The sequence below is a fragment of the Dactylosporangium maewongense genome (assembly GCF_039531485.1).
GTDB classification, from domain to species: Bacteria; Actinomycetota; Actinomycetes; order Mycobacteriales; family Micromonosporaceae; genus Dactylosporangium; species Dactylosporangium maewongense.
The window spans coordinates 1-56,570 of sequence record NZ_BAAAQD010000050.1; the positions used below are offsets into that span (position 1 = coordinate 1).

A 56,570-nucleotide genomic window follows, 5' to 3' on the forward strand; every position below is an offset into this window, starting at 1 on the left:
TCTGCGAGCGCAGGCCCTCACTGATCGACAGGCCGGCCGCGTCGTCCGCGGCCCGGTTGATCCGGTAACCGGACGACAGACGCTCCAGCGACTTGCTCATCTGGCTGTCGGTCGTCGACAGGTTCCGGTAGGCGTTCTGCGCGGCGATGTTGTTGTTGATACGAAGACCCATGGTGATTCCTCCTTGATCCGGGTCGTACTGCCCGGGCCGTCCGTGGCCCGCACGGCTCTGACATCGGCGCCACCCGGATGGGCATGAGGCTTCGCCCGGACGTTTTTTTCGTCGCCGCGGCCCACGGATGGCAAGGTCATGCGCATGGGCATGTACGGGTACGTCGACGGGGTCCCCTTCTGGAAGCCGGGCACCAGCACGGCGCAGCTGTTCGCGGCGCAGGTGCGCGTCATGGAGCACCGGATCCAGCGCTCCAGCGGCATCCTCGGGCCCGAGAGCGACGAGCTGCACTTCGACCCGTTGAAGCTGCGGGAGTTCTTCGTGTTCCTGCTCAACGACTGGAACCGGCAGCACTCGCCGGCGGTCCGGGCGATGTCGCTCGGCACGCTGCAGGTCCTCGCGTCGCTCGACCAGCACCTCAACGGCCCGCTGCGGGAGCTCGGCGGCAACCCGGAGATCCGCGACGGCATGCACGTCGCGCTGCCGCCGAGCGGCCTCGAACCGGTCGCGTGGGGACCACCGACCGCGCGGGAGCTGCCGCCGTCGGTCCGCTTCGAGCTCGCGGCGATCGTGTTGGATCTTGTGCGGGGCTGGTACCAGACGATCGACGCCCGCACGGACGGCCTCGGTTGGCAGGGCGACCGGCTGCGGGAGATCGTCGACGGCTACCCGGTGCCCCTGCTGCTGCCGCCGCAGCGGATCCCACCGGACCTGATCAGCACCGATGAGGGGTACCGCCGGGTCAGCGTCATGTCGCTGTGGGACACGGTGTACGGGGTGTCACGGCTGCGCCTGCAGGTGGTGCACGACGGGCTGGGCCACCGGATCACCTGGCTCGGCTTCGGAGATCCACCCCCGAGCGTGGCATGAGGTGTTTGAATGTGTCAATGCTTGACGTAACCTGATTGTTTTTGTTGGTATGGGTGCACTTCGATGCTAAGGAGTGCACCCGTGAGAAGACTCGCCTGGATCGCGGCCGCCACCGCGATCGCGGTCGCCGTGGCCACCCCCGCGGCCGCCGCCCCGCCACCGCCCGAAGGACCCAGCTGGCACCCCGGCATCCCGCCCATCGCCACCCCGTGGACCGCGCAGGTCGGGCCCACCAACGCCCTGCCGGAGTACCCGCGGCCGCAGCTCACCCGCAACCGCTGGCAGAACCTCAACGGCGTGTGGGAGTTCGCCCGGGCCACCGTCGACCAGGCCGTGCCGGCCGGGCAGAGCCTCGGCGAGCGGGTGCTGGTGCCGTACCCGATCGAGTCGGCGCTGTCCGGGATCCAGCGGCACGAGGACCGGATGTGGTACCGGCGGACCTTCACCGTCCCGGCCGCCTGGGCGGGCCAGCGGCTGGTCCTGCACTTCGGCGCGGTCGACTACGACGCGAAGGTGTACGTCAACGGCACCCAGGTGGGCACGCACCGCGGCGGGTACGACGGCTTCGACCTCGACGTGACCGACGCGCTGGTCGGGACCGGCCCCCAGGAGCTGATCGTCTGGGCGGAGGACCTCACCGACGCGACCGGCCAGCCGATCGGCAAGCAGCGCCGGGTCAGCGACCGCGGCATCTTCTACCAGGGCAGCTCCGGCATCTGGCGGACGGTGTGGATGGAGCCCGTCCCGGCCGCGTCCATCACCTCCCTCTCGATGACGCCCTCCCTGGCGACCCAGAGCCTGGGCCTGACCGTGAACGGCACGCCCGGCCAACAGTTCGAGGCGGTCGCCCGCAACGGCAACAAGGTCGTCGGCCGGGTCACCGGCACCGTCGGCACGCCGGTCGCGGTGCCCGTGCCGAACCCGAAGCTCTGGTCGCCGGACAACCCGTTCCTGTACGACCTGCAGGTCCGGCTGACCTCCGGCGACACCGTCGGCTCCTACTTCGGCATGCGACAGATCGGCACGCTGCGCGGCGCCGACGGCAAGCTGCGGATCGCGCTCAACGGCAAGATCCTGTTCAACCTCGCCAACCTCGACCAGGGCTTCTGGCCCGACGGGCTCAACACCGCGCCCACCGATGCGGCGCTGAAGTTCGACCTCCAGCAGGACAAGGCGATGGGCTTCAACGCCGTGCGCAAGCACATCAAGGTCGAGCCCGACCGCTGGTACTACTGGGCCGACAAGCTCGGCCTGATGGTGTGGCAGGACATGCCGGCGGCCAACACCGGCCCCATCCCGGTGGAGTGGCGCGACCAGTTCGAGGCCGAGCTGCACGAGATGGTCCGCGAGCACCAGAGCTGGACGTCGATCGTGGCGTGGGTGCCCTTCAACGAGGGCTGGGGCGAGTGGGACCGCACCGCGACCGGCCGCATCGCCGACGACGTCAAGGCCCAGGACCCCTCGCGCCTCGTCAACGCGCACAGCGGCGTCAACTGCTGCAACTCCAAGGGCGACTCCGGCCGCGGTGACGTCATCGACTTCCACCAGTACCTCGGCCCGGCCTCCCCCGCGCCGAGCGGCGACCGCGTCTCGATCGACGGCGAGCACGGCGGCTTCGGCCTGAAGACGTCCAACCACATGTGGTTCGGCGACGGCGGCGCGTACGAGATGACGCCCGACAAGGCGACGCTCACCGCGAAGTACGTCGAGAACCAGAAGGCCGTCATCGCGTCGGCGAAGTCCTGCGGGATCAGCGCCTCGGTGTACACCCAGATCACCGACGTCGAGGGCGAGCTCAACGGCTTCTGGACCTACGACCGGCAGGTCGCGAAGATGGACCTCAAGCAGGTCAAGCAGATCAACCAGCAGATCATCGCCGCCGCCGACGGCTCACCGGGCAACGTGCCGCAGCCACCGCCGGGCACGCCGGGCCTGACCGGCATCGCCTACTACCCCCTCGACGGCTCTTTTGCGGATGAGGCCGGCTCCCACGACGCCACCGTGGTCGGCGGGGCGGCGTTCGTCGCGGGGCACACCGGCGACGGCGTCTCCTTCGACAACGGCTACCTCGACACCGGCGCCCCGCTGATCGACACCGCGACCGACTACACCGCCGCCGCATGGGTCAAGCTCGACCGCGTCGACGGCGCCTTCCAGACCGTCGTCAGTCAGGACGGCCCGACGAACAGCGACTTCTTCCTGCAGTACTCCGGCGCCGACCAGCGCTTCGCGATGAGCTTCGTCGGCGTCCGCGCCCTGGCCCCCACCAGGCCGAACCCGGGCCAGTGGTACCACCTCGCCGGCGTCCGCGACACCGTGAAGGGCGAGCTCCGCCTGTACGTCGACGGCCAGCTCGCCGGCACCGCCGGCGCCTGCCTCCCGCAGGCCGCCCCCACCGGCAACACCGTCATCGGCCGCGGCAAGTTCGGCGGGAACCCCGTCGACTTCCTCGACGGCACCGTCGACCAGGTCCACCTGTACGACCGTGCCCTGACCCCCGCCGAGATCCAGCAACTGTTCACCTCCGGCAACTGACACCGGTGCCGGGAGCGGGCCTTCCCGCTCCCGGCGTTTGTTCCAGCGTGCTCAGATGTGTGCCGGGACGGCGCATCGGCCCTGCGTGCGGCGTGGTTCGGTTAGCGTGGACGGGTGGGCTGGTGGCTGCTGCACGTCGACCTTGATCAGTTCATCGCGGCGGTGGAGATCCTTCGGCGGCCATCGCTGAAGGGGCTGCCCGTCGTCGTCGGCGGCGACGGGAATCCGGAGCGGCCGCGGCAGGTGGTGGCGACCGCGTCGTACGAGGCGCGCGCCCTCGGCGTCCGGTCCGGCATGCCGTTGAAGGCGGCGGCGAAGCGGTGCCCGTCGGCCGTGTTCCTGCCGTCCGACGTCGAGGCGTACCAGGCCGCATCGGTGCAGGTCATGGCGACCTTGGCGCGCTTTCCGGTGCTGCTGCAGGTGTACGGCTGGGACGAGGCCTTCCTCGGCGCCGACACCGACGAGCCGATGGTGCTCGCGGCCGACGTACGGCAGGCGGTGCTGGACGAGACCGGGCTGAGCTGCGCGGTCGGCGTCGGCGACAACAAGCTCACCGCCAAGCACGCGGCGCGGTTCGCCAAGCCCGGCGGCCTTTTCCAGCTCACAGGTTCGACGTGGCCCGACGTCATGGGTGGCCTCCCGGCGGCCGACCTGTGGGGCGTCGGCCCGAAGACCACGAAGCGGCTCACCACCATCGGCGTGCACACCGTCGCCGACCTGGCCGCCTGCGACGCCGCCCTGCTCATCGAGCACTTCGGGCAGCGCAGCGGCACGTGGCTCGCGGCGACGGCCGTCGGCACCGGCGACACCACCATCGACACGGAGCCCTGGATCGCCCGGTCCCGCAGCCGCGAGACGACGTTCCTCACGGACGTCACCGACCCGGACGAACTCGCCGGCCACGTCTCCGCGCTCGCGACTGCACTGGGCGCCTCGGTCGTCGCCGACGGTCGGCAGGTCACGCACGTGGCGGTGAAGGTCCGCTTCTCGTCCTTCTACACCCCCACCAAGGTCATGAAGCTGCGCGGCGGCCCGACCACCGACCTCGACGTGATCGCCGGGACCGCGCGGACCGTGCTGGCCAAGTTCTCCCTGCACCGCCCGGTGCGCCTGCTCGGCGTGCGCCTGGACCTGGAGCTGCCGGCTTAGAGGTCGCGGTAGTAGAAGTACATCGGCTCATCCGCCCCCGGCTCGACGTTGACGAACCCGTGCGCCTCGTAGAACCGCCGCGCGTCCGTGTCCGCCCCATCCACATGGATCTCCAACGCCTCCGCCCCACGCCCCTTCGCCACCTCACCCGCGGCGCCCAGCATCGCGCGCCCGACCCCCTGGCCGCGCAGCCCCGGCCCGACGTACAGCTCATCGAGCACGACGGCAGGCCCCTCGGACCAGACATTGACCCGGAACGACAGCACGGCAACCCCGGCGGCCGGCTCCCCGGCCAGCAACACCACCAGCTCATCCCCCACCAGCAACCGCTCAAGCCGCCCGGCAAGCACCTCAACCCCGGGCGTAGGCGTGTCGAACTCCCGGTTGAACGCATCCAGCAACCCCGCAACAACCCCAGCATCCGCCGCCGCAGCCCGCCGCACCTCCCACGTCCCCACCCCACTCATCCTGCCGCCGCCCCCCACTCCCACAACACATTTCGACGGCAACGCCTCCGGTCCGGCAACAACTGCTACCAGCCCGTCTCGCCAGGCACTTGCCGCGGGTAAACGCCTACTGCCCGGACCGGTTCGCCGGCAATCGCCCCGTGCCGGCAACAACCGCGCCCAGCCGGTGGCTCCCGGTCCGGCAACAACTGCGACCAACCAGTGGCCCCCGGTCCGGCAACAACTGCTGCCGGACCGGTTCGCCGCAGGACGGGTCAGGCGGCGACGGTGCAGACCGTGCCGTTGAGGCGGAAGGCGGACGGGAGAACGTTGGGCCCGTTGTACGCACCGACGAACCCGGTGCTGGTGGCCCCACCGCCGGCGGCGAGGGCGCCGTTCGTGTCGATGTTGGTGACCTTCACGTCGCGGCCGGTCTGGGTCCAGTTGCCGTTCCAGCTGCCGCTGACGCTCTGCCAGGCGGTGGGCCAGGTGAAGGTCAGCGTCCACCCGTTGATCGGGCTCGGCCCGGTGTTGGTGATGTCGATGTTGCCGACGTAGCCGTTGCCCCAGTCGTTGACGTCGGTGAAGCGGACGGTGCAGGCGCTCGTCGCCGGGCTCGTCGTCGTGAACGTCAGCGGCGGCGACGACCAGGAGACCTTGCCCGCGGTGTCGCGGGTGACCACGTTGACGGTGTACCGCGCGCCGGGGTTCAGGTTGTACACCGGCAGCGACGTGCCGGACGTCTCGCCGAGCTGCTCGCTGATGGCGCCGTTCTGGCGGTACACCTCGTACTTGGCGATCGGGCTGCTGCCCGCGGGCGCCGCCGGCCACGCGATGGTCGCGGTGTTCGCGCCGATGGCGGTCGTCGTGGGCTGGCCGGGTGCCTTCGGCGCGCCGGTCGTGGACGACGACGGGTGGAGCACGAGCAGCGTCAGCGAATACGGCGCGATCGTCTGCGCCGCCGCCGTGCCCGCCGTCGCGGTCGACGGGGCGCTGTCACCGTTGCGGAACGTCGTGACCGCCGGCGCGCCCGATGCGGCGGACCAGCCGGAGTACTTGAGGCTGACGGACCGCGCGTTGTCGGGGTCCTTGTTGATGAGCAGGACGGCGAGGTCCCCGTTGGGGCGGCGGGCGGCGTGGGCGGCCACGAGCGGGTCCCCGGTGGCGGCGCGGACGAGCTGGTCACCCGGGCGGACGAACGACTTCATGACGCTCAGCGCGTGATACGGCGCGAACGGCGTGTTCATCGCCGGCTCGCACACGGTGCCGCCGGTCTGGCAGCCGCCGCTGGACAGCAGGCCGAAGTCGCCGTAGTCGGTCTGCCCGGCGACGGTGGAGACGGTGCCGATGCCGTTGTGCACGTTCCACCACTGGATGGTGAAGACCCCGTTGGCGAGGAGGCTGCTGTACGCGTCGGCGAGGAACAGCGCTCCCGGCTGCGTGTTCTGGCCGACGCCCACGTTCAGCTCGGTGAAGCTGACCTTGATGCGGCCGGCGCCGGTACCTGCGTAGCGGGCGATCTGCTGCCGCGTCAGGTACATGATGTCGTCGATCTGCTCGGTCTTGGTCAGGGACTCCGCGGCGGTGCCGCCGCCCGGATACCAGTGCAGGTCCACGAAGTCGATCGACGGCCCGGCGACGGACAGCACGACCTGGTTCCACGTGCCGGCGTCGCCCGAGCCGACCAGCCCGTCGGGCCAGTTGCCCGGCGTGGTCAGCACCGCGCCGATCTTGATGGTCGGGTCGACGGCCTTCATCGCCGCGGCGAACGCGACCACGCCCTCCGCATACGCCCGCGGGCTCTTGTCGGCGTGGTTGTCCGCCTCCCACGCGGAGCCGTAGTGGCCGTTGCCGTAGTTCTCGTTGCCGATCGTCCAGTACTTCGCGCCGTAACCCTTGGTCACGTTGGCGTAGCGGACCCAGTCGGCGGCTTCCTCGGCGGTACCCGTGCCGTAGTTCGCGATGATCATCGGCTGGGCGTTGATGCGGCGGACCGAGCCCATGAACGTGTCGAAGTCGGTGTTCGGCGCCACGTAACCGCCGGGCGCGGTGTGGTCGCGCCAGTGGTAGATGTCGGCATACGAGCCGCCCGGATACCGCAGCATCTGCACGCCGGCGGCGCCGAGCAGGTCGGACACCGCGGTGGTGCCGAGCTCGGCGTCCCAGATCGCGTCGTTGACGCCGAGCGCGGTGTCGGGGACGGTCGCGAGGCCTGCCTTGGCGTTGACGGTGACGGTGGTGGCGACGGGGTCGGCGGCCATGGCGGCCCCCGGAACGGCGACCGCTGGAACGGCCGCGAGCAGCAGCGCCGCGCCCATCACGGCGCCGCGGCGAATTCCGATCTTCATGACGGTCCAATCGGAGAGCATGGATGGAAGCGCTCCCATGCTGGGGATGCCCCGGGACCATGTCAAGCGCTTCGACAGCGCTGACCTCGTGACCATGGCCGTGTCCTACTCGGTCCGCGAACGTTCCACGGACGCCAGGTAGTCCGCCACCACCCATTGCTCGTTGTGCTCCGCCCAGCCCCGTGCCGTGGCGTGGAACGACGGATCCGTCCGCCCCGGGTCGGCGCCCAGCTCGACCAGCGCCCGCACCGTGTCGAGGTGCCCGTGGTACGCCGCCTCGTGCAGCGCCAACGTGCCCCTGAACTCGAACCCCAGCTCCGCCATCAGCCGCACCGCGCCCGTCCTGCCGAGCTTCGCCGCGGCGACGAGATGGTGCGGCTTCGCCGCGATCGCCAGCTCCGCCGTCCGCCGATCACCGGTCGCGGCCGCGTCACCGCGCATGCAGGCGCCCAGAAACCGCAGCACCGGGTCCCCGTCGCCCCCGAACAGCTCCGCCACGTCGGCATTGCCGTACAACACGGCCGTCGAGAACGCGTCGAGCCCCTGGAACACGGGATGCCTGGTGCCCAGGCCCCGCGGATCGGCGCCGTGCCGCACCAGGAGCCGCGCGCGCTCGACCGCCCCATGCTGCGCCGCCTTGATCAGCTCGTCCTGCAGCAGCTGCGCAGGCGTGGGGTGGGTCGGCCCGAGCCGCCGGTGCCACACCCCGCCGTCACCACGCCCGAGCCCGTGCCGCAGCAGCACGGGAAGGTGCGAGTCATCGTCTTGGTGGAGGCCGCGGTTGTACAGCGTCTGACTGTCATTCGCGTCGGCTCCCGCCTCGAGCAGCAGCTCCGCCAGCGCCGGCCCGTCCCGGTGCGCGGGCTGACCGCCCTCGCCGCCGCCGAACACCCCCGCCAGCACCGTGAACGGCGACGTCAACCCGTCCCACAGGAACCCCGCGGCCGGGTCGGCGCCGCGCTCCAGCAGCAGCCGCGCGACCTCCACTGTGGAGTGCCCCGCCGCCGTGCTGTCGATGCGCGAATACGCCAGATACAGCAGCGGCTCCCACTTGTGCGGGCCGCCCTGCCGATCCGCCGCGCCGGGATCTGCGTCGAGGATCCGCCGTGCCGCCGCGGCGTCCCCGACCGCCGCGGCGGTGTAGATGGAGTGCCCGGCCAGCTCGGGCCGCTCGTCGAGCATCTGCCGCGCCCGCGCCCACCGCCGCGGGTCGTCGCCGCCATAGGTCAGGCAGGCGAGCACCAGGAACTCGTCCGCCGCGCCGGCGGGCCTCTGCTGGTGCGGCGATCGGGCGAACCTGCCGATCACGTCCAGCGTCGCCCGCAGCGCCGGCCAGCTCACGAACCCGCAGGACCGCGCGACCACCAGCTGCGCGTCGGCCCGCTTGACGGTCTCGGGCCGCACGTCGCGGTGCCTGGGATGGAACTCCCGCAACAGCTCCAGCGCCTGCGGATCACTTTCACGCACGCGCCGCTGGAGCGCCTTGGCCTGGTTGCGGAGCTGCTCGACGTCGGGTTGATCGGGAAGACGACGGGTCGGCACGACTGCCTCCTTGTCCGTGCGCCTGGTGTCCGCAAACTCAGGCCGGAAAGGAGGTGATGCCGGCACTGCCTCGATCTACCAGGTGGGCTTCGCCCTTCGCGCGGACTGCTGGCGCCCCGAGCGCCGACCCCAAGGTTAGACGACTTCACCCGCCGCGGTCACCCGCGACGCCGCAATGCAACTCTCGGTGGTTGAGTTGGTGGCGGTGGGTGACAGTTGGCGACGCCGCTGGACGCGGGATCGTGCGACCCCGACGATGGAGTGCAGCGCCTACCGGGGGGAGGCAGCCCATGCGATCCGCTTTGACAGCAACAGATTCCGCCTCGTCGGCGCCGTTCGGCTCGGACGAGTGGATGGCAGCTCGCCGCGCCGCGCAGGCCGCAGCCTCCGACCGGCGGTGCGAGGAGAAGCGGCGGGTGAGGGCGGAGTTCGCCGAGGCTCGCGCGCATGGGCTGGCGGCCCGCCACGCAGCGAAGCTGACGAGGCTCCGCAACGCTCGCATCCTGACAGAGGCGGCACCGCCGACCGCCACGGCACCGTGCGGCGGACGCGCCGACGGCGGCCGCCCGGGTCATGGTGAGCCGGTCGACGATCCAGCACCCGCCGGCGCACCGCCTTCGCCAGGGCCGCTCGCACCTGGACCACCCACACCTGAACCGCTCGTGACTGAAGCGCCCACGGCTGGACTGCCGACCAGGTCCTCGCCCGTCACCGAGAGCTCGACAGTCGCTGAGCACGAGCGGGCAGACACAGCGGCGGTCGAACCCGTGAACGCCGAAGCTCACGAGGTTGCGGGCGGCATGGGCTCCGAGCGAGCGGGGCGACAGGCGAGTGGGCGCGCTTCGACGTCGGGCTGTCGAGCGCTCTGTCGACCCGCGCGACGACCCGTCCCGTGGGGGTGCGCGTCGGCGGTACCTATTGGGCAGGCGCCGCGGGTTCAGCGTCGGAGGCCGGCGGGGCGTGCTCCACCTTGGACGACCCGTGAGGGTGCTGGCAGCATTTAGGAACGTTCGTTCTTGACTGATCGTTCCTTTACTCGTACCGTCTGAGGGGTGGGGCGACCGAGAGGCTTTGACGAAGAGGTGGTCACGCGGGCGGCGGTGCGGCTGTTCGCGGGACGGGCCTACGACGGGTTGTCCGTGGATGACCTGGTCAATGGGTTGGGGGTGCATCGGAACAGCCTGTACAAGACGTTCGGCAGCAAGCGGGGGCTCTATCTGACCGCGTTGCGGTGGTATCTCGAGCACGAGTTTGAGCCGGCGCTCGCGGCCATCGAGAAGCTGGCCCCGAAGGGCGGCGGCCGGGATGCCTCGCTCATCGAGGGGGGCGTGCTGGATCTGTTGCTGCTGGCTGCCGTTGAGCAGGCGCCGGGTGATGCAGAGGTCGCCGGGCTGATCAGGGGTGCGCTCGCCCGGCTGGATGACGCCGTTGGAGTGGAGCGGGCCACGGAGCTGCTGGGGCTGCGGCTGCGGGCCCGGGCCGGTCAAGAAGCCTCGGCCGATTGAGAAGTCCTGGCCGGTCCAGAAGGGCCCGGCGGTCAGAGAAGCTAAGGAGTGATGGGGATGGCGACGGTCAGTATCGATTCGGGGAACCTCGTTGTCGAGATGGAAGGGCTGGACAAGCTCTGGGCGCTCAAGAGCAGGCTGGAGATTCCGCTGGCGAACGTGCGGGGGGCCACGGCGGACCCGGGAATGGTGCGGCAGCCGAAAGGGATCAGGACGGCTGGGACGCACCTCCCGAATGTGATCACGGCGGGGACGTTTCGCCTTGACGGGGAGAAGGTGTTCTGGGATGTGCGGGACGCGGAGAAGGCCATTGTCGTGGAGCTCGCCGACGAGCGGTATGCGCGGTTGGTGATCCAGGTCGACGATCCGCGCAGTGCCGTTGACCTCATCGAACGGTCCGTCAAGCGGTGAACGAGGCAGTGAGGAAACGGGCGGTTAGGACTGTGGCGAGGGGGTAGTCGGCGGATCGGTACACGACTGAACGACAACCGCACGGGGCGACCGATGACAGTGAAGAAAACGCTGACCTACGCCGCTTGGGCATTCCTCATCTACTTCATCGCGTTCCGGCCGCAGGCGGCGGCGAGCGTCGCCCAAGGGCTCCTGGGGCTGATCGGTGCGCTGGGCAAGGGGTTCGGGGACTTCTTCAGCAAACTGGTGACCTGAGCTACGGATAGGGTCGGTGAATGGCGTACCGGTTGCAGCGGCGGCTCGTCGACGAGTTCGCGGCATGGGGGTCGGAAGACGAGGCTGAGCGGGACCGGATTGCGGTGTTGTTGCGGGTGCGGGCCGAGCGGCTGGAGCGGCCCGACCCGACCCGGTGGCGCAGCGGGGACGTGCACGACCTGCTCATGAACGCCGTCGTGTCCCGGCAGGTCGACGCGTGGGGGCTGGCCGAGCACGGGGTCGGCACGGTGCGGGAGTTCCTGCGGTTCCTCGACGCCACGGACCGGCTGCACCCGGCGAGTGCCAAGCCCGCCGCGCTGCTCAAGGAGGCGGACCGGCTCACGGCGAAGTTCCCGGCCGCGATGGCCGACACGAACCGGTGGGAACTGGCGAAGCGGATCTTCACCGCGATGCTCCGGGACGGCGTCAGGCCCGACGGGGACCCGGCGGAGATCGACGCGTGGGCGGCGAAGTTCAGTGCGCGGCAGCCTGAGGAGCGCCGGGAGGTGCTCGGGCGGCTGATGGAGGAGCGTGAGGGGTACGCCACCGGCCACGTCACCATCGACGGCGGCACCGTCACGATGAGCACCCGCCCTCCGCAGCGGACAACGACGACCGCGCCGGACCAGACGAACGCGTCGGCGAAGACGAGCGAACCGGCGAAGACGAACGCACCGCAGCAGACGAAGGAACCGGAGAAGCCGGAACAGCTCAAGGTCGAGCCGCCGTACGAGCAGGTCAGGGACAGCGCGCTGCTGCGGGACCTTGCCGCGCTCGCCGGCTGGGTCGGGGTCGACGGCCGGCCGCTCGACGACCGGGGTGAGCTGCGCAAGGCCGACCGGCCCGCGCTGCTCGCGGTGCTCGGCCACCAGAGCACGGCCGAGCCGATCCTGACGCCGCTGTGGCTGCTCGCGATCGAGTTCGACGTCATCCAGCTGCGCCGCACCAGGGTCGTCCGCGGACCTGGGGCGGCCCTGGTCGACGATGTCCTGGCCGGGAAGACACAGCCGCAGGAAGCGCTCGACCTGTGGGTAGACCTCGCCGACGCGCTCATCCACCCGATCACCCCGCTGCACTCGGAGAAGGGCACCGCGCAGCTGCGCCAGTGGATCGACCCGTGGACCCCGCTGTTCCTCGACCAGCTGGCCGTACAACAGGGAAAGGCCGAATTGGAGAAGCTCACCGACCAGCTGATCCACGAGCACGGGAGCCGCCTTCCGGCCAGGGATCCCGACCTGTTCGCCGGCATCGCCGCCACCGCCGTCCGCAACACCCTCGCGTCCCTCGCCCGCCACGGCGCCGTCGCGGTCGCCGGGTTCGCGGACGACCCGGAAGCGGCCGCCGAGGCCGCCGCCATGTGGGGCACCGCGCCGTGGGCGGTGCATCCGGAGCCCGGCGTCACCGTCGAGCTGACGGACCTGGGAAGGTGCCTGCTGTCGTTAAACTCGGCCGCGGCAGGGCCGTAGCGCAGAGGTGGTCGCGTCCGTCTCATAGTCGGAAGGACGCCGGTTCGAATCCGGTCGGCACTGCCTGCAAACAGGAGGGCGGGCCGTGGTGCTGGGGTGGATGGTCGAGCGGGCGACCGAGCGGCGGCTCGCCGGCGACTGGCACGGCGCGTGCCAGACCGCGGGCGTCGACGTCGACGTGGACCTGCCCGCGATCAGCAACGCCCATGGCAAAGAGGTCGCCGGGCGGATCGAGGACGACCTGCGCCACCTCGTGCCCGACCTGCTGCGCTGGCACCTGCCGCAACGCCCCGGCGACGGCCTGCTGCGCACCGGACTCTGCCTGCCCCTGGCGATGTTCCCCGACGCGTACGCGCTGGTCGCAAGGCCGCCGGGAAACCTCGACGAGCCGCAGCGGATCCGGTTGGCGTTCGAGCGCCTCGACGCCACCGCGCCCGGCAAGCGCGACCATTCGCTGCTGCTGCTCCGCGACCGCTGGGACTCCCGGTGTACGGGCCAGCTGATGCGACGCTGCGGCGGCACGACCCACCTGCCGTTCTTCACCGCCACCGGCGAGCGTAGGGCAACACAGCCGGAAACCGTTGCCGAGCGGGCGATACGGCTGGACGACGAGGGCCGGCACGCCGAGGCATGGGCGGCGGCCGGGTTCGAGCTCCAGGTCCTGCTGTTCGACCCGGGATGGGGCCGGGAGCGCATCGACCCGGCGGCGTTCGCGCCCGGCCGCACCGGCGACGAACTGCGGACCAGCAGGCAGACCGTCGTCGAGCAGTCGCTCACCCGGCTGCGGCCGGTGCACACGACGCTGCCCGAGGCGGCCCGCCGCGTAGCCGAATACATGACGAACCTGCGCCACGCAGCACCGCTGGAGCAAGACAAGAGCAGCCAACCAAGGTACTGGGGTCCCCAAGGAGAACCGCCGCGGCCCGACCCGATGCCGACCGACGTCGACGAGCACTGCGGCCTCGTCCGGATCGACCGCCCCGGGCGCTGCCTCGTCCTGGACCGCCTCGACACGCCGCGCCCCCGCGCCCGGCTGGTCGCCGCCGTGCCGTACGGGCAGGCCGACGACGACCGGAAGCGCGCGGAGGTCGCCGAGTTCGGCCTGGAGCTGGCCCGCGTGCCGCGGCTGCCGTCCGTGCTGTCCCGCCGCCCGGACGAGCTGACCGGGCTGCTGCGCGGGTCGCTGCGCCCCGACCAGCTGCATCCGCTGGTCCACGAGGCGTTGTTCCCGGCCGGTACGACGCCCGCACCGCCAACGGTCCGCATCAAGGACCGCGTGCGGATCTACTGCACCGGGACGATCCACGAGGTGGTGCTGCGCGACGGCGCCATCCAGATCCAGGACTCGCCGGCCGAGATCCAGCGCGAGCGGGCGATGCGCGCGTTCGGCGGCCCGGTCCGCGGCTGCGTCGCCGCCCAGGAGGGCTGGCGGGACCCGGCGGTGCGGATGCCGAGCCAGATGCGCGGCCTGCGCCGCGACCTCATGCGGCTCGTCCACCTCGGCGACGGCCCGGCGGTGGCGGCCGCCCTGGACTCCGGCATCGACCCGCACGTCCGCGACGAGCGGGGCCGCACGCTGCTGCACCTGCTGCCGTGGCTGTTCGACGCCGACCTGGCGATCCTGACCCGGCTGCTGGCCGCCGGCCTGGACGTCGACGCACGCGACGTGAACGGCGAGACGCCCCTGCACCCGGCCGTCGCCTACGGCAGCCCGGCGCTGGTGCGGGCGCTGCTCGACGCGGGCGCCGACCCGAAGGCCCGCTCGGAGCGGCCGTTCCAGCGCATGGCCATCTGGACCGGCCGCCGCGACCTCGATTTCCTGCGCACCCTGAACCGCTGATGGCGCACCCTGAACCGCTGATGGCGAAAGTGATCCTCGTCGACGACCTGCGGTCCTTCGTGGACGGCCGGGCGGCCGAGGTCGCCCGGACCAGCGCGGCGGGCGTCGAGGCGCTGCACCGGCACCGGCAGGCGCGGATCGACGAGCTGTGGCTGGATCACGACCTCGGCGGCGACGACACGATCTGGCCGGTGGTGGAGGTCCTGGAGATGGCGGCGTTCGAGGGCAGGCCGTTCGACATCGGGGTCGTCCTCGTCCACTCCGCCAACCCGCCGGGCGTGGCGAAGATGCTGCAGGCCCTGCGCCGGTGGGGGTACGAGGTCCGGTCCGCCACGGGATCACCCCAGGTCGCGTACCTCGGGGAGTGAGGACACGAGCGGGAAGGCGTACTCGAACTCGGGACCGGCCGACAGGGTCACCTCGACGCCGGTGCGCTTGAAGCCGGCCTTCTCGTAGAGCGCCTGGGCGCGGGCGTTGGACTCGTGCACGTAGAGGCGGACCCGGTCGACGGGCTGGGTCCGGGACCACTCGACCGCCGCGTCGAACAGCACCAGGGCCAGGCCGGTGCCGCGCGCCTCGGGGCGCACGAAGACGCCGACGACGTGCGTCTGGGCGAACGGCGCGGTCTGGCCGCAGAAGTCCTCGACGCCGGCGGGCTCGACCAGGACGGTGACCGAGCCGAGCCAGCGGCCCTCGGGAGACTCACCGATGAACTGGCGGACCGTCTCACCGAGTGCCGCGTCGGCCGCGCGGCCCTGCCAGAAGTCGTCCGGCTGGGCGACGGCCCGCTCGTACGTCTCCAGGAACGCGATCGGCGCGACCGGATCCTGCAGCGCGGCGAGCCGGAGCTCCTTCACCAGCGGCCACTCGGACGCCTGCACGGGCCTGACAGTGAACGACATCGCGCCATCCTCGCACCGCGGAATCAGCGCCGGCAGCCGAATTACGCGGGCGTGAAACGGACCGCCGAGGCGCGGGCGAACGTGGTGCCGGCGGTCAGCACGACCTTCCCCGAAGCACCCTGGACGAACGACCACGTGCCCAGCGTGTACCAGGAGCCGCCGACGCTGACCTGGTTCACCGTCAGCGAGGCCGTCCCGCCGCCGTGGGTGACCTGGTACGCGGCCGCGGTCGTGCTGCTGCTGCTCGCCGGCACCCACACCTCGACCCGGTACGTGCCGGCGGCCCGCAGCGTCGGCGCCCAGGTGGCGGTGGAGCCGGCGGTGTTGCTGTACCGGCTCGGGGTGCCGTCCACGCCGGGCAGGCTGCTCGCCAGCCAGGTGCCGGCCTCGCGGTAACGGACGTTGCCGGCGCAGTCGGCGGCCGTGTCGAGGGGCGTGACCGTCACCTGCCGCGGCCCCGGCGTGCCGGGCACGACGTAGCCGGCGGACGCGGCGCTGACGCCGCCCTCCCCGATGGCCGTGACCCGGTAGGCGACGCCGGCGACCGCGGACGCGGCCCCCACGACCAGCGACGCGGCCGAGGTGACGACCGTGGTGGGCAGCGATCCGCAGTCGGTGGCTGCGACGAGGTAGCCGGCGGCGCCGGGCACCGGGGACCACACGAGCGTCGTCACGCCCCCGCTGGTCGAGCTGCCGAGTCCGGTCGGCGTGGCCGGCGCACCCGCCGGTAGCACCGGGACCGTCCGGGTGGCCACGGTGACCGGATCCGACCAGCCACCGCTCGTACCGCAGCGGACGACGACACTCTGAGCGGTGTCGGCGACCAGGCCGGCGACGGTCAGCAGCTCCACCGCCGAGGACTCCACGACGCGCGTCACGGTCCGCCCGCCGCCGGTGGCGGTCACCTCGTAGCGCTCCGCGAACGGGTCGGGGGTGATCCGCACCGCGACCCGGTCGTCCGCGGCGAGCGCGCCGTGGGTCGCGAAGCCCCCGGACGGCGAGACGTATTCGCTCCACACGGTGTTGTCGCCTTTGACGCGTACTGCGGAGCCGCTGGTCACGATGCGGACCGAGCCCTTGAGCGTGGTGGTGAACGACGGGCCGCCCTGCACCTCCACCTGGTGGTCGGCCGCCCCGGGCGCGACGATGAAGCCGAGCACGAGCCCGCCGTCGACCGGGACCACGTCCTGGATCTTCGGCGGCAGCGCGAGGGTGCCGCCGGGCGTGACGGTCACCGGCGCCGACGCGGCCGACGTGCCGGCGCCGTTGAACGCGACCACCCGCACCTGCGCCGCGACCCCGTTGGCCAGCGTCACGTCGGCGAACCCGTTGATGGTGTCGGCGCTGGTGGCGCCGGTCGAGGCGAGCACCCGGTAGCCGTCGGCGTTGGCGACCCGGTCGAAGACGACGCGGACGGCGCCATTCGCGGCCTGCACGGAGCTGATGGTCGGCGCTGCCGGCACCCGGACGTCCAATGTGGACACGGCGACCTCGTGGCCGGAGGGCGCGAGCAGCGTCAGCCGCTGCCGGACGGCGGTGCCGGGGTCGGTCCACCGGACGGCCCGCTGCAGCGTGGGGCTGCCGGGCGCGATGTCGGGCAGCGGTAGCAGCCGCCCGTCGATCACCGTGCCGGCCGCGTCGGTGACCTGCCACGCGAGCCGGTGCCCTCGCAGGATCCGGGCGGGCCCATCCTTGACGGACAGCGACAACATGGTCAGGCCGCCGGAAGACAGAAGACCAAGCCCCACAAGGGCGTTCGTCGCCTGCAACTGTGCGTAGGCCCGCTTCCGCTGGCCCCACACGTTCTGGATCCCCCAGCCGCGCACCTGGTCCGGGGACGAGCCGCCGTAGCCGCTGCGGTAGTCGTTGAACGTCCAGTGCGAGCTGCCCACCACCCACGGCCGGGACGGATAAGCGAGGGCCGCCGCGTCGCTGGTCGTGCGGAAGTCGACGTCCTCGCGGCTGGTGGGGAACGTGAAGCTGTCCGAGCTGTACTCCGATACGAAGATCGGCTTGTCGGGGTAGAGGCCGTGCACGTGGTCGACGTTGCCGGCGAAGTCGCCGTACATGTTGAGGCACGCGAAGTCCGTGTACTGCAACGCCTCCGCGCCGGGCGTGGCGGCGCCCGCGTAGGTGTTGCTGACGTACGTGCACAGGCGGGTGCTGTCCAATGTGGACTTAATGTGGGCGATCATCTCGCGGACGAACGTCATGCCCTCCGCGCTGGTGCCGCGGATCTCGTTCGCCACCGACCAGGCGATGACCGACGGGTGGTTGTAGTCGCGGCGGATCATGTCGCGCAGCTCGGCGCGGGTGACCTCGTCGGCGGGGTCGAGGTTGGCGCCGGTGCCCCAGACGGGGATCTCCTCGATGAGCAGCATGCCGATCTCGTCGGCGTAGTCGAGCAATTCCGGCGTCTGCGGCACGTGGTGGATGCGCATCAGGCCGGCCCCGGCCGCCTTCATCCGGTCGAGGTCGCGCCGCACCAGGTAGGTCGGCTCGGTCGCGCCGGCGACCCGGTCGTCGCCGACCCGGTTGTAGCCGTTGAGCCGGACCGGTTCGCCGTTGAGCAGCAGCGCAGTGCCGCGGATCTCGACCTTGCGGAAGCCGAAGCGGTCCGACTTCACGTGCAGCGCGGTCGCACCGTCCAGGACGGTGGTTTCGCAGGTGTACAGGCCGGGCCGGTCCAACCCCCACAGCGCGTACCCACCGGATGGGACACTGCTGTCCAGCCTCGCCTCGGCGGTGCCCCGAGCGGGCACGGTGATCGTCGTCGCTGGGGTGCCCCACGGGAACGCGCTCCGCACGGTGACGGTCTTCGCGGTCACGCCGGCGTTGGACACCGTCACCCAGTTGACGACCGCCCCCGTGCCGGTCGTCAGGTCCGGGGTGGCGATGACGTGCTGCCGCTCGATCCGCACGGCGGCGTCGACGGTGAGCGACACCGACCTGCTGATCCCGCCCCACGGCCACCAGGCGCCGATGCTGTACGTGTTGCTCGCCGCCACCACGACGGTGTTGGTAGCGGCGAGCCGGCTCGTGACGTCGAACTCGAACGGCGTGTAGCCGCCGGAGTGTTCGCCGAGGTAGGCGCCGTTGAACCAGACCCTGGCCCGGTGGTAGACGGCCTCGAACCGCAGCCGGACGACCTGCCCGGCGCTGATGGCGGGCGACGCGACGGTGCGCCGGTGCCAGCCCCAGCCGCGGTAGCCGGCCCACGCGTCGTGGACGTCCCAGTTGCCGGGGATGCGCAGCGTCGCCCAGCCGGAGTCGTCGAAGCCGGGCGTGGCCCAGCCGGACGCCTCGCCGGTGCCGCCGGGGTCGGTCGCGAAGCGCCAGTCCCCGTCGAGCGGGACCACGGCCGAGCCGGCGGCCTGCGCCGGACTGTTCAGGACAACGGGAAGGACAACGGGCAGGAAGGCTCCGGCGGTGCCGGCACCGATGAGTTTGAGGACGTCGCGCCGATGCGGGGTCACACGGGCCTCCGAAGATGGGAGCTGCCTGCCGGAATCGGCTGCTGGCGGATCCGATTCGGGAAGCGGCTTGCAGTAGACGCGAAGCTAATGCACTCTCAGCAAGCCGTCAACCACTGGACGGCCCAGACCGCGAACAGTGCTCCTTCGATGGGCCGGCGCCGCCAGGCGGCCGCCGCCACGGTCGCGACGGCGAGCAGCTGCAGGGTGAGCCACGCGAGGGGCTGGCCGAGGACGATCGGGCCGGCCACCTTGCCCGCGACGGCAAGCAGGAAGAACAGGTAGGCGAGGGTGCCGGCGACGGTGGCCGCGGCGAGTCCGGCCGGCAGCCACGCCCTGTGCCTGACCACGCCCGCGACCAGCGCGCCCAGCAGGAGCGCCGCGGTCACCAGCCTCGCCCAGGTCGTGTCCCACCAGCCGCGTGGCGCGCTGTCGACGATCGCCGCCTCCGCCGGGAGTGCGACGCCCGGCGCTTCGACGGCCGGGTCGGCGATCCAGGCGGCCTCGAAGTCCCCGTAGCCGGCCGGGAGGAGCGGCAGCCGGTCGAAGCCGTCGTCCTCGGTGCGGTGCAGGACGTGGTTGGTGCCGGCGACGACCCGGACCGTGTGGTGCGGGTTGCCGCCGCGGTCGAGCGCCCCGCCGATGAGCCGGCTGCTGAGCGACGGCACGGCGTCGCGGTCGAGCTCGCCCCACTGCAGGAGGACCGGCTGGCGGACCCGCTCCCAGTGCGGCACCGGGTCGAAGCCGGCCTCGGCGAAGAGCCCGAGGTCGATCGTCGCGCGGACCACGCTGGTCTGCATCAGCCGGGGCAGCGGGCCGCGGACGCCGGCGTGGCGCAGGTACTGCCCGTACGCCCACGCCGTCTCCTCCGCCGGTGTCGTGCCGACCGCGCCGACGGTGATGACGAACGTGACGTCGGTCGAGCGGTTCGCGGCGATCGGGGCGACGAACGCGCCCTCCGACAGCCCCCACAGGCCGGTCTTCCGGAGATCGACATCCGGCCGGGCGCGCAGCAGGCGGAGCCCGGCGAGCGCGTCGTCGGCCAGCACCGAGTAGTCGCGGTGCATCAGGGAGTACCCGGTGCTGCGCTTGTCGTAGGTGAGCGTCACGATGCCGTGCCGTGCGTACGCCTCGGCCTCCGCCCGCAGGTAGCCGCGGCCCCGGCTGCCGGCGCCCTCCAGCAGCACGATGGCCGGTTTCCTGGCATCCCCTCCGGTGGGCGCGAGCACGGTGCCGTGCAGCGTGACGCCGCCGTTGCCGGTGAACGTCACCTCGGTCGCCGTCAATCCCTCGGGTGCGGCTTGTGCCGGCGTTCCCACGGTCAGGGGCGCCGCCACCAGCACCGCCGCCGCGATCGCCATCATGATCCTTCGCATGCCGCTCAGCCTGGCCGTCGCGGGCAGGCAGGCCCAGGGCGGCGACACCCCTGTGCATTCAGGTGTCCGCACCCTGTCCGGCCCGCCCCGGCGCCGCCTACCGTCGGAGCCGTGAACCGCTTTCGTGATCGATTGGCCGAGCTGCTCCGGCTCGCGGTGGGCGCGGCCGTCGGACTGCCGGCCCCGGTGCTGCTGGTTTCGTTTGCGGCGTCGGTACCGGCGAGCCTCGCCGCCGGAGCGGGAGTGCTCCTGTTCGCGGCCGCGCTGTGGGCCTGCCGCAAGCTGGCCGGCGTGCAGCGCCGGGCCGCGGCGGTGCCAGCCCCGTACGCGCCGCTCACCGGCGGGCCGCTGGCGCGGCTGCGGACCGTGGTGCGCGACCCGGCGACGTGGCGGGACCTGCTGTGGCTGCCGTGCCAGTTCGTGGCCGGCGTCGGCGGCTTCGTCGTCGCCGTCGCGCTGTGGCTCGCCGCCGTCCAGTGCGTGACCGCCCCCGCGCTGCGCGCCCTGCTGCCGTCGCCGACGGGCTACGACCCGGCGGTGCTGGAGTGGACCGGCCGCTCGGGACCGCTGACCTGGATCCTGGTGCCGGTCGGCGCCGGCCTCACGGTCGTCGCGGTGTGGCTGCCGCGCCACCTGGTCCGGGCCCAGGCCGCGCTGGCCCGGGCGCTGCTCGCGCCCACGTCTGCGGCCCGGCTGGCGGCCCGCGTCGACCGGCTCACCACGACCCGGGCGGCCGCCGTCGACGCGTCCGCCGCCGAGCTGCGCCGCATCGAACGCGACCTGCACGACGGCGCCCAGGCGCGGCTGGTCCTGCTCGCCATGCACCTCGGCGTCGCGTCGGACGTCATCGACGACGACCCGGCGGTGGCGAAGGCCCTGCTGGCCGAGGCGCGGACCGGCGCCGGCGCCGCGCTCACCGAGCTGCGCGGCCTGGTCCGCGGCATTCACCCGCCCGTCCTCGCCGACCGCGGCCTGGCCGCCGCCGTGCACGCGCTCGTGCTGGGCAGCGCGGTCACCGTACAACTGGATCTGCGGCTGGCGCGGCGGCTGGCGGCACCCGTCGAGGCCGCCGCCTACTTCGCCACCGCCGAGGCGCTGGGCAACGCGATCCGGCACAGCGGCGCCGGCGAGATCCGGATCGCGCTCGTGGACGCGGGCGACGCGGTGCACATCACGGTGCGCGACAACGGCGTCGGCGGCGCCGACCCGTCCCGGGGCACCGGCCTGCTCGGCATCCAGCGCCGCCTCTCCGCGTTCGACGGCACCCTGCACGTCACCAGCCCATCGGGTGGCCCGACCGTGCTGGAGATGTCACTGCCGTGCGAGGCTTGACCGTGCGCATCTTGATCGTCGAGGACCAGGTGCTGCTGCGGGACGGGCTGACCCGGATGCTGACCGCGTACGGGTTCGACGTCACCGCCACCGACCCCGACGGCGCCGGTCTCGCCGACCGGATCGTCGCCGCCGCCCCGGACGTCGCGGTGGTGGACGTCCGCCTGCCGCCGACCTTCACCGACGAGGGGCTGCGCGCCGCCGTCGCCGCCCGCCGCGCGGTGCCCGGCCTGCCGGTGCTCGTCCTGTCCCAGTACGTCGAGCGCCTCTACGCCCGTGACCTCCTCGCCGACCGGTCCGGTGCCGTCGGCTACCTGCTGAAGGACCGGGTCGCCGAGGTCCGCGAGTTCGTCGACGCCGTCCGCCGCGTCGCCGCCGGCGGCACGGTCATGGACCCGGAGGTCGTCGCGCAGCTGATCCACCAGCCGTCCGCGCTCGACGGCCTCACCGGCCGCGAGGCCGAGGTCCTCCGTCTCATGGCCGAAGGCCACTCCAACGCCGCCATCGCCGCCCGTCTCGTCATCACGGAGAAGTCGGTCAACAACCTGATCAACTCGCTCTTCGCGAAGCTCGGCCTCCCCCCGTCCGGCGACCACCACCGCCGCGTCCTGGCCGTCCTGAGCTACCTCGACCACCGCTGACCCGTCTTGAGCAGGCTGCATAATGCTCGGCATGGTGAAGTTCCGGGGTGCGACGCCGAACGATGTGCCGGCGCTGGTGGAGTTGGTGCAGCGCGCGTACCGCGGGGACAGCAGCCGCGAAGGGTGGACGACCGAGGCGGACCTCCTCGAAGGCCAGCGAGCCGACCCGGAGATGGTCGCGGAGGCGATCGCCACCGGCTTCGTCCTGGTGGCGGAGGACGAGCGGGGCGTCGTCGGGTGCTGCCAACTGGAGCGGCGCGACGGGTACGTCTACTTCGGCATGTTCGCCGTCGACCCCCGGCAGCAGGGCAACGGGCTCGGCCGGGCGGTCCTCGAGGAGGCCGAGCGGCGGTCCCGGGACGAGTGGGGCGCCGGCGAGCTGCGGATGACGGTGATCGTCCAGCGGGACGACCTCATCGCCTGGTACGAGCGGCGCGGCTTCGCCAGGACCGGCGAGCTGTCGCCGTTCCCGTACGGCGACGAGCGCTTCGGCCGCCCGCTGCGCGACGACCTGCGGTTCGAGACCCTGACGAAGAAGCTGGGCTGAGCGCCGCGGCGCCGGCCCAGCGCCAAGCGGCTAGGTCAGGCGGATCCCGCGGCCGAGGTACGCCTCGGCGATCAGGGTCGTCCACTGGTAGACGGCGTCCTCGTTGGGGGCGAGCGGCCCCGGGACGAAGTGCGGGGAGGCCAGCCCGCGCTGGACGGACTCGCACGCGGCCCAGTCCTGCCGGTTCGTCAGGTCCCAGAAGTCGACGGCGTACGCCGTCTCGGTGAACCCCTCCGGGAAGAACCAGCTGCACTCGATCGTCGTCAGCCCCGGCTCGACAGGCGTCAGCCGGTGCGTCATCACGTAGTCCGGATGCGCCGACACCAGCAGATTGGGGAAGAGCCCCACGTACAGCACCGTGCGGCGCGGCGCGTCGGGGATGAAGTGCCCGGGCCCGCTCCCGTCGAACGACATCGTGGTCGCGTGCGGCCGCAGGTCCATCGAGCCCCCGACCCACGCCCCCGGCAAGGCCCAGTTGTCGCCCGACGTGGGCGGCGACACCTTGCACAGCTCGGGGTGGATCAGCGGGCAGTGGTAGCACTCGTGATAGTTGTCGATCATCACCTTCCAGTTGGCGGCCACCCGGTATTCGTGCCTGGCTCCCAGTTGGAGTTCGCCCATCCCGTACGGACGCAGCAACCGCTCCAGGTCCCCCAGGTGCTCGCCGAACGGCTCCGCGCGGGCGCCCGCGTTGACGAACAGCCACCCCTCCCACTCGGCGGCGGGCAGCTCGATCAGCCCGAGCTCGCCGGCGTCGACCGCCCCCATCCCGGGCGCGGTCGCGAGTTTCCCGTCGAGCCGGAACGCCCACCCGTGATACGGGCACACGGCCGACGGCCGCCCGTTCGACGCCCCGTCCGGCAGCAGCTCGTGCGCCCGGTGCCGGCACACGTTGGCGAACGCGCGGACGGCCCCGGCCGGGAAGGTCAGCAGCACCCCGACGTCGCCGACGGTGACCGCCCGCTGCGTGCACCCTTCCCGCAGCTCGTCGACGCGCCCCACGCACGTCCACGCGTCCGCGAACAGGTGCCGCCGCTCCCAAGCCAGCACCGCGGGGTCGGTGTACGCCGCCGCGGGCAACATCCGCGACGACCCGAACGGCAACAACGCGGCCTCAACGGCCCCCCGCTCCACCGGCGCTTCCATCCCTCCATCATGACCCGCCCACGGCGATCCGGGAACGGCACTACGCGCCGCCGTGACAGGTGGCGAATCGCCACCCTCCCACCTGGCTCGATCGTGTCGGAGACGTGGCGGCGCGTTGCTACAGTCGTGCGCTCGACGAGGACTGGAGGGCAGCCGGGATGCGGGGGTTTCGCGGCGACCTGGCCCAGTTGCTCAAGGCGCGCTTCCCCGTGCTCTACATCGAGTCGTACGAGGAGCAGCGGGTCCTCGCCGAGGTGACCGCGGTGGCGCGGGACGCGTCGCTGCTGCGCACGCCCCGCCCGGTGTGGACGTGGTCGGCGACGCAGGGGCTGGTCCAGCCGGACGGTGTGCCGCACCGGGGCACGACCGAGCCCGAGGCCGCGCTCGACGTGGTCCTGCGCGGCCGCGAACCGGGCGTATTCCTCTTCAAGGACCTGCACGCGGCGCTCGGCGGTGGTGACCGGCCGGCGAACCCCGTGGTGGTGCGGCGGGTCCGTGACGTGGCGGCGGCGTTCCGCTCCGGGCAGGTGCCGCGGGTCCTGGTGATCGTGTCACCGGTACTGCGGATCCCTGTCGAGCTGGAGAAGGACATCACGGTCGTCGACTTCCCGCTGCCGGGCGAGGCCGAGATCAGGGCGCTGCTGGACAGCATGATCGCCAGCAACGCGGCGGGCGGGCGGATCCGGATCGGGTTAAGCGACGTGGACCGGGAGCGGTTCGCCAAGGCCGCCGCCGGCCTGACGCTGCACGAGGCGGAGAACGCGTTCGCCCGCGCGATGGTCAGCGACGGCGTCCTCGACGTCCATGACCTCGCCGTCGTGCACGACGAGAAGCGGCAGGCCGTCAGCCGGTCCGGGGTGCTGGAGTACGCGGAGGGCGGCGCGGAGCTCGCGGACGTCGGCGGGCTGGAGAACCTGAAGCGGTGGCTCGCGAAACGGGACGGCTCCTGGCTGGCCGCCGCCGCGCAGTACGGGCTGCCGGCGCCCCGCGGCGTGCTGATCACCGGCGTGCCGGGCTGCGGCAAGTCGCTGACGGCGAAGGCGGTCGCGGCGGCGTGGGGGCTGCCGCTGCTGCGGCTGGACGTCGGCCGGGTGTTCGCCGGGATCGTCGGGTCCAGCGAGCAGAACATGCGCACGGCGCTGCGCACCGCGGAGGCGACCGCGCCGTGCGTGCTGTGGGTCGACGAGATCGAGAAGGGCTTCGCGGCCGGCGTCGGCGACGGCGGCACGACGCCGCGGGTCTTCGGCACGTTCCTCACCTGGATGCAGGAGAAGACGAAGCCGGTCTTCGTCATCGCCACCGCCAACGACATCGAGCGGCTGCCGGCGGAACTGCTACGCAAGGGGCGCTTCGACGAGATCTTCTTTGTGGACCTGCCGACCCGCACCGAGCGGGCCTCGATCTGGCGGGTGCACCTGGGCAAGCGGCTGCGGCACAAGGCCGTCGCCGGCGAGCTGAGCGTGGACGAGCGCGTCGTGGCCGAGCTGTGCGACTTCAGCGCCGGGTACTCGGGCGCGGAGATCGAGCAGGCGGTCGTGTCCGGCCTGTTCGACGCGTTCGCCGAACGCCGGCCGCTGCGCCAGGACGACCTGATCCGCGCGACGGTGAACATGGTGCCGTTGACCGTCACCCAGGCCGAGCGGGTCGCCGCGATCCGGGCGTGGGCCGAGACGCGGGCGGTGGCCGCGACCGCGGCCGAGGACTGGGACCTGGGCGCACCGCCGCCGGGCATGGGTTCCGCGACGTCGACAGGAGGTGCCGGATGAGTGTGTCGCTGATCCTGGTGCCGCTGGCCGTGGCCGCCGTGAGCGCCGCGCACGGCCTGCGGTCCGGGCGGGACGAGCAGCAGCAGGCGGTCTGCCAGGTGCAGACCCGGATGCGGGACGCGTCGCTGCTGGCCGCCGCGCTGCGCGGGACGCAGGCGGAGGTCACCGAGACCGGCGAGGAGATCGTCGCCAGGTGGAAGGGCACGCAGGCCCGCTTCACCCGCGGCGAGGACGAGATCTGGGCCGCGCACTTCACCGGCGACGTCGACGAGGCGCGCGCCGTGGACATCGTCCGCGCGATCGACGCCGGTTACGGCCTGCAGGTCCAGCGGGCGGTGCTGGAGCGGCTGCGGGAACGGGCGCCCGCGGCGGGGCTGCGCCTGGAGTCCGAGAGCGTCGCCGCCGACAGCAGCGTCAAGCTCGTCTTCGCCGTGGAAGGGAAGTCGTCGTGACGTCCACGCCGCGCATCGTCGTCACCGTCGGCAGCGACGGGCAGATCAGCGCCGAGACCGAGGGGCTGCTCGGCGGCGAGTGCCTCGACTACATCGCGGTGCTGGAGGACCTGCTCGCCGCCCGCACCGTGCAGAGCGCCTACACCGCCGACTACGCCCGGGTCCGCGTCGACGAGCCCGTCCTCGAGGTGCAGCGGGATGTCGATCGTGCCTGACGCGTTCCGGCCGTACACGCCGCAGTACGGACCGAACCCAGCGGCGAAGCTGAGCTGGCGGATCCTGCAGAGCTGGTGGCTGCTGCTGCCGATCCTCGGCTCCAGCTGCATCGGTAGCGCCGGGTTCCTCTACGTCGGGTTGCGCGCCAGACGGCCGGCCTGGTGGATCGCCGGGATCGTGTACATGGTGCTCAGCTGGGTCAGCTTCCTGCTCGTCGGCGCTTCCCCGCAAGGGCAGCCCTCCGCCGTCGCCAACTGGGCCATAGGGGTGTGGCTGGCGCTCTGGTTCGCCGGCGTGGTGCACGCCTGCCTGCTCAACTCGGCGTGGTTGCAGTGGCGGGCGGGCTACGTCCCCTGGTACGCCGAGCCGTCCGCCCCGCCGCCGACCTGGCAGCAGCCAGCGCCCGCAGCCAACTTCACCGTGCCGCCCGCCTACTCCAACCCGGCGCCACCCGCGTTCCCCGGCCCAGCGGCCACCGCTGTCAACCCCGGCTCACCGGCGCCCGCCTTCAACCCCGGCCCACCGGTCGCCGCCTTCGGTCAAGGCCTTCCCGCCGCCTTCGGCCAAGGGCCGCAGGCCGCCCCGTTCGGTCAAGGGCCGCCCGCCGTCCCGCTCGACAAGGGCGCCTTCAGCCAAGGCCCGCCCGCTGCCGGCTTCGATCAGGGGGCGCCGGCCGTCGTGGACGTGAACACCGTCTCCGCGGCGGACCTGGCCCGGCTGCCTGGGTTCGACCTGGACCGGGTGCGCCGGACCGTCGCCGAGCGCGGGCGGCGCGCCGGGTTCGCGAGCGTGGAGGAGTTCGCGTCCGCCGCCGGCCTGGCGCCGCACGAGTTCGCCCCGCTGCGGGACCGGCTGACCTGCACGCCGCCGACGACGCACTGGCAGCGGCCGCCGGAGGGCCGGGTGCTGGATGTCTGAGCTGCCGCTCGTACCGGCGACGAACACGGATCCCGACAACGTCGCCGTCGCGAGGTTCCTCGCCGCCACCACCGCGGAAGGCCCCGGCGAGCGGACCGCGGTCTGGGTGCAAGGTTGCACCATCCGCTGCCAGGGCTGCTTCAACCCGCACCTGTGGGCCTTCCGCGGCGGCGCCATGACCCCTGTGGAAGCGTTGGCGGCTCGTGTACTGGCGGCGAACACCACCGGGGTGACCTTCCTCGGTGGCGAGCCGTTCGACCAGGCCGCCGCGCTCGCCAAGGCCGCCGCGGCGGTCCAGGCGGCGGGGCGGTCGGTGATGACGTTCACCGGGTACACCACCGGCCAGCTCCACGAAGCCGAAGCAGCCGGCAGGTCTGACGTCGCCGCCCTGCTCGCCGCGACGGACCTGCTGGTGGCGGGCCCGTACGTCGCCGGCAAGGTCGACACCGCCCGCCCCTGGGCGGGCTCGACCAACCAGGAGTTCGTGCTGTTGAGCGACCGCTTCCCGCACCTGCTGGACGACCTCACCACGACCCCCGACCGGGTGGAGGTCACGGTCGGCGCCGACGGGCGGGTCGCGGTGAACGGCTGGGCGGAGCTCGACGCGCTCGACACCCTCCTCGCCGGCCTCGGGCAACGGCGGCGTGGAGAATCGGAGCCGTGCACGACCTGAGACACGATCCGCACGGCGACGCGCTGCACTGGGTGGACGGGGCGCGGCTGCTGCGGTGGGAGCCCGGCGGCGAGCCGGTCGACGTGACCCCACCGGGCGTGAGCGTCGGCGGCGGGGCGCACGTGTACGGCGGTGGCGACTTCGTGGTCGCGCCGGACGCGGTCTGGTGCGCCACGCCGGACGGCCTGTTCCGGGACTCGACGCTGGTCGCGGAGGGGGCGTTCGGCGACCTCGCCCTCGGCGACGGTGAGCTCCTCGCCGTCCGGGAGGACTCGGCCGGCGACGCGCTCGTGGCGGTCCCGCTCGACGGGGGTTCGTTGCGGGTCCTGGCCGAGGCCGCGGGCTTCTTCGGGGCGCCGCGACCGGCGGGCGGCATGCTCGCCTGGACGTGGTGGAGCGCGAAGGACATGCCGTGGGACGCGTGCGAGGTGTGGGTCGCCGGCTACGAGCCCGGCGGCGACATCGGCGACCCGATGCGCGTCGCGGGGGGCGGCGACGAGGCGGCGACCGAGCCACGCTGGGGCCCCGACGGGATGCTGTACTTCATGTCCGACCGGACCGGCTGGTGGAACCTGTACCGCCACGACGGCACGGCCATCGCCCCGATGCCCACCGACTGCGCGGCGCCGCCGTGGGAGCTGGGCAACGCGTCGTACTGCTTCCTCGACGACGGCCGGATCGCCATGCTCGTGCGCGAGGGCCCCACCCACCGCCTGCTGCTCGACGGCTCGGCTGTCCCCCTCCCGTACACCATGATCAACCCCTCCTTGACGGCATGGGGCTCTTCGGTGGCCCTGGTCGGCTCCGCGCCGGGCCTCGGACAGCAGCTCGCGATCGTGGACCCGGCCGGCTCTGTTCGCAGGGTCGTCGCGTCCGCTTCGGTCCCCGCCCCTTCGCGGTTTCCTGTACCGGTCGACGGCGACCGGTTGCTGGTGGCGCTGGTGTACGGCGCAGCCGGCGGCCCCACCGTCGTGCGCGTGCCCGCGGGCCCGCCAGATCTCGACCAGGTGCGGCGCTTCAACGACCACGGCTTCACGGTCGTCGACATCGAGGACTTCGCCGACGCCGCCGACTGCCGCACGGTTGCCGCACACCTGATCGACTCCGGCCTCGCGACACAGGTCTTCATCCACGGCGAGGGCATCGGCGGGCCGACGGCCCTGGAGGCGGCGGGCGGCCCGTTCACCGCCGCGGCCGTCACCCCACCCGCCCCAGCGCCGCGTTTCCTCCGCCCTCTGGCTCGCCCGCCCGTCGACGCCGGCGCCCCAGTGCACCTCATCGGCGACGACTTCTCCGAAACGATCCGGTTCTTCGAACTCCATCGGGCTCGTTGACACTCCACGCGCGTTGACAGATAGCTTCGTGAAAGCGAAGCTATCTGTCATGGAGTTGGTGACGGTCGGGGACGCGGCCGCTCGACTCGGCGTGTCCACCCGCCAGGTGCAGCACCTCGTCGCGGCCGGCGTGCTGCGGTCTCTCGCGCGTGGCGTCATCGACGCGATGTCGGTCGAGCGGTATCTGGCGAGCCGGGGCAGCTACCGGTGGCGGGCCTGGTCAAGCCCGACCTCCTGGGGCGCCGTCGCGCTGCTGTCCGGCCACGACGCCAGGTGGGTCGGCACCGCCCAGCGGTCCCGCCTGCGCAGGCAGCTCCACGCGATGGCCGCCGAGGAGCTGGTGGGACGCGCCCGCGGAAGGGCGGTCGCCTCGCGGTACACCGGCCACACCAGCACCGCGGGCAGGCTCCGCGGGCAGGTGGTGGACAGCTCCCGGGCGAGCGAGGCGCTCGGCCTGACCGCGACGGTGGCTGTCGACGGCTATGTCGCCGCCGCCGAGCTCGACGCGATCGCCGCCCGCCACGGCCTGATCCCCGACGAGGCCGGACCGTTCACGCTGCGGGCCACCGACATGCCGCTCGACGTCGTCGCCCAACTGGCGAGCGCCGGGCCGGTGCTGGCGGCGCTGGACCTCGCGGAGTCCCTCGACGTCCGCGAGCGCCGCGCCGGCCTCGACGCCCTCACCAGCGCACTGGCCCGGTTCCATGACTGACCGCCAGACCATCGACATTCCCGGCCCGCGCGGCGGCTGGCTGCCGCCATGGCCCAACGTCGCCGAGATCGAAGCGGTCCTCCCGCACGAGCACTGGACGCTCGTCGGCGGCCTGATGACGCAGCTGCACTGCATGTCGATGTCGTGCGTGCCACCAACGACGTCGACATCGTCCTGCACATCGAGACCACCCGAGGGGTCGCCGCGGCGGCAGCCTCCGCGCTGGAGTCTCTCGGGTACGAACTGGCGTCCCCGACCGACCCACGGGTCGAGATCGCGCACCGCTTCCGGCGCGGAACCGCCACCGTCGACCTGCTGAGCAGCACACCGGACCAGGTCGACGTCCTCATCGCGGACCATCCCGCGCCCCGGGTCGTCGAGAAGCTGCGCGGCCGGACGATGGTGGCGATCGAGGGCGGCACGCAGGCGCTCCGCCGCACGGTCAACGCCCGGCTCCCGATCACACCCGACCGGATCACGACCGTCAGCATCCCGTCGACGTTCGGCGCTCTGGTACTCAAGGCCGCCGCCTACCAGACGGACACCCGCGACCGGGACCGGCACCTGTCCGACGCGGCCGCGCTGCTGTGCTGCCTGGAGGATCCGTACGCGGACCGGGAGAGCTTCACCGGCTCGGACCGGCGCCGGGTCGAGCTGCTGCGGAAGGCACTGCCGGACAGCCACCCGGCGTGGCGCGTGCTGGGCGGCGACGTTCGCGGTCAGGGCCAGGCGGCGCTGAGGCTTCTGACCGCTGGGTGACCGTCAGGTTCGCGTCGGCCGGCGGCGGTGTGCGACGAGGCCGGCGGTCAGGACGACGGCCACCGCGCCGAGCGTCCACGGGTCGCTGGACCGGCCGCCGAGGTCACGGTCCAGGAAGTGCGCGACCGCGTGGACGGTCGCGCCGACCGCCCCGCCGAACAGCGCCACGGACAGCCCGTCCCGCCAGACCAGGCTGATCAGGATCGCCGCGGTCAGCCCGAGCTCGAACGCGCCGATGTCGTGGAACAGATGCTCGTTGTACGGCGGGTACGTCGCGATGACGTCGTAGAACGAGCGCGGGGCGAAGAACGCCCACACTCCCGGCCCGCCGTTGATGATGGCGGCCAGCACGAGGGCTGCGGTCGTGAACGGGCTGCGTTTGGTCATGGTTGTCTGGACGTACGAGGCCCGCGAAACGTGACACCCCCGCCGCCGTCGTCGTCGCGGGAAAGTGTCGTACCTCGTGGATAGGCTCGGCTGCATCGACGTGGAGTTGGGAGGGAGGTGGCACATGGCTTCGGACTTCGAGGAGCTCGCCGCCTTCCTCCGGCGGCCCGGGGTCGGTGAGCATCCGGTCGACGAGGTGCGGGAGTCCGTCTGCGGGTCGTGCGGCGGCGGGCGGTTCGAGGTGCGGGTGATGGACACGGCGAAGGCCGCCCGGCGGACGTGTCTGGGGTGCGGGCAGCACGCGTTCATCGCCGACAGCGTCGAGTACTGGGACGAGGACGACGAGGTGCAGGTGGTCTGCGCCTGCGTGTGCGGCGAGGAGGAGTTCGCGGCGGCGGTCGGGTTCTCGCTGCGTGAGGATGACGACGACGTGCGGTGGATCTGCGTGGGGCTGCGCTGCCTCGCGTGCGGCCGGCCCGGCATCTACGAGGAGTGGCTGATCAAGTGGGGGCCCAGCAACTACCTCCTGGACCACGCATGAGGTCGTGTCTGAGAAATCACCCTGGTCGCCGCGGTCTTCAGGGAATCGGTCCGTGGTGGGCGAGGTTGTCGGCGGTATGACGACGATCGGGTTCATCGGAAGCGGGTTCATCGGCGGGACGGTGGCCCGGCTGGCGGTCGCGGCCGGGTATGACGTGGTGGTGAGCAACTCGCGGGGGCCGGAGACGCTGCAGGACCTCGTCACCGAGCTCGGACCGCGGGCGCGGGCGGCCACGTCGGCCGACGCGGCGGCGGCCGGGGACATCGTGGTGGTGAGCGTGCCGTTCAAGGCGTTCGACAAGGTGCCGGCAGAGCCGCTCAAGGGCAAGGCCGTCATCGACACCAACAACTACTACCCGCAGCGCGACGGCACGTTCGCCGAGCTGGACAACGCCGAGACGACCAGCAGCGAGCTGCTGCAGCGGCACCTGGACGGCGCCCACGTGGTGAAGGTGTTCAACAACATCTACTTCAAGCACCTCGGCTCGCTCGCCCGGCCCGGCCAGGCCGACGACCGCAGCGCGCTGCCGATCGCCGGCGACGACGAGACCGCGAAGCGCGCCGTGGTCGAGTTCCTGGCCACCATCGGCTATGACGCCGTCGACGTCGGGACGCTGGCGGACGGGTGGCGGTTCCAGCCTGACACGCCCGCGTATGGACCGCCGTATGGCACGTTCGACGACCCGGCCGGCCACCAGGCCACCGCGGACCAGCTGCGGACGGCGGTCGACCAGGCCAAGCGCTGACCACCTGCCACGGACGCCCCGGCCAGCCACCAGGGCCGCCTGAGCGGAGGTTCGGGTGGCTGCCGGGCGCCGCGCGACCAAGAGGGTGCACCAACGACCGGCGATCAGGGCAGCCGCTGACAATCCGACTCGGACGACCCGGCCAGCTATTGGGGCTGCGGTTGGGCGCTGACGACCAGACGCGAGCCACCCGGGCCATCGCGCTGAGCGGTGACGACCAGGCGCGGCTCGGCCGGGCACCAGGGCAAGCGTCGAGCAGGCCGGGGGCTGGTGACCGGATACGGTGGAGCGATGGACACGCTGGCGCGGTTGGGTGATGAGTACTTCCGGCTGCACTTCGCGGCTGAGCCGTTCGCGGCCACCGTGTTCGGCGTGGACGGGCACGACGCCGACGTCCCCGATCCAGGCAGGGACGCGGCCGGCCGGCACCGGGCCGCGCTCCAGCAGGTTGAAGCGGAGCTCAAGACGGTCGAGACGGCGGGGCTCAGCACGCAGGAGAAGATCAGCCACACGATCCTGGGCAGGCTGCTGCGGGACGAGCAGCGGATCTCCAAGGACGGCGTCAGCGAGGTGGCGGTGACGGCCAGCATCGCCGGGCCGGTCGCGCAGGTCGTTTCGACGATGCCGACGACGGGCGACGCGGCGTACCTGACCCGGCTCGCGAAGCTCGGCGGCTTCTTCGACGGTTACGTCGCGCGGTACCAGCAGGCCGCGCAGGACGGGCGGTTCCCCACGGCGCTGGGCGTGCGGCAGGCGATCGCGCAGGTCGACGCGTACCTGAGCACGCCGCTGGAGCGGGACCCGTTGCTGCAGCGCGACGTCGCGCAGACGAAGCAAGCCGCCGACCTGGTCACAGAGCACGTGCGGCCGGCGTTGCGGCGGTTCCGGACCGTACTGGACGAGCAGCTGCTGCCGGTGGCCCGCTCAGGGGACCAGGTCGGGTTGTGTCACGTGCCCGGCGGCGCCGACGGGTATCGCACCCTGATCGCGGCGTACACCACGACCGAGCTCGGGCCGGAGGAGATCCACCAGATCGGCCTCGACCTGGTGGCGGGGCTGCGGGAGGAGTTCGCCGACCGGGGTGGGCGGGCGCTGAACGCGAGAAGCACGGACGACGTCATCACACGGCTCAGGGACGACCGGGAGCTGCGGTTCGACAACGCCGGGCAGATCGTCGACGCCGTCACGACCGCGCTGCGCAACGCCGAGGAGGCGGTGCCGGACTGGTTCAGGAAGTACGACACGGCGCCGTGCGCGGTTCGGGAGATGGACGCGGCCGAGGCGGAGAACTCGGTGCTCGGCTACTACGTCGCGCCCGCCGCGGACGGTTCGCGGCCCGGGGCGCACGTCGTCAACACGTACCGGCCGGAGTCGAGGGCCCGGTTCGAGTACGAGGTGCTCGCGTTCCACGAGAGCGTGCCGGGGCACCACCTGCAGATCGCGGTCGCGCAGTCGCGGGCGGACCTGCCGCGGTTCCGGCGGTTCACCTACTTCGACGCGCACGGCGAGGGCTGGGGCCTGTACACGGAGCGCCTCACCGACGAGATGGGCCTGTACACGTCGGAGCTGAACCGGCTCGGCATGGTGTCGTTCGACGCGTGGCGGGCCTGCCGGCTCGTCGTGGACACCGGCATGCACCATCTCGGCTGGTCGCGGGATCGGGCGATCGCGTACATGCGCGACAACACCGCCCTGTCGGAGACCAACATCGCCAACGAGGTCGACCGGTACATCGCGATGCCGGGGCAGGCCCTCGCGTACATGCTGGGCCGGCTGCGAATCCAACAGCTGAGGGAGCGGGAGCGGGCGGCGCTCGGGCCGGCGTTCGACATCCGCGCGTTCCACCACGAGGTCCTCGCGCACGGGCCGCTGCCGCTGGACACCCTCGAGGACCTGATCACGTCCCGCTGGTAACTTTCACGCCGAAACGGTTTCGGCAAGCGTTTCGGGCACGGGTAGCCCACACAACGCATTGACACGCATGAGCAACGTTGGCACGGTTCCGAAAAGGATTTCGGCAACCGGCAACGGAAGGAACAGCGCTCATGCTGCGAAGACTCGTCCTGCCCCTCGCCACCCTCGCGATACTCGCCGGCGGCCTCACGGTGGCGGAGACCGCCGCGCAGGCCGCCCCCGGACAGAGTGACAACCTGGCCCGATCGGCCACCGCCAGCGCCTCGTACACCTCGCCGTGGGAGAGCATCGCCGCGGTCAACGACGGCATCGACCCCGCGAATTCCAACGACACCGTCAACCGGCGCTGGGGCACGTGGCCGAACACCGGCGAACAGTGGGTCCTGCTCACGTGGGCGTCGACGCAATCCATCCGCTCATCGGACATCTACTTCTTCGACGACGGTGGCGGCGTCCGTACGCCCGGCAGCTGGCGCCTGCAGTCGTGGAACGGTTCGTCCTATGTGGACGTGGCCGGCGCGTCGGGCTATCCCACGGCCGTGAACCAGTACAACGCCGTGAACTTCACCCCGGTCAGCACCAGCCGCCTGCGCCTCGTCCTGCAGAGCGGCGCCGCGTCGGTCGGCGTGCTGGAGTTCCGGGCGTACAGCACCGCGATCGGCACCACGCCGCCGCCGACCAGCGGCTGGAACCCGCCGGCGAACCTCGTCACCCCGCTCAACCAGGTCTGGCAGCACGTCGAGTCGACGTATTCGAACCCGTACGGGTTCCGCAACTACGGCTGGGACCAGGTGTTCGCGAACCGGGGCAGCATCAATTACTGCGTCCGTTGGGATTCCAGCGCCCCGGTGAGTGCCGCACTGCGCGACCAGATCCACGCGTCGCTGGCGCGGCAGTTCAAGAAGTGGATGGACGTGATGGCCGGGCACAACGGCTGGCCGTACCAGAACGTGCCGCTGAAGGTCGTCGGCTGGGCGGTCCGCGACCGGGCCACGCTGCAGTGGTCCGACAACTCGGTCGACGTCTACGTCAACAACATCCGGGAGAACGCGCCGCAGTGCTCGGAGCCGTGCGGCCGGTTCTTCAACCAGAGCGGCAACTACCCGAACTGCCCGGGCGGCGCCTCGCACCACTACGACATGTCGCTGTGGCTGACGGCCGGCATGAACGGCGGCGCCGGCGGCGACTGGGGCCAGCGCGTCGGCAGCGAGTACTTCGTCGGCGCCCTCAACAACGACAACATCCACATCCTGCTGCACGAGATAGGCCATAGCTTCGGCCTCGACGACTTCTACGACTGGACGCCCACCGGCGTCGGCGGCTTCCTCATGAAGGCCGGCTCGGCCTCGTCGATCACCGAGTTCGACGCCTGGATGCTGCGCGACTGGTGGCGCCATCTGAAGAGCCGTTACGGGTATTGATCACCCAGCTGACGCGGGTGCCGTGCCTTCGCGGCACCCGCGTCATAGCGCCTGCAGCTTGTCGGGGTTGGCGACGTTGTAGATGCCGGCGATGCGGCCCTGGTCGTCGAGGTCGAGCGTCATGGTGCCGATGACCCGGCCGGCGCCGCGGAACACGATGCCCGGTCCACCGTTGAATTCCACGAGGTCGACGCGCATGTCGGCGAGCTGCACCCCCTGGTACGGCTGCTGACCGAGCGTCGCGAACCACGCCGCGACCCGCTCGGCGCCGGTGACCGGGCGGGTCGCCTGGCGCACCTTGCCGCCGCCGTCGGTCCACAGGGTGACGTCCGGGGCGAGCAGCTGCATGAGCGTGTTGATGTCGCCGCCGGTCGCCGCGGCGAAGAACCGCTCGGTGACCCGCCGCTGGGTGGCCTGCCCGGCGTGGAACCGGGGGCGTCGCGCGTGCACGTGCTCGCGGGCGCGGTGCCCGACCTGCCGGACGGCGTCCTCGGAGCGCTCGACGGCGGCGGCGATCTCCGCGTACGTGAACCCGAACGCCTCCTTGAGCACGAACACAGCGCGCTCCAGCGGGCTCAGCGTCTCCAGCACCACGAGCAGCGCCATCGACAGCGAATCGCCACCGTCGGCGCCACCATCCAAGCCGCCGGTCGGGATCGGCTCCGGCAGCCACGGCCCGACGTAGACCTCCCGCCGGGACCGCGCCGACCGGAGCCGGTCCATGGCCACGTTCGTGACGATGCGGACCATGTACGGCTTGGCCTCGCCCACCTGCGCCCGGTCCACGGAGGACCACTTGAGCCACGCGTCCTGGACCGCGTCCTCGGCGTCGGACGCGCTGCCGAGGATGCGGTACGCCACGGAGAAAAGCAGTCGGCGATGGATTTCGAACTCGTCGGTCATCACGATCAGTACAGCACCAGGACGCCGACGACCGGAGCCATGTACATCAGCGGAAACATCACGTGTGAGTAGGACCTCGCCCGCAGGACGGTGATGACCGCCCCGGTGAAGTACAGGACGAGGCCGATGCCGGCCGCCACGCCGACGGCCGGGACGAACAGTCCGGCCAGCAGCCCCAGTACACCCGCCGCCTTCGCGACGCCGAGCCATGGCCACCACGTGGCCGGGACGCCGTAGGCCGCGAGCGGCTCGACGACCCACTTGGCGCGCATGAAGACCGACACGGCGGAGAACCCGACCCAGAGTGCTGCGGCGATGGTGATTGACGTAGTCATGACCGCGGGACGGATGCCGCGGCGCCGAACGTGACATGCGCGTGTCATCCGTCACATCACTCTGCAGAACAAGTTGCATCACCATGCAGTGTGATGCATATACTTACGGCATGTCCAAGGTGCTCACCTCCCTGCCCGTCGGTGAACGTGTCGGAATCGCCTTCTCCGGCGGCCTGGACACGTCCGTAGCTGTCGCGTGGATGCGCGAGAAGGGCGCGGTGCCCTGCACCTACACCGCGGACATCGGGCAGTACGACGAGCCCGACATCGCCTCGGTCCCCGGCCGCGCCGGCGCGTATGGCGCCGAGATCGCCCGCCTGGTCGACTGCCGCGCCGCCCTGGTCGAGGAGGGCCTGGCCGCGCTCGCCTGCGGCGCGTTCCACATCCGCTCCGGCGGCCGCACCTACTTCAACACCACCCCGCTGGGCCGCGCCGTCACCGGCACCCTGCTGGTCAACGCGATGCTCGAGGACGGCGTCCAGGTGTGGGGCGACGGCTCCACGTTCAAGGGCAACGACATCGAGCGCTTCTACCGGTACGGGCTGCTGGCCAACCCCGCGCTGCGCATCTACAAGCCGTGGCTGGACGCCGCCTTCGTCACCGAGCTCGGTGGCCGCAAGGAGATGTCCGAGTGGCTGCTCGCGCACGGCCTGCCCTACCGGGACAGCACCGAGAAGGCGTATTCCACCGACGCCAACATCTGGGGCGCCACCCACGAGGCGAAGACCCTCGAACGCCTCGACACGGGCATCGAGATCGTGGAACCCATCATGGGCGTGCGTTTCTGGGACCCCGCGGTCGAGATCGCCCCCGAGGACGTCACGATCGGCTTCGAGCAGGGCCGCCCCGTCACGATCAACGGCAAGGAGTTCGGCTCCGCCGTCGACCTCGTCCTGGAGGCCAACGCCATCGGCGGCCGCCACGGCCTGGGCATGTCCGACCAGATCGAGAACCGCATCATCGAGGCGAAGAGCCGCGGCATCTACGAGGCCCCGGGCATGGCCCTGCTCTACACCGCCTACGAGCGCCTGGTCAACGCGATCCACAACGAGGACACCGTCGCCGCGTACCACAACGAGGGCCGCCGGCTGGGTCGCCTGCTGTACGAGGGCCGCTGGCTGGACCCGCAGGCCCTCATGCTCCGCGAATCCCTCCAGCGTTGGGTTGGCTCCGCCATCACCGGCGAGGTCACCATCCGCCTGCGCCGCGGTGAGGACTACTCGGTCCTCAACACCACGGGGCCCGCGCTGAGCTACCACCCCGACAAGCTGTCCATGGAGCGCACCGAGGACTCCGCCTTCGGCCCGCTGGACCGCATCGGCCAGCTCACCATGCGCAACCTCGACATCGCCGACTCCCGCGCCAAGCTCGAGCAGTACGCCCGCATCGGCATCGTCGGCAGCGGCCAGCACCGCCAGCTCGTCTCCGCGGCCGAGCAGTCGACCCGCCTGATCGGCACCATGCCCGAGGGCGGCGCGGAGGAGATCGCCTCCCGCGGCAAGGCCGCCACCGGCGACGAGTTCCTCGACGCCGCGGCCATGGAGGCCGGCACCGACTGATCCGTCCGCACTGCCCGGCGGGGGCCCTTCGTGGGTCCCCGCTTTGCTGTTCACAGTCGGCGTTCCGACACATCACGGTTGTCGCTGCTTGACGTCTGCGCAGGTCAGGCGGCCGGAGTACAAAATCCGACCGCTTGCGTGGGCTGGCTAACGTGCGACCGCATGCGGGGGGTTCCTGCCCCCGGTGTCCGAATTGATTGAGGACGTGATGTGATGCGCAGACAGATACAGGCAGTGCTGGCGACCGCCGTGCTGAGCGCCGCCGCGCTCGTGCCGGCGTCGGCAGCCCACGCGGCCAGCCGCTGCAACGACCCGGTCCCGCCGCCGTCGTGCGTCGGCGAGCCGCCGGAGAGCACCGACGACTCCCCCGTCGGCACGGTGACGTTCACCAACCTGGGCACCGCGGTGCGGGCCACCGGCTGGGCGCTCGACCCCGACGGCGGGCCGCTGCAGGTGCGGGTGGCCATCGACGGCACGATCGTCGGCGGCACCACGGCCAACCTGCCCAACGGCACCAAGAACAACGGGTACGACGTCACCGTCGCCCTGCCCACGATGCCGGGCGGCCACCACGTCGTGGTGTCGGTGGCCAACTGGCCGGACGGGACCACACCGGTCGCGTTGAACCGCGTCCTGGGCTTCACCGACGTGAACGTGGCGCTGCCGGGGCCGACCGACCTGCAGCTGTCGGCCGGCGTCCACTCGCTCTGGTTCAACTGGACCGACAACGCGACCACGGAGACCGGCTTCTACCTGTCGATCAGCTGGGACCAGACCGTCTGGAACGACAAGGGCCAGCCGAGCCGGGTGCAGAGGAGCAACACCTGGTTCCTGCCGGCCAACCCCGGCACCGGGCCGATGTCGCACTTCGTCGAAGGGTTCCCCGAGAACACGTACTACCTGGCCAGCGTCTACGCGGTCCAGGACGGCGGCATCCGCTCGCGGGCCGCTACCGGCAACGTCCGCACCACTGAGTAACCTCCGGCACAGCAACGGCGGCACCCGGCCATCCGGGTGCCGCCCCGCTGCTGTTTACGGGAGGGGTGCCTTCGGCAGGGACGGCGCGGAGTTGAACACCTGCACCCCGGCCTCGTTGTCCCCGTCGAACGGCGTCACCGGCCCCTGCCCCGCCCCGAGGCAGAAGTCGTCCCCGGCCGGGTCCGCGAACCACATGCCCACGTGCCCCAGCTCCTTGCGCACCCGCTCCTTGCCGACCAGCGTCGAGGAGAACGCCTCCTCCGCGATCATCCGCAGCTCGGTCCGCCCCTTGCCGTACTTGTCGGTGAACACGTCCCCCACGTACTCGGCCGCCCCGAACGGCGCCGCCGGCACTTCGAGCAGGAACACCGTGAACGCCGTGTTCGCCGGCCCACCGCTGACCCTGACGTCGAAGACGTCGAACCCCTTCACATCGGTCTCCAGCGCGACGCTCACGTCGACCTTGACCTTCGGCATGCACTTCGCCAGCTGCTCCGAACTCGGCGCCAGCTTGAACTTGACGACCTCAGCCTTCTTCCCGCCGGTCGACGTGTAGTTCCCGACCTTGTCCAACTCGACGTCCCCGTACATCGCCCCATAGCCGACGAACGCCGCCGCCCCCGCGACCGCCCCGACCGTCAGCAACGCAAGACCCTTGACCACTCCCATGACTCCGACCTCCCACTCGGGCTACACAGCGGCGGATTCGCCGTCGGTACCCCAGAGCACGGCCAGCGCGCCGCCCCCGTTCACCAGCCCCGATGTCGCGACCTCGACAACGAACCACTTGAACCGGCCGTCACTCAGCCAGCGGGGTTGTGGACACTCGGTTGTACCGCGTCATCGCCGGGGAGTCCTACGGTGATCTTTCGCCGCCCTTCCGACGCAGCAAGGATCCGACGACCATGCGGTTCGTGCTCAACGGCTCAGCCATGCACCTCGACGCGGCCAAGGTGACCAGCCGACTGCGCGGCGTCCATCCAGAGCCGGTCCGCCAGCACGGCGTCCGCATCGGTGGCGTCGTGTACCCCGTCAAGCAGGCCTTCGAGCTTGCCGCCGGCGTGCCACGCACCGAGTTCACCAGCCACACCGCCCTCAGGCACCTGCGGAGCCTCGGCCTGGAGATCGTCGGTCACACGGTGGACGTCCCCACCCCGCGGCAGCCGGCCGTCACGACGTCACCGCCCTACCGCAGCTGGCCGTGGGAGGGTGCGGTGCAGTCGGCCTTCGCCGCACTGCTCTTCCGCCACGGCTGGTCGATCGCCTCGATGGCCGACACGGCGACGAAAGCCCCTGGTGTCGACGTGGTCGCCTACAAGGACTCCCGCCGCCTGGGCGCGGAGGTGAAGGGCTGGCCCTCGGCCGGCTATGCCGATCCACGCCGTGCCGGCGAGGTGAAACCGACCCAGCCCAGCACGCAGGCAGGGCACTGGTTCAGCCAGGCTCTACTCAAGGCCACCATGCTGCTGGACAGCCACCCGGGCCACGAGTCGCTGATGGTCCTGCCGGACTTCCCGCGCTACCGCGACCTCACCACCCGAACCCGCTCCGGCCGCCACGCCGCGAACCTCCACGTCGTCCTGCTCGACCCGAACGGCACCTTCACCAGCGAACGCTGGGCCCCCTGACTGCTCTGGAGGTCGCATGACGCTCGACGTGACGAGCTGGCTCTACCCCATCAACCCTGACAGCGGCTACGTGTTCATCGAGCCAGGAACCGGCGAGGAATCCCCGACCACTCCCGAGAACCTGCTGCAATCCATCGAACAACGCCCTGACGTGGTGGACTCCTTCATGCTGAGCACCGGATACCGAACCATGCGACCGGGAGACGCGATCTGGGTGTACGCAGCGGGCGCGGGTCGGCAGATGATCTGCGCGCTGGGCCGGGCCATCGACATCTACGAGGACCCTGACGACGGTTGGCGGGTGGATCTCATGTGGGACGCCGACACGACCCGCGCGCTGATGGGTCCACATCCGCTCCGGCGTGACGAGTTCCTGCAGTTCCCACAGCGCGCCGCGATCCGCGCTGACGACCATGCCCAGGCCGTCTTCGCTCGATGGCTTCGCCAACACGGCCGCGACCTCCGTCACCCCGACGAGAACTTGGCGCTCTCCACCCTCGACGCCAGGCTCCGGGTGCTGACGAACGTCGTGCGACGGCAGGGACAGCACACCTTCAGGGGCCGGTTGCTGAAAATCTACGGCGACCATTGCGTCGTCACGGGTCCGAATCCTCGCGAGGTCCTCGATGCCGCGCACATCGAGCCGTACCTCGGGGTCCACAGCAACGACGTGCGCAACGGCTTGCTGCTCCGGACCGACCTGCACACCCTCTTCGATCTGCATCTCATCGGCGTCGATTCGGCCAACCGGCTCGTTGTCTCCAGCCGGCTCGACGGGACGCCGTACAGCGCGCTGCACGGGACGGTGCTGCGCACGCCGAATCCGAAGAAGTGCGGTCCGGCGAAGCAGAGCCTTGCCGCCCATCTCAGCCGGCTTCAGAAGTAGCGGGGTTCGTACGGGCGAGCCAGAGGCCCGTGCCGTACATGGTCAGGCCGAGGGCGATGAACGTGCCCGCCACCGCGTACTGGAAGCCGGCCGGCATATACGTCGCCAGGAACCAGCTGTGGTGGAGCTTGTCGTTGGCGACGAAGATCGCGGCGACGATGCCCTGCGGGAACAGGGGGAGGGCGCCGAGGCCGAAGCACCAGCCGGCCACCGCCTTCTGGGTGTTGCTCAGGTGGTCGAAGCGCAGGGTCTTCTGCGTGACCGGCTTGCGGCCGGTGCGCATCGTGTCCAGCAGTTCGGGGCCGTGGGACGCGAGGCGGCGCTCGGCCAGCGAACCGAGGAACCAGAAGCAGGCCGCGCCGGTCAGGAGGCCGACCGCCACGCCCGGCCAGCCGAACCAGATCGCGGTGAGAAGAGCCGGCGCGGCCGCCAGTAGGACGAGGGCGATCATCAGGTACGCCAGGCCCGTCAGGCCGCCGTCGTTCTCGCTGGTGCGCAGGGGGTTGCCGGCGCGGCGGTGCGGGTCGGTGCCGGGGATCAGGGCGTACACCGAGACGAGCGGGATCAGGCCGGCGGCGCCGCCCAGCAGGGCGGGCAGCAGGGCGAGGACCAGCGGCCACGGGCCACCCGAGACCGCGGTGAAAACCAACGTGACGAGGATTGCCAGCGGGGCCTGGACGGAGAGGAACGCGAGCTGGCGGCCGCGGACGTCGGAGGCGTTGGCGAGCAGGGTGAGCCAGAGGGCGGTGCCGTCGGTGCCGTACAGGTTGGAGGACATCGCGGCGGCCATGACGACGAAGATGGGGCCGGCGTAGGGGAGCATGCCGTTCCAGCCGATGAGCAGCGGGCTGGCGGCGAAGCAGACGCCGTAGGAGAGGGCGAACGCCAGCTGGTGGTTGCGGACCAGGTCACGCGACCAGGTGAGCAGCTCCTTCGCCACCACGGCACCCGTGGGGGACGTGGGCCGCACAGACCACGCGCCGCGGCCCGACGAAGGGCGGGAACGCCGGCCGAGCAGCGCCGCCCAGAGCGCGAGCAGCACCAGTACCGACGCCGCCAACGCTGCCAGAGCCCACCAGTGCCCGCGAGCGGCCTGCACACCCCACGACGACGGGAGATATCCAACGAACGATGGAATTCCGGTCTCGCCGAACGCGGCGAAGAACACCCAGACCTGCCCGAGCGCCGCCAGGATCGCCCCGTTGACGAGGCCGGAGCCGACCGCCCCGACCCGCGACCGCAGCGCCAGGCCGACGACCGCCACGCACACCTTCGACAGCAGCACGAAGACCGCGAGTTGCAGCAGCATCGCCGGTACTGCCAGCAACACCGAACCGGAGCGGATTCCGACAACGAGCAGACCGAGCAGCGCGGTGAACGACACGAGCGGCGCGACGCCGACGAACGCCGCCGTCAGCAGGCCCATCGCCAGGCGCCGCCGGGGCAGCCCAAGCAGCGCGAAGTACTCCGGCCGGACCGTCTCGTCGCCGCCGCCCATGACGACTGGGCCGAGCATCCAGCCGAGCATCCAGACCGCGTACCCGGCGGCGAGGAGGTCAGCGTCGACGAAGGCCAGGTAGATCGTCCCGGCCGCCAGCACCGCCCCGAGCAGCGCACCCGTGCCGGCCGTCTGCGCGCGCGGCCCTCGGAAGGCGTGCCGCAGGATGGCGAACTTCATCTGCGCCATGGTCACTTCGACAGCCACGACAGCTCCTTCTTGGTCTGCTCGGTGCCCACCAGCCCGACGAACGTGTCCTCCAGCGACCGCCCACCCCGCACCTCGTCCAACGGCCCGGCGGCGACGACGCGGCCCGCATCGACGACGGCCACGTGATCGCAGAGCTGCTCGACCAGCGCCATCACGTGACTCGACAGCACGATCGACCCGCCGCCCGCCACAAACCCACGCAGGATGGATTTGATGGTCGCCGCCGACACGGGATCGACCGCCTCGAACGGCTCGTCCAGCACCAGCAACCGCGGCGCGTGCAGCAGCGCCGTGGCCAGCCCGATCTTCTTCCGCATGCCCGTCGAGTACTCGATGACCAGCGCCTTCTCGGCGGCGTCAAGCTCAAGCACGGCAAGGAGCTCATCGGCCCGCTCGGCGACGGTCGCCCGAGGCATGCCGCGCAGGAGCCCGATGTACGTGAGCACCTCCCGCCCCGTCAGCCGCTCCGGCATGGCGAGCCCGTCGGGAAGGACGCCGACCAGCGCCTTCGCCTGCGCCGGCGCCGACCAGACGTCCGCCCCGAAGATGCTGGCAGTGCCACCGTCCGGCCGCAGCAACCCGACCGCCATCGACAGGGTCGTGGTCTTCCCGGCCCCGTTCTGCCCCACCAGCCCGTAGAACGACCCCCGCGGCACCGCCAGGTCAACCCCAGCCACGGCGACCTTGTCCCCGAACCGCTTGACCAGCCCCCGAATATCCAACGCCGTTTCCATGCCGTCGACGGTACGGACGGATCGACCCCAGCGGATTGCCCCTGACTACCTGACGGGGGTGGGGATAACTACACCCCTACGAGCAGCGGGCGGCCTCGAAGGTCTGGTGGCCGCGGCCTGACTGGCAGCGTTGGGTGCGTTCGCCCGAGACGAAGCGGAAGCGGCCGTCGGTCTCGCGGTGCAGGACGACGCGGTAACGCATCGCCTGGATGGAATCGTCGCCGAGTTTGGTGAGGGTGACGGTCAGGACCGGGTCGTCGTCGGTCTTGTCGCGGTGCAGGTAGATGGCGACCGGGCCGTCGAAGCCGCGGTTCAGGTTGAGCAGTTCCGCCACGGTGCTGTCCGCCGCCTCCGCCCAGGCCGGTGCGGTGGCGTCGATGTGGGCGTTGAAGCCCGGTGCTGCCAGTACACCTCCCGCGTCGGCGGTGACCCGGTCCGGCCACGGCGCGCCGGGCGTCTGGGTCGCGGGCGGGGTCCAGGGGGTCGCGCCGGGTTGCTCGATCGCGTCGCTGCAGCCGGCGAGCAGGAGCGCGATCAGGACGAGAGCCATCACTCGGTTCTTCACGGGAACAAAGACGCCCATGGGCGCGTGCCGGTTTACCCGAGATCCGCGAGCAGGGTGTCGGTGAGGCGTTCCTCGTGGACGGCGGCGTCTTCCCGGTGCATGGCTGTCGCGAGGTCCGGGTCCCACCAAGTGGCGGCGGGCGTGCCGGTCAGGCGGTGGGGCGGGGTCTGCGGGTCGCGGGTGGCAAGCACCGCGGCCTGGTAGTCGGCGGCGCCGAAGCGCCACGGGAACGCGCCGGTGCGGCGCATGACGCGGCCTGCGATGGCGACGCCCGGCCAGTCGAAGTCGCCGCGGTACCGCAGCTGGACGCCGTCGAGCGCGGCGAGGGCGTCGAGGAGCGCGAGGGTGACCACGGTCGGGTTGCCGAGGGTGCAGACCATCGCGGCGGGCAGTGCGAGTTGTGCGGCGGCTTCCAGGATGCGCGGGTTCTCGCACACGTACACGGTCTGCGGTTCCAGGGCCAGTGGCAGCAGCCGGCGCAGGTCGCGCAGGGTGAGGTGCGCTTCGGCGTGATGGGAGGCCCGGTCGCGCAGGTGGCCGGCCGGGAAGCCGTCGCCGAGCGGGCGCAGTCCGTACGTGAGGACGGTGGTCGCCACGGTGTCGCCGGCCACGCCGACGAACTCCCACAGCGACCGGCGCTCGACTGCGGAGGAGGGCGGCGCGGAGGCGGTCGCCAGGGTGATCCCCCGGAGCACGAGGCGGTTGAGCAGCGTGTCGTCGTCGAGGCCGTGGGCGGTGCCGGTGACCTGCTCGGCGAGCTCACCCCGGGACCACAGCCGCGACGTGTCCCCGAGGACCAGGCCCAGCACCGTCACGGCCTGGGTCAGCGCCGCGGGTGACGGCAGGCGGCCGATGATGCCGCTGCGCCAAACGCCGTCGAGCCAGTCGGTCACCCACTCCTGGCCGTCGAGGCCGGCCTCGGACGCGGTGGCGAGGACCTGTCCACGTAACGAGGCTCGCCGGTCCCGTTCGGCGGCCGCGTCGGCGCGGCGGTCGGGGATCGGGCCGGTCACCGCCTCGACGACCTCGACGAGACCCGTGCCGGCGGCGCTGGAGCGCAGCAGGCGGTCGAGGGCGGCGAGGTCGACGGTGACCGAGGCGCCGACGGCCCGGCCCAGCAGCTGCCCTATGGCGTCGCGGTCCTGCGGGGAGCCACAGTGGACGGTCAGCCGCCCCTCGGCCCGGCGGCCGTTGCGCTGCAGCCGCCCGCGCAGCGAAGTCCACAGTGGAGCCAGCGACGGCGAGCGCAGCCACTGCAGCGTGGTCGGCGGGATCATGCGGGCAGGACCGTGCGGCGGCTGCCGTCCCAGCGGAAGTGCAGGGTGGCGACGCCGGGCTGAGCGGGGTCGCGGAGGCACTCGTAGATGCCGAGTGACGGCACCTCCGGGAAGCAGCCCCACAGCCGTTCGCTGGTGAGGACGGCGTCGAGGTCGAGGGCGACGAGCAGGCCCAGCAGGCGGCCGTGCGTGGGCTCGTCGACCTTGGCGAACGCGTCGTCGAGCAGGATGAGCCGCGGCGCCGGCGGGTGGGCGTCGCCGACGGAGGAGAAGTGGGCCGCGGCGGCGGCGAACAGCACCAGGTAGGACACGACCCGCTGCTCGCCCTGCGACATGGCGGTGCGCGCCGACAGGGTCCGCTCCCGGTCCGGGTTCGCCTGGTCGGTGACCTTGACGGTGAACGTGAACCACTGCCGGTAGTCCAGCGCGGCCCGCAGGTGCACGGCGTAACCCGCGGACGGGTCGCCGCGGCGGGCGTCGTCGACCCGGCGGGCGAGGACCTCGCGGAGCCGGTCGTTCTGCTCCCGGGTCCGCAGCGCGAGCGGCGTCCTGAGCAGCCCGACGGCCGCGCGGGTGTCGGCGTCCGCGTCGGCGCGCAGCGACCACACGAGCCGGGCGCCGAGGCCGTGCGAGGTGCGGACCTGGGCGAGGGTGGCGTTCATGCCGTTGACGAGCGTCTCGGCGGCGAGGATCTGCCGGGTGAGCGCGTCGCCGAGCTCGCCGAGCAGGAACCGCTCGAACGCCTGCCGCTCCCGGTCCGCGACCGCCGTCCGCTTCTGTTCGAGCTCGGCGCCGAGGCGGGCGGTGGCGTGCGCGACCGGGTGCTGGCCGATGTCGTCGGCGATCTCGACGACCTTGACGCCGTCGCGGTTCTCCCAGATCAGGTCGTACCCGCCGGCGAGCCGACCGCGCACGTCGATGTACTTGAGGTGCAGCGCGTTCTCGCCGACGTCGGTCCGCCGCGGGCCGAGCGCGTCGGCGAGCTTCGCGGCGAGCCCGTCGAGCCGGGCGATGCGTTCGCGGGGTGTCTCGGCGACGTCCGGCGGCACCGCGATGTCCTCACCGAGGTCCAGCGCGGCGGCGACGCCCGGCAGCGTCATGATCCGTGGCAGTGCGGTGCCGGCCTGCAGCGCGACGCGCTCCTGGTCGGCGAGCCGGTCTCGCGCCTCGTCACGGGCGTGCTCCGCGGTGATCCGCCGGTCGCGGCTGCTCTGGTACTGGCTCCGCAACGTCGGCAGGCGCTGCTCCGCGTCGCGCAGCCTCGACTCGGCGGCGGCCTCCCGGGCCATGACCTCGGCCGCGTCGGCGTGCAGCGATTCCTGCAGCACGGCCAGCTCGGCGGCCGCCTCGGCGTGCTCGGTGGCCGCGGCCGTCGCCGCTTCGGCCGCCTCGTCGACCCGCTGCCGTGCCGCGGTGATGCCGTCGAGGTGCGCCGTGGAGCGGTGCAGCAGCTCCAGGAGGCCGTCCGTGTCGCGGCGGTGCCGGGGCAGCTCGTCGGCGAGCCGCCGCAGCCGGCCGTCGACGCGGGTCAGGTCGTCCGGGTCGCCCGGCAGGAGGTGCGCGTCGGCGGCGGCGGTGACCTTCCGGCGCTGCGCGGTCGCCTCGGTGGCGAGGTCGCGGGCCCGCCGCCGCGCGTCGGTGACCTGCGCGGTCAGCGCCGTGACGGCGGCCTGTCCCTCGTCACGCCTGGCCTGTGCGGTGCGGAGCGGCTCCGCGTCGGGAAGCGCGGCGAGGAGCCGGTCGAGCTCGCGGCGCAGGGTCGCGACCTCGGCGAGCTCCCGGTCGATCCCGTCGAGTGCGGCGACACCTTCGTCGATCTGCGCCTGCAGCTCGGCGAGCCGCCGGGCGCGCAGGGCGGCCCGGTTCGCCGCTCCGACGTACTCGGCCGCCGGCTTCCGCCACGCCCCGTGCGCCACCCCGAGCCGCCAGCTCCCATCCGCCCCGATCCAGCTGCCGGCGTCATCGGCGGCGCCGGTCGTGGCCGGGGCGCCTGTGCCGGCCACGGCGACGCCCGCGGAAGTGCCGGCCGCTCCAGCCCCGAGGCCGGCGGCCGCGGGAACGCCGGTGGCAGCGCCCGCTCCATCAGCGGGAATGCTGTCAGCCCCAGCGACAGCGCCCACAGCAACACCGCCGGCACCTGCCCCATTCGCGGGAGCGCCGTCCACCCCGCCCCCGGGATTAGCGCCGCCGGCGCCGGCCTGGTCCACGGGCGCGGCGGACGCGCCGGCCTCTTCCACGGGCGCGGCAGCCGCACGGAAACCGACGGCGGCGCCTGCCTCGTCCATAGACGCGGCGGACGCGCGGAAGCCGACGGCGGCGCCTGCCTCGTCCATAGACGCGGCGGACGCGCGGAAGCCGACGGCGGCGCCTGCCTCGTCCATAGACGCGGCGGACGCGCGGAAGCCGATGGCGGCCAGGAGAGCGGTCACCTCGTCGGCGCCGGGGACCGGCACGAGCGCCGTGCCGAGCAGCGGGTCCTGGACGGGCGGGCCGGGGCGCAGCAGCACCTCGCCGGTGCCGGGCGCGACGAGGGTGCCGGCGGCGGTGACCTCCCCGTCGAGCAGGCCGCTGGCCTCCAGCGCCGCCTCGATCGAGGCCCGTCGCGTGGCGTCGAGCCCCTCGGCGAAGTCGACCAGCCGGTACAGCGGCCGGTCGGCGGCAGCGTGAGCGAACCGGGACCTGGGCGGTGACGGATCCGTCTTCGCCGCCCACTCCTGATGCTCGGCGCGGACGGCCGCGAGCCGGTCCGCCGCCCGGGTGCGCTCGTGCAGCAGGGTGTCGCGGCGACGCTCCAGGGCGGCACGGACCGGGGCCAGGCAGGCTTCGGCCGCCTCCCGTACCGACGCCGGAGACTCAGCGAGGAGCACCGGCGCCGCATCGATCCCGGCCGCGGCCACGAGCGGGTCCTCGGTCCAGCGCTGCACGGCGGTCGAGTAGGCGTCGGCCGCCGCCTGCAGCAGGGCGGCGAGCTCGTCCAGACGCTCGCGGGCGGTGCCGAGCTGGCCGTCGAGCAGTTCGGCGTCGCCGGCGGCGCGAGTGGCCTGCTCGGCGGCGCGGGTCGCGCGGCGGATCAGGTCCTGCAGGTCGGCGACCGCGCGCCGGCGGGCCGCCACCGCCGCCTCGGCCTGCCTGCTCTGGTCGCGGTACGCCCCGAGGTCCCGCGAGGCCTCCCGCACGTCGACGGCGCGGACCTGGAGACCGGCGACGGCCGTGTGCCGCAGCGCCGGTGCCACACCGAGGTGACCGACGTCCAGCCCGGCCTCGCCGGCGACGTCGCGGAGCCGGCCGTGGTCCTCCCGCAGCCGCGTGGACGCCGCCGCGATGCGGTCGGACTCGTCGTCGAACCGGGCGACGAGGTTGCCGAGGTTGCGCTCCTCGGCGGCCGCCTGACTGGCGGTGGCCCGGGCCGCGGACTGCAGCGCCTGCACCGCCTGGCGGCGTTGGGCCAGGTCGCGCACCGCCCGGTACGCGGCGCTGTCCCGCACGGCGGTGAGCTCCGCCCGCGCCTCCCGCCCGGCCAGCTCCAGCGCGTCGGCCGCGGCGGCGGCGACCCGCTCCTCGTCGACGGCGGCGGACACCTGCCGCTCCTGCTGGCCGGCCTGCCGCCGCCGGTCGCGCAGCTCCTGCAGCGCCTGCTGGACGGCGCCGACGCGGGCGCGCAGCTCGCCCTGCAGGTAGCCGCGGTAGCCGGTCATGAGGTCGGCGAGCGCGCCGTGGGTGCGTTCGAGCCGGCCGAGGTCCTCGCGGACGGTCTCCAGGTCGTCGAGGTTGTGCGCGACCGAGTCGAGCACGTCGTCGTCCAGCGGCGGCAGCGCCTCGCCGAGCTCGGTCGCGAGCTGGCCGGCCTCGATCCGGTCTCCGATCGTCGGCCTGCGCAGCCGGTACAGCAGGTGCACGAGATTCTGGTAGCGGCCGGCGTCGTTGACGCCGAACAGTTCCCGCCCGACGCGGGCCCGGTAGTCGCGCGCGCCGGCGATGACGGCGCCGTCACCGAGCCGCTCCCGCAACCGCTCCAGCGGCAGCGGCTGCCCGTCGACGACGAGCGCGACGTCGACCCCGACGCGCAGCGGCGTGATGAAGTACTGCAGCCGCGCCTCGCCCGTCGCGGAGGACCAGCGCACGACCGCGCCGAGCGTCAGGTGCCGCTCGCTGCCGTCTTCTGCCTGGCGCCGCAGCTCCAGCCACAGGAACCCCTGCCGGTTGACGCCGGTGGCGCCCTCGCCCATCAGCCACCGGAACGTGGTCTTGCCGGCGCCGGTCGCGTCGAGCCGTTTCACGTCCCCGTCGAGCAGGAACGGCAGCAGCATCTCCAGCGCCTTCGACTTGCCCGCGCCGTTCTTGCCGCGCAGCAGCAGCCGTCCGTCCTCGAACTGGAAGATCTGCTCGCCGTACTGCCAGACGTTGCAGATGCCGGCCCGATGCAACTGGAACCGCGTCACCTCTGCCCCTCGCTCTCGAGCACCGCATACCGGGCGGCGGCCGCCAGCAACACCAATGTCCCATCGGGTGCGTCGCCACGGGCATTGCGGGCGTCGACCGCGCGTTCGGCGTCGACCTCCTCGTCGGCCTCCGAGTCGGCGACCGTCGCTCCCGCGCGGCCCAGCAGCCCGACCTGCGTCAACAGGTCGACGACGGCGTCGCTCAGTGCGGTGGGGTTTCCGGTGTACGACCCTGCCCACCGCCTCGAGTGCCGCTGGATCAGCCCTTCCAATGTCCGCTCGACGAGTCCCTCGGGCACCGGGACGCCGACCGTCGGGGGTCCACCCCGCACCACGGCCGGCGCGAGCTCGCGGACCAGCGCCTCGACGGTCAGCAACGCGGCCTGCGCGACGGTGCCCGTGCCGGGGAAATCCACATCGGACAGTTCATCGTCGGGATCGAGGAGCGCGGCCCCTTCGGCCCGCAGCTCGGCGTGCAGCCCCGTGTAGTCGGCGAACGCACGCTCGTCGCGGCGCTGCTCCTTGCGCAGCCAGGCCCGCTCCTTCGCGGTGAGGTCGTCCAGGTACACGACCGGGCACTCGACGAGCCGCCTGCGCACGGCGTGCCGGGTGCCCCCGGGCCCTGCCTCGGCGGCGGTCGCGATGAACTCCTCCGCGCTGCCGGCCCGGCCGATCGGCGCGGCGAGCAGGTGCGTCACCAGGTCGCGGTCCACGGTGAGCAGCGCCTCCTCCTGGTCACCGTCGACGGTCCCCTGCTCTTCCACCAGCACCCGCCACCGCACGAGCTGCCGCAGCGCCGTCGTCAGCGCCCGCCGCTCCACCGGCCGGTCCACGTCCCCGAGGTCGATCCCGGCCTCGACGGCGGCGCTGCGCACGTCGGCGACGAGCTGCGACAGCAGCAGCTGCTCCGGCCCGGTGAGCAGGACCGCCGCGGTCAGCGTCAGGTACGCGTAGGACCGTTGGGTGAACGGCCCCGTCGCCCGCAGCAGCGGCCGCCCCTGCCCAACCGGCAGCCCCGTCTTGAACAGCCGGGCGAAGCCGGCCTCGACGACCAGCCGGTACCCGAGGAACTGCCCGAACCAGCTCTTGAGCCAGTCCGCGTGCCGCCGAACCAGCGGGAACTCGTCGTGCGTGGGGTGCAGCAGCGGCTGCCCGAGCAGCGCCCGGACGGCGCGCCGCCGCTCCTCGGCAAGGGCGATGTCGTGCTCGTGCTGCTCAGCCATGCCCGCTCCCGGTCCGCTCGGTCTCCGTCTGCTCGGGCTCGCGGCCGACGATCGCGGGCTCGCGACCAGCGATCTCGGCGCCTTGGCCGACGGTTCCCGTGTCGTGAGCGGCGATCTCGGCGCCGTAACCGGCGATCTCCGTGTCGTGGCCGGCGACCTCCGTGTCGTGACCGGCGATGAGGATGGCCAGGTCCTCGGCGGTGAAGTCGCCGCCGGCGGAGCGCAGGGTCAGTGCGTGGCCCGGCTTGGCGGTGAGCTCGCAGCGCAGCCCCAGGTCGATCGACACGGTGACCGCCGTGCCCGCCGCGGGGTCGCCGGCGCCGAGGGCCTGCGCCATGAGCTCCAGCAGCAGCTGCATCGCCGGCCCCGAGAGCCGCACCGCGGACAGGTCCGCCGCCGCGGACAGCAGCTCGGCCGCGGCCCGGACCCGTGCGTCCTGCGCGGCGGCGGCCCGCTCGACCAGCAGCCGCTGCTGCGCGCTGCGGTCCACGATCCCGCCGGGCCGGCCGCGCGCGGCCCGCTCGCCGCGTTCGCGCAGCGCCACGGGCACCGTGACCGCTGGCCTCGACCACCAGCTGTCGGTGGCCGGCACGACCGCTTCCGCGTCGGCGGCCAGTCCGAGGTGCCTGCTGCCGTACAGGCCGAACGCCGCGGTGAACAGGTCCGCGGCGGTGCCCGCGTCGGCCGCGTCGAACCAGGCCGCCAGCCGCAGCAGGTCGCGGCGCCGCGAGGTGGCCTGCCCCGAGGAGCGGATCATCCGTTTGGCGTTGGCGAGCAGCGACTGCAGCGCCCGCAGGGTCGCGTCGCGCAGCTGGTTGACCTCGCTGCGCCGGCCGCCGGTGTCCTCGAACCAGGCCCGCAGCGCCAGCCAGTCGTCCAGCGAGTGCCCGCGCGTGCGCTGCACGACGACGCCGAGGTCCTTGGCCGCCTCCGCCAGACCGCCCTCGTCGAGCCTCTCCAGCAGCCCGTCCAGGTGCGGCCAGATCCGCCGCAGGTGATGCTGGATCCTGGGCGACAGCAGCACCACCTCCTCGGTGATCGACTCGACGTAGTCCAGCAGCAGGTTCTTGAATCCGCTGTATTCGCTGCCGTCCAGGTCGTACCGCGCGAGCACCTGCCCCAGGTAGGCGTAGAAGTCGCGGACCGAGTCGCGGAACTGCCAGAACTGCGCGAACACCGCTGCGACCGTGTCCCGCGCCCGGACCATGTCGGCGCCGCCGGGGTCCTCGAGCAGCTCGCTCAGCGCCGCGAGCCCGGTCGCCACCAGGCCGAGCAGCTCCCGACTGATCTCCCGCGCCGTCTCGGCGCCGGCGAGGACCTCGTCGACCTGCCGCTGCACCCGCTCCCCCAGCGGCGACAGCTGATACCGCGACCGGGTCCGCTGATACTCCTCGATGCTCTTCACCCGCACCGAGTGCGAGCTGGGCAGCAGGTTGCCCCACGCGACCAGCTGGTTGAGCCGGCTGACCGCCGTGTCCAGCGGCAGCCCTTCGATCGCCTCGACGACCTGCTGCGCCGACAGGTCGGTCATCAGCGAGGCGCTGAACAGCCGCATCACGGCCAGGTATGTGCCCCGCTCAGGCACGGTGAGGTACGTGTACGCCTCAAGCCGCTCCAGATCCTCGGACACCAGCACAGGATAGACGCCGCACAGCCCGACCCAACTGACCGTTGCCGATCGACTACCCCGCGCTACCATTGATGACGATGTACGTCCCGATCCTCAAGGCACGCAAGGGCGAGTTCAGGGCGATCGCGGAGCTGGCCGCCCCGCTCGCCCCGCTCGTCATGCCGGTCTTCGAGGTCGTCCCCACGGCGAACGGCCCGGGCAAGGACCTGTGGTCGTTCAGCCTGAAGGTCGCGGACTCCGTGCCCGAGGGCCTGCTGATCGCCGTCGACACGCACCGGCTCGCCGTGCCGCTGTCGGGAATCCACAGCCCGTTGGATTACGTCGCCCACGATCTCGCGGCGTTCGGCGTCCCCATGCTGCCCGTCGTGCACCTGACGGATCCGCCCGCGCAGTTGGCGGTCGCCGCCCACGCCGCCCGGCTCCACCTCGGCCGCGCACTCGTCCGCCTCACCGGCGACCCACCCGAGGGGCCGATCCTGGCGCCCGGCCTCCCGCCGGAGCAGTGCGACCTGTTGCTCGACATGGCGTCGGTACTGTCGGACCGCGACCTCACCCGCACCGAGCCCCTCGTGCGGAAGTACCTCGCCTGGGCCCACCGAAGACCGTGGCGCTCGATCACCGTCGCCGCCGGCGCCATGCCCGCCATCCTGCCCCGCCACACCCCGGCGGAGATCCCCCGCTGGGACCTGGCCCTGTGGCACCGCATCGAGGACCCCGACGTCCAGTACGGCGACTACGGCATCGCCCACCCGCAGACCACCAACCCGCGCTGGCGCCCGAGCCCGAACCTCCGGTACACCGGCGACACCACCTGGCAGATCCACCGCTCCCCCGACTCCGACATGTACCACCTGTGCCGCGCAGTCATCTCCTCAGACACCTGGCCCGGCCCCGACTTCTCCTGGGGCGACGCCGAGATCGCCGCCCGCGCCGCCGGCCAGCCCGGCCCGGGCAACGCCACCAACTGGCGCGCCTGGGGCACGTCCCACCACCTCGCCCACGTCGTCCACCAACTCACCCGGCAGTAGTCAGCGGTGCCTCTTGCCGAGGCCCGGCAGCCCTCCGGAGACCGTCCGCACGCTGCCGTCCGGACCCATGCCGGCCGGTCGCTGCAAGGGCCCCTGCCGCGGGGCGATGTCCGCGGCGCCGAGGTTGACGACCACCCGGCCGGGCCGCCGCCACTTCCGCATGTCAGCCACCGCCCGCCAGTCCTCGGCAATGCCGGTCAGCGCCCGGATCGCCGGCATGGCTTTCGACGAGTCGGCAAGCAGGAGACCGGCGACCTCGGCGGAGTTCAGTCTGTGCTTTGTCGCATCGGCCACAGGTACGAGCGAAGCGTGGATGCGGCCACCCTCGGTCCACAGCCAGACCGACCGCTTGCCTTCCCCTGCCCGCATGACCCGGGACGTCGAACGCACATCCGCCCGCCCAACCGGCGCCAACTCCGGCGGCAGCAGCGGCGGGCCGGGTGAAGGCGGCGGTGATGGTGGCGCGACAGCAACCGGCGTGGTCCACGGCCTCCACACGGGCGCGACGGTCCGGCTGCTCACGAGCGCGACAGCGCGCGGCCAATCCTCCGACGCGAACTCGACGTTGTAGTGGTCGATCCACTGCGGCATGCGCGGATTGCGTATCCCGATCCGCGCATGCCACTGCGTCCGGACCGCCGTGGGCAGCGAGACCATCTCGACGACCGCAGCCAGCGGAAACGTCCTGACGTCCGACTTGCGCCACGGCAGGAGGCGCCGTCGTTGCAGTACGAGATGGTGCTGGTCGAACTGTGCGGCCCAGCGCCGGAACATCATCGCAACTCCCGATCAGCTGAAGAGGGTCAGCAGCTTGCGGTGCACGTCGGTCAGCGTGAACGCCGCGGTGGGCGCCGGGTCTGGGTAGATGCGGGCGGCTTCCAGGTCGGCGCGGCGGATGCTGGTCGCGATGCCGATCTTCACCCCGCGCTCCCGCAGCACGGCCGTCAGTTGCTCGGTGTCGAAGAGGTACACGCCGGTGATCGCGAACCGGGTCGATGACGGTCCCGACAGCACGAGGTAGTAGTCGCACGGGTGGGTGCCGAGGTCGATGCCGGCGTACGCGTCGCCGTAGAGCTTGACGTTCACGGTCCGGCCGGTGAGGGGGCCGCTGCTGAACCGGCCGTCGTAACCCGCCTGCACCGCCGTCTTCGCCAGTTCGATGTCGAAAATCCGTGCCGCGATGAATTCTCCAACGTCACCGGGCCGCGCCGAGCGGCCGGTCAGCCGTGCGATGTCCACGTCGATCCGGGCGCGCTCCGCCAGCAGCGCGGCGAGTTCCGTCAAGGCGTCCATCGCTTCACCCTGGCAGTCATCGAGCGGACCGCGATCGGACGCTCAGACGGGCTTCGGCGCCATGTGGCCGAGTCCGTCGGGAACCACGAGGAGCGGCCTCGCGTCCAAGGAAGCATGAGGCGTTTCGGAGCCGTGCTGACGGTGGTGCTCCTGTCGGCCCTCGGGCTGGCCGGGTGCGCCCGCGAGAATGCGGCGGGCGGCGGCGGGCCGTGGGGGCGGACGTTCCTGTCGCAGTCGACGAGCCGCCCGCTCGTCCCCGGCACCCGGATCGAGCTGCGGTTCAGCGACGGCAAGGTCGGCTTCCAGGCAGGCTGCAACTACATCAGCGGCGCTGCGCGGATCGACGGCGGGCGGCTGGTCGTCAGCGAGGTCGCGAGCACGGCCATGGGATGCGACCCGCAGCGGGCCGAGCAGGACACCTGGCTCGCGACGTTCCTGGAGGCCGGCCCCGAGTTACGTCTTGATGGGGCGAATCTGGTGCTGGAGGGCGGCGGCACCACGGTCAGCTTCGTCGAGGGCTCGGTGGCCGAGCCGGACGCGCAGCTCGTCGGCCCCGAGTGGACCGTCGACACGCTGGTCGACGGGCAGAC

51 protein-coding genes and 1 tRNA gene (1 of these 52 running past the window's edge) are annotated in these 56,570 nt (G+C 72.2%); 31 read left to right on the forward strand and 21 right to left on the reverse strand.

The window, feature by feature from the left end; all coding sequences use genetic code 11:
• On the reverse strand, nt 1-172 hold a 172-nt coding region (locus ABD332_RS56475), incomplete at its 3' end, for a flagellin N-terminal helical domain-containing protein (RefSeq protein ID WP_486303848.1).
• A gap of 144 nt (nt 173-316) precedes the next feature.
• Between ABD332_RS56475 and ABD332_RS56480 the strand changes: the two genes are divergently transcribed.
• The 3 genes from ABD332_RS56480 to ABD332_RS56490 all read left to right on the forward strand — a co-directional run bounded on the left by ABD332_RS56480 (nt 317) and on the right by ABD332_RS56490 (nt 4,726).
• Nucleotides 317-1,042: a DUF6086 family protein gene (locus tag ABD332_RS56480; protein WP_344514832.1), complete on the forward strand. Its 726-nt coding sequence runs from the start codon at nt 317-319 to the stop codon at nt 1,040-1,042.
• 81 nt (nt 1,043-1,123) lie between these two features.
• On the forward strand, nt 1,124-3,577 hold the full coding sequence (locus ABD332_RS56485; RefSeq protein WP_344514834.1) for a LamG-like jellyroll fold domain-containing protein: 2,454 nt from the start codon (nt 1,124-1,126) through the stop codon (nt 3,575-3,577).
• 114 nt (nt 3,578-3,691) lie between these two features.
• Nucleotides 3,692-4,726 (forward strand): DNA polymerase IV, encoded by a 1,035-nt coding sequence (locus ABD332_RS56490; RefSeq protein WP_344514836.1) that lies wholly within the window; start codon nt 3,692-3,694, stop codon nt 4,724-4,726.
• Here ABD332_RS56490 and ABD332_RS56495 read toward each other — a convergent pair.
• From ABD332_RS56495 to ABD332_RS56505, 3 genes are all read right to left on the reverse strand, one after another.
• Complete coding sequence (locus ABD332_RS56495) at nt 4,723-5,184, reverse strand: GNAT family N-acetyltransferase (RefSeq protein ID WP_344514838.1); 462 nt, start codon at nt 5,182-5,184, stop codon at nt 4,723-4,725. The genes ABD332_RS56490 and ABD332_RS56495 overlap by 4 nt on opposite strands.
• Before the next feature lie 263 nt (nt 5,185-5,447).
• On the reverse strand, nt 5,448-7,520 hold the full coding sequence (locus tag ABD332_RS56500; protein WP_344514840.1) for a cellulose binding domain-containing protein: 2,073 nt from the start codon (nt 7,518-7,520) through the stop codon (nt 5,448-5,450).
• 105 nt (nt 7,521-7,625) lie between these two features.
• Nucleotides 7,626-9,062 carry an ankyrin repeat domain-containing protein gene (locus ABD332_RS56505; protein WP_344514842.1) on the reverse strand — a complete coding sequence of 479 codons (1,437 nt, stop codon included), beginning with the start codon at nt 9,060-9,062 and terminating at the stop codon, nt 7,626-7,628.
• 1,052 nt (nt 9,063-10,114) lie between these two features.
• Between ABD332_RS56505 and ABD332_RS56510 the strand changes: the two genes are divergently transcribed.
• The 7 genes from ABD332_RS56510 to ABD332_RS56540 all read left to right on the forward strand — a co-directional run bounded on the left by ABD332_RS56510 (nt 10,115) and on the right by ABD332_RS56540 (nt 14,907).
• Nucleotides 10,115-10,567 (forward strand): TetR/AcrR family transcriptional regulator, encoded by a 453-nt coding sequence (locus tag ABD332_RS56510; RefSeq protein WP_344514844.1) that lies wholly within the window; start codon nt 10,115-10,117, stop codon nt 10,565-10,567.
• A 57-nt stretch (nt 10,568-10,624) separates the two neighbouring features.
• Nucleotides 10,625-10,978, forward strand: a complete 354-nt coding sequence (locus ABD332_RS56515) for a hypothetical protein (RefSeq protein ID WP_344514846.1) — start codon at nt 10,625-10,627, stop codon at nt 10,976-10,978.
• A gap of 93 nt (nt 10,979-11,071) precedes the next feature.
• Nucleotides 11,072-11,233 carry a hypothetical protein gene (locus ABD332_RS56520; protein ID WP_344514848.1) on the forward strand — a complete coding sequence of 54 codons (162 nt, stop codon included), beginning with the start codon at nt 11,072-11,074 and terminating at the stop codon, nt 11,231-11,233.
• A gap of 20 nt (nt 11,234-11,253) precedes the next feature.
• The gene (locus ABD332_RS56525; RefSeq protein WP_344514850.1) at nt 11,254-12,699 is read left to right on the forward strand and encodes a hypothetical protein; all 1,446 of its coding nucleotides are present in this window, start codon (nt 11,254-11,256) and stop codon (nt 12,697-12,699) included.
• A tRNA-Met gene (locus ABD332_RS56530) sits at nt 12,690-12,762 on the forward strand. The genes ABD332_RS56525 and ABD332_RS56530 overlap by 10 nt, the downstream gene beginning before the upstream one ends.
• Before the next feature lie 22 nt (nt 12,763-12,784).
• The gene (locus tag ABD332_RS56535) at nt 12,785-14,539 is read left to right on the forward strand and encodes an ankyrin repeat domain-containing protein (protein ID WP_344514852.1); all 1,755 of its coding nucleotides are present in this window, start codon (nt 12,785-12,787) and stop codon (nt 14,537-14,539) included.
• A gap of 20 nt (nt 14,540-14,559) precedes the next feature.
• A complete protein-coding gene (locus tag ABD332_RS56540) occupies nt 14,560-14,907 on the forward strand; it encodes a cyclic-phosphate processing receiver domain-containing protein (RefSeq protein WP_425552462.1) in 348 nt (115 codons plus the stop codon).
• On the opposite strand, the gene ABD332_RS56545 is transcribed toward ABD332_RS56540, so the two are convergent.
• The 3 genes from ABD332_RS56545 to ABD332_RS56555 all read right to left on the reverse strand — a co-directional run bounded on the left by ABD332_RS56545 (nt 14,878) and on the right by ABD332_RS56555 (nt 20,290).
• On the reverse strand, nt 14,878-15,441 hold the full coding sequence (locus ABD332_RS56545) for a GNAT family N-acetyltransferase (RefSeq protein WP_344514854.1): 564 nt from the start codon (nt 15,439-15,441) through the stop codon (nt 14,878-14,880). The genes ABD332_RS56540 and ABD332_RS56545 overlap by 30 nt on opposite strands.
• 41 nt (nt 15,442-15,482) lie before the next feature.
• Nucleotides 15,483-18,917 carry a glycoside hydrolase family 2 TIM barrel-domain containing protein gene (locus ABD332_RS56550; RefSeq protein WP_344514856.1) on the reverse strand — a complete coding sequence of 1,145 codons (3,435 nt, stop codon included), beginning with the start codon at nt 18,915-18,917 and terminating at the stop codon, nt 15,483-15,485.
• Nucleotides 18,918-19,012: 95 nt separating this feature from the next.
• On the reverse strand, nt 19,013-20,290 hold the full coding sequence (locus tag ABD332_RS56555) for an alpha/beta hydrolase family protein (protein ID WP_344514858.1): 1,278 nt from the start codon (nt 20,288-20,290) through the stop codon (nt 19,013-19,015).
• Between the two features lie 111 nt (nt 20,291-20,401).
• On the opposite strand from ABD332_RS56555, the gene ABD332_RS56560 reads away from it, so the two are divergent.
• The 3 genes from ABD332_RS56560 to ABD332_RS56570 are packed head-to-tail and all read left to right on the forward strand — an operon-like array spanning nt 20,402 to nt 22,810.
• The gene (locus tag ABD332_RS56560; RefSeq protein WP_344514860.1) at nt 20,402-21,622 is read left to right on the forward strand and encodes a sensor histidine kinase; all 1,221 of its coding nucleotides are present in this window, start codon (nt 20,402-20,404) and stop codon (nt 21,620-21,622) included.
• Nucleotides 21,623-21,624: 2 nt separating this feature from the next.
• Complete coding sequence (locus ABD332_RS56565; protein ID WP_344514948.1) at nt 21,625-22,263, forward strand: response regulator; 639 nt, start codon at nt 21,625-21,627, stop codon at nt 22,261-22,263.
• Nucleotides 22,264-22,294: 31 nt separating this feature from the next.
• The gene (locus ABD332_RS56570; RefSeq protein ID WP_344514862.1) at nt 22,295-22,810 is read left to right on the forward strand and encodes a GNAT family N-acetyltransferase; all 516 of its coding nucleotides are present in this window, start codon (nt 22,295-22,297) and stop codon (nt 22,808-22,810) included.
• A 30-nt stretch (nt 22,811-22,840) separates the two neighbouring features.
• On the opposite strand, the gene ABD332_RS56575 is transcribed toward ABD332_RS56570, so the two are convergent.
• The gene (locus ABD332_RS56575; protein ID WP_344514864.1) at nt 22,841-23,956 is read right to left on the reverse strand and encodes an aromatic ring-hydroxylating oxygenase subunit alpha; all 1,116 of its coding nucleotides are present in this window, start codon (nt 23,954-23,956) and stop codon (nt 22,841-22,843) included.
• 158 nt (nt 23,957-24,114) lie between these two features.
• On the opposite strand from ABD332_RS56575, the gene ABD332_RS56580 reads away from it, so the two are divergent.
• The 8 genes from ABD332_RS56580 to ABD332_RS56615 are packed head-to-tail and all read left to right on the forward strand — an operon-like array spanning nt 24,115 to nt 30,786.
• Entirely contained in the window at nt 24,115-25,722 is a 1,608-nt protein-coding gene (locus tag ABD332_RS56580) for an AAA family ATPase (protein WP_344514866.1), read from the forward strand.
• A complete protein-coding gene (locus ABD332_RS56585; protein WP_344514868.1) occupies nt 25,719-26,174 on the forward strand; it encodes a hypothetical protein in 456 nt (151 codons plus the stop codon). The genes ABD332_RS56580 and ABD332_RS56585 overlap by 4 nt, the downstream gene beginning before the upstream one ends.
• Nucleotides 26,171-26,389, forward strand: coding sequence for a DUF2997 domain-containing protein (locus ABD332_RS56590; RefSeq protein ID WP_344514870.1), 219 nt, complete (start codon nt 26,171-26,173; stop codon nt 26,387-26,389). The genes ABD332_RS56585 and ABD332_RS56590 overlap by 4 nt, the downstream gene beginning before the upstream one ends.
• Nucleotides 26,373-27,308, forward strand: coding sequence for a ComEA family DNA-binding protein (locus ABD332_RS56595; RefSeq protein ID WP_344514872.1), 936 nt, complete (start codon nt 26,373-26,375; stop codon nt 27,306-27,308). The genes ABD332_RS56590 and ABD332_RS56595 overlap by 17 nt, the downstream gene beginning before the upstream one ends.
• Entirely contained in the window at nt 27,301-27,981 is a 681-nt protein-coding gene (locus ABD332_RS56600; RefSeq protein ID WP_344514874.1) for a 4Fe-4S cluster-binding domain-containing protein, read from the forward strand. The genes ABD332_RS56595 and ABD332_RS56600 overlap by 8 nt, the downstream gene beginning before the upstream one ends.
• The gene (locus tag ABD332_RS56605; RefSeq protein WP_344514876.1) at nt 27,969-29,315 is read left to right on the forward strand and encodes a TolB family protein; all 1,347 of its coding nucleotides are present in this window, start codon (nt 27,969-27,971) and stop codon (nt 29,313-29,315) included. Before ABD332_RS56600 ends, ABD332_RS56605 begins: the two co-directional genes overlap by 13 nt.
• Before the next feature lie 49 nt (nt 29,316-29,364).
• Nucleotides 29,365-30,027, forward strand: a complete 663-nt coding sequence (locus ABD332_RS56610; protein WP_344514878.1) for a hypothetical protein — start codon at nt 29,365-29,367, stop codon at nt 30,025-30,027.
• A 48-nt stretch (nt 30,028-30,075) separates the two neighbouring features.
• Nucleotides 30,076-30,786 (forward strand): class II aldolase/adducin family protein, encoded by a 711-nt coding sequence (locus ABD332_RS56615; protein WP_344514880.1) that lies wholly within the window; start codon nt 30,076-30,078, stop codon nt 30,784-30,786.
• A gap of 3 nt (nt 30,787-30,789) precedes the next feature.
• Here ABD332_RS56615 and ABD332_RS56620 read toward each other — a convergent pair whose 3' ends face one another.
• The gene (locus ABD332_RS56620) at nt 30,790-31,173 is read right to left on the reverse strand and encodes a hypothetical protein (RefSeq protein ID WP_344514882.1); all 384 of its coding nucleotides are present in this window, start codon (nt 31,171-31,173) and stop codon (nt 30,790-30,792) included.
• A 124-nt stretch (nt 31,174-31,297) separates the two neighbouring features.
• Here ABD332_RS56620 and ABD332_RS56625 point away from each other — a divergent pair, with 124 nt between their 5' ends.
• The 4 genes from ABD332_RS56625 to ABD332_RS56640 all read left to right on the forward strand — a co-directional run bounded on the left by ABD332_RS56625 (nt 31,298) and on the right by ABD332_RS56640 (nt 35,794).
• Complete coding sequence (locus ABD332_RS56625; protein WP_344514884.1) at nt 31,298-31,714, forward strand: hypothetical protein; 417 nt, start codon at nt 31,298-31,300, stop codon at nt 31,712-31,714.
• A 76-nt stretch (nt 31,715-31,790) separates the two neighbouring features.
• A complete protein-coding gene (locus tag ABD332_RS56630; protein WP_344514886.1) occupies nt 31,791-32,459 on the forward strand; it encodes an NADPH-dependent F420 reductase in 669 nt (222 codons plus the stop codon).
• 291 nt (nt 32,460-32,750) lie between these two features.
• Entirely contained in the window at nt 32,751-34,373 is a 1,623-nt protein-coding gene (locus ABD332_RS56635) for a DUF885 domain-containing protein (protein ID WP_344514888.1), read from the forward strand.
• 131 nt (nt 34,374-34,504) lie between these two features.
• Nucleotides 34,505-35,794: a BAR domain-containing protein gene (locus ABD332_RS56640; RefSeq protein ID WP_344514890.1), complete on the forward strand. Its 1,290-nt coding sequence runs from the start codon at nt 34,505-34,507 to the stop codon at nt 35,792-35,794.
• A 42-nt stretch (nt 35,795-35,836) separates the two neighbouring features.
• Here the strand turns inward: ABD332_RS56640 and ABD332_RS56645 are convergent, their stop codons facing one another.
• Entirely contained in the window at nt 35,837-36,697 is an 861-nt protein-coding gene (locus ABD332_RS56645) for an RNA polymerase sigma-70 factor (RefSeq protein ID WP_344514892.1), read from the reverse strand.
• Between the two features lie 5 nt (nt 36,698-36,702).
• Nucleotides 36,703-37,032, reverse strand: a complete 330-nt coding sequence (locus tag ABD332_RS56650; protein ID WP_344514894.1) for a DoxX family protein — start codon at nt 37,030-37,032, stop codon at nt 36,703-36,705.
• A 110-nt stretch (nt 37,033-37,142) separates the two neighbouring features.
• Here ABD332_RS56650 and argG point away from each other — a divergent pair, with 110 nt between their 5' ends.
• Together argG and ABD332_RS56660 are read left to right on the forward strand one after the other, a co-directional pair.
• Nucleotides 37,143-38,591 carry an argininosuccinate synthase gene (argG, locus tag ABD332_RS56655; RefSeq protein ID WP_344514896.1) on the forward strand — a complete coding sequence of 483 codons (1,449 nt, stop codon included), beginning with the start codon at nt 37,143-37,145 and terminating at the stop codon, nt 38,589-38,591.
• A 213-nt stretch (nt 38,592-38,804) separates the two neighbouring features.
• Nucleotides 38,805-39,569 (forward strand): hypothetical protein, encoded by a 765-nt coding sequence (locus ABD332_RS56660; RefSeq protein ID WP_344514898.1) that lies wholly within the window; start codon nt 38,805-38,807, stop codon nt 39,567-39,569.
• A 54-nt stretch (nt 39,570-39,623) separates the two neighbouring features.
• Here the strand turns inward: ABD332_RS56660 and ABD332_RS56665 are convergent, their stop codons facing one another.
• Nucleotides 39,624-40,238 carry a hypothetical protein gene (locus ABD332_RS56665; protein WP_344514900.1) on the reverse strand — a complete coding sequence of 205 codons (615 nt, stop codon included), beginning with the start codon at nt 40,236-40,238 and terminating at the stop codon, nt 39,624-39,626.
• Between the two features lie 236 nt (nt 40,239-40,474).
• Between ABD332_RS56665 and ABD332_RS56670 the strand changes: the two genes are divergently transcribed.
• Both ABD332_RS56670 and ABD332_RS56675 read left to right on the forward strand, forming a co-directional pair.
• Nucleotides 40,475-41,197, forward strand: coding sequence for a hypothetical protein (locus ABD332_RS56670; RefSeq protein WP_344514902.1), 723 nt, complete (start codon nt 40,475-40,477; stop codon nt 41,195-41,197).
• Between the two features lie 16 nt (nt 41,198-41,213).
• Nucleotides 41,214-42,083 (forward strand): HNH endonuclease, encoded by an 870-nt coding sequence (locus ABD332_RS56675; protein ID WP_344514904.1) that lies wholly within the window; start codon nt 41,214-41,216, stop codon nt 42,081-42,083.
• Here ABD332_RS56675 and ABD332_RS56680 read toward each other — a convergent pair.
• The 7 genes from ABD332_RS56680 to ABD332_RS56710 all read right to left on the reverse strand — a co-directional run bounded on the left by ABD332_RS56680 (nt 42,064) and on the right by ABD332_RS56710 (nt 53,659).
• Complete coding sequence (locus ABD332_RS56680) at nt 42,064-43,788, reverse strand: hypothetical protein (protein ID WP_344514906.1); 1,725 nt, start codon at nt 43,786-43,788, stop codon at nt 42,064-42,066. The two genes, ABD332_RS56675 and ABD332_RS56680, sit on opposite strands and share 20 nt — an antisense overlap.
• Nucleotides 43,773-44,525 carry an ABC transporter ATP-binding protein gene (locus tag ABD332_RS56685; RefSeq protein ID WP_344514908.1) on the reverse strand — a complete coding sequence of 251 codons (753 nt, stop codon included), beginning with the start codon at nt 44,523-44,525 and terminating at the stop codon, nt 43,773-43,775. Before ABD332_RS56685 ends, ABD332_RS56680 begins: the two co-directional genes overlap by 16 nt.
• Nucleotides 44,526-44,601: 76 nt before the next feature.
• Nucleotides 44,602-45,075 carry a hypothetical protein gene (locus ABD332_RS56690; RefSeq protein WP_344514910.1) on the reverse strand — a complete coding sequence of 158 codons (474 nt, stop codon included), beginning with the start codon at nt 45,073-45,075 and terminating at the stop codon, nt 44,602-44,604.
• Nucleotides 45,076-45,122: 47 nt separating this feature from the next.
• Nucleotides 45,123-46,367 (reverse strand): TIGR02679 family protein, encoded by a 1,245-nt coding sequence (locus tag ABD332_RS56695; RefSeq protein WP_344514912.1) that lies wholly within the window; start codon nt 46,365-46,367, stop codon nt 45,123-45,125.
• Entirely contained in the window at nt 46,364-50,806 is a 4,443-nt protein-coding gene (locus ABD332_RS56700; protein ID WP_344514914.1) for a TIGR02680 family protein, read from the reverse strand. Before ABD332_RS56700 ends, ABD332_RS56695 begins: the two co-directional genes overlap by 4 nt.
• Nucleotides 50,803-52,029, reverse strand: coding sequence for a TIGR02678 family protein (locus ABD332_RS56705; RefSeq protein WP_344514916.1), 1,227 nt, complete (start codon nt 52,027-52,029; stop codon nt 50,803-50,805). The genes ABD332_RS56700 and ABD332_RS56705 overlap by 4 nt, the downstream gene beginning before the upstream one ends.
• Nucleotides 52,022-53,659, reverse strand: coding sequence for a TIGR02677 family protein (locus ABD332_RS56710; protein ID WP_344514918.1), 1,638 nt, complete (start codon nt 53,657-53,659; stop codon nt 52,022-52,024). Before ABD332_RS56710 ends, ABD332_RS56705 begins: the two co-directional genes overlap by 8 nt.
• A 77-nt stretch (nt 53,660-53,736) precedes the next feature.
• Here ABD332_RS56710 and ABD332_RS56715 point away from each other — a divergent pair, with 77 nt between their 5' ends.
• Nucleotides 53,737-54,687, forward strand: coding sequence for a beta family protein (locus ABD332_RS56715; protein ID WP_344514920.1), 951 nt, complete (start codon nt 53,737-53,739; stop codon nt 54,685-54,687).
• On the opposite strand, the gene ABD332_RS56720 is transcribed toward ABD332_RS56715, so the two are convergent.
• Nucleotides 54,688-55,464 (reverse strand): hypothetical protein, encoded by a 777-nt coding sequence (locus tag ABD332_RS56720; RefSeq protein ID WP_344514922.1) that lies wholly within the window; start codon nt 55,462-55,464, stop codon nt 54,688-54,690.
• A 12-nt stretch (nt 55,465-55,476) separates the two neighbouring features.
• Nucleotides 55,477-55,980 (reverse strand): DUF6998 domain-containing protein, encoded by a 504-nt coding sequence (locus ABD332_RS56725; protein WP_344514924.1) that lies wholly within the window; start codon nt 55,978-55,980, stop codon nt 55,477-55,479.
• 114 nt (nt 55,981-56,094) lie between these two features.
• Here ABD332_RS56725 and ABD332_RS56730 point away from each other — a divergent pair, with 114 nt between their 5' ends.
• Nucleotides 56,095-56,570 carry the 5' portion of an META domain-containing protein gene (locus ABD332_RS56730; protein WP_344514926.1) on the forward strand. Its footprint extends 307 nt past the window's final position, so 476 of the gene's 783 nt are visible here — the first part of the coding sequence; its start codon is at nt 56,095-56,097; its stop codon lies off the right edge, out of view.

Bases quoted from the DNA above. Each gene is read 5' to 3' on its own strand.
- ABD332_RS56480 (WP_344514832.1), top strand. From the start codon at position 317: ATGGGCATGTACGGGTACGTCGACGGGGTCCCCTTCTGGAAGCCGGGC.
- ABD332_RS56500 (WP_344514840.1), bottom strand. From the start codon at position 7,520: ATGAAGATCGGAATTCGCCGCGGCGCCGTGATGGGCGCGGCGCTGCTG.
- ABD332_RS56515 (WP_344514846.1), top strand. From the start codon at position 10,625: ATGGCGACGGTCAGTATCGATTCGGGGAACCTCGTTGTCGAGATGGAA.
- ABD332_RS56520 (WP_344514848.1), top strand. From the start codon at position 11,072: ATGACAGTGAAGAAAACGCTGACCTACGCCGCTTGGGCATTCCTCATC.
- ABD332_RS56525 (WP_344514850.1), top strand. From the start codon at position 11,254: ATGGCGTACCGGTTGCAGCGGCGGCTCGTCGACGAGTTCGCGGCATGG.
- ABD332_RS56540 (WP_425552462.1), top strand. From the start codon at position 14,560: ATGGCGAAAGTGATCCTCGTCGACGACCTGCGGTCCTTCGTGGACGGC.
- ABD332_RS56545 (WP_344514854.1), bottom strand. From the start codon at position 15,441: ATGTCGTTCACTGTCAGGCCCGTGCAGGCGTCCGAGTGGCCGCTGGTG.
- ABD332_RS56555 (WP_344514858.1), bottom strand. From the start codon at position 20,290: ATGCGAAGGATCATGATGGCGATCGCGGCGGCGGTGCTGGTGGCGGCG.
- ABD332_RS56570 (WP_344514862.1), top strand. From the start codon at position 22,295: ATGGTGAAGTTCCGGGGTGCGACGCCGAACGATGTGCCGGCGCTGGTG.
- ABD332_RS56575 (WP_344514864.1), bottom strand. From the start codon at position 23,956: ATGGAAGCGCCGGTGGAGCGGGGGGCCGTTGAGGCCGCGTTGTTGCCG.
- ABD332_RS56580 (WP_344514866.1), top strand. From the start codon at position 24,115: ATGCGGGGGTTTCGCGGCGACCTGGCCCAGTTGCTCAAGGCGCGCTTC.
- ABD332_RS56585 (WP_344514868.1), top strand. From the start codon at position 25,719: ATGAGTGTGTCGCTGATCCTGGTGCCGCTGGCCGTGGCCGCCGTGAGC.
- ABD332_RS56595 (WP_344514872.1), top strand. From the start codon at position 26,373: ATGTCGATCGTGCCTGACGCGTTCCGGCCGTACACGCCGCAGTACGGA.
- ABD332_RS56600 (WP_344514874.1), top strand. From the start codon at position 27,301: ATGTCTGAGCTGCCGCTCGTACCGGCGACGAACACGGATCCCGACAAC.
- ABD332_RS56610 (WP_344514878.1), top strand. From the start codon at position 29,365: ATGGAGTTGGTGACGGTCGGGGACGCGGCCGCTCGACTCGGCGTGTCC.
- ABD332_RS56615 (WP_344514880.1), top strand. From the start codon at position 30,076: ATGGCCCAACGTCGCCGAGATCGAAGCGGTCCTCCCGCACGAGCACTG.
- ABD332_RS56620 (WP_344514882.1), bottom strand. From the start codon at position 31,173: ATGACCAAACGCAGCCCGTTCACGACCGCAGCCCTCGTGCTGGCCGCC.
- ABD332_RS56625 (WP_344514884.1), top strand. From the start codon at position 31,298: ATGGCTTCGGACTTCGAGGAGCTCGCCGCCTTCCTCCGGCGGCCCGGG.
- ABD332_RS56630 (WP_344514886.1), top strand. From the start codon at position 31,791: ATGACGACGATCGGGTTCATCGGAAGCGGGTTCATCGGCGGGACGGTG.
- ABD332_RS56635 (WP_344514888.1), top strand. From the start codon at position 32,751: ATGGACACGCTGGCGCGGTTGGGTGATGAGTACTTCCGGCTGCACTTC.
- ABD332_RS56640 (WP_344514890.1), top strand. From the start codon at position 34,505: ATGCTGCGAAGACTCGTCCTGCCCCTCGCCACCCTCGCGATACTCGCC.
- ABD332_RS56645 (WP_344514892.1), bottom strand. From the start codon at position 36,697: ATGACCGACGAGTTCGAAATCCATCGCCGACTGCTTTTCTCCGTGGCG.
- ABD332_RS56650 (WP_344514894.1), bottom strand. From the start codon at position 37,032: ATGACTACGTCAATCACCATCGCCGCAGCACTCTGGGTCGGGTTCTCC.
- argG (WP_344514896.1), top strand. From the start codon at position 37,143: ATGTCCAAGGTGCTCACCTCCCTGCCCGTCGGTGAACGTGTCGGAATC.
- ABD332_RS56660 (WP_344514898.1), top strand. From the start codon at position 38,805: ATGCGCAGACAGATACAGGCAGTGCTGGCGACCGCCGTGCTGAGCGCC.
- ABD332_RS56665 (WP_344514900.1), bottom strand. From the start codon at position 40,238: ATGGGAGTGGTCAAGGGTCTTGCGTTGCTGACGGTCGGGGCGGTCGCG.
- ABD332_RS56670 (WP_344514902.1), top strand. From the start codon at position 40,475: ATGCGGTTCGTGCTCAACGGCTCAGCCATGCACCTCGACGCGGCCAAG.
- ABD332_RS56675 (WP_344514904.1), top strand. From the start codon at position 41,214: ATGACGCTCGACGTGACGAGCTGGCTCTACCCCATCAACCCTGACAGC.
- ABD332_RS56685 (WP_344514908.1), bottom strand. From the start codon at position 44,525: ATGGAAACGGCGTTGGATATTCGGGGGCTGGTCAAGCGGTTCGGGGAC.
- ABD332_RS56690 (WP_344514910.1), bottom strand. From the start codon at position 45,075: ATGGCTCTCGTCCTGATCGCGCTCCTGCTCGCCGGCTGCAGCGACGCG.
- ABD332_RS56695 (WP_344514912.1), bottom strand. From the start codon at position 46,367: ATGATCCCGCCGACCACGCTGCAGTGGCTGCGCTCGCCGTCGCTGGCT.
- ABD332_RS56705 (WP_344514916.1), bottom strand. From the start codon at position 52,029: ATGGCTGAGCAGCACGAGCACGACATCGCCCTTGCCGAGGAGCGGCGG.
- ABD332_RS56715 (WP_344514920.1), top strand. From the start codon at position 53,737: ATGTACGTCCCGATCCTCAAGGCACGCAAGGGCGAGTTCAGGGCGATC.
- ABD332_RS56720 (WP_344514922.1), bottom strand. From the start codon at position 55,464: ATGATGTTCCGGCGCTGGGCCGCACAGTTCGACCAGCACCATCTCGTA.
- ABD332_RS56725 (WP_344514924.1), bottom strand. From the start codon at position 55,980: ATGGACGCCTTGACGGAACTCGCCGCGCTGCTGGCGGAGCGCGCCCGG.